The organism is Agrobacterium sp. InxBP2 (genome assembly GCF_026191755.1).
Classification (GTDB): domain Bacteria; phylum Pseudomonadota; class Alphaproteobacteria; order Rhizobiales; family Rhizobiaceae; genus Agrobacterium; species Agrobacterium pusense.
The window spans coordinates 57,672-115,342 of sequence record NZ_JAINDY010000021.1 but is presented as its reverse complement, the minus strand read 5'-3'; the positions used below and the strand labels follow the sequence as shown (position 1 = coordinate 115,342).

The window sequence follows — 57,671 nt, the reverse complement described above, 5'->3', positions numbered from 1 at the left end:
CAATGGCGTCGCGGATGACCCGGTGTTCCTGCACGGCGAGGTTCCAGGTGTGCGGACCTTCGAAATAGCTGGCGAGCTTTTCGAAGAAGGGTGACAGGCTGCGCTCGTCATAGATCAGGCCGGTGAAGCGGTTAAGCGCCGAGTTGCCGATGATGTCGGCGATGGCGGTGTGAAAGGCCCGGTCGAGATTGAGCGCCTGCGGTGAATTGTCGAGTGCGCCGGCCATGCGCTCGATGATGTCATCAAGTTTGACGATGCATTCCGGCGTGGCGAGCCGTGCGGCTTCCTCCGCGATAGCGCTTTCGATGATGCAACGCGCCTGCAGGATTTCGAAAGGCCCATGCGCATCCGGCACTGTTGGCTTTTCTTTCCCCTGTTTGCCGGTTGCGTTTACATAGACGCCCGAACCCATGCGAATATGGATATGGCCTTCCACTTCAAGAACGATAAGCGCTTCCCGCACCGTGGGGCGTGATACGCCGAAGCGTTCCGCAAGGTCGCGTTCCGCCGGCAGGCGCTGACCGTCCGTCAGTTCCCCGCTTTCGATGAGCAAGCGAATTTGTTCCGCAACCAGCCGGTAAAGGCGGCGCGGCTCAAGAGCCACAAACATGATGTCCTCCCAGCGCGAAAGTCTCCCCCAATCGCGCAAGCGGTAAGATTGTCTTACCAATTTCATTAGGGCGCATTTGGGCGACGCTGTCAATTAGACGTTAATGAAAAATATACGGAGGTCGTCAGGAGGCTCAGCGGGGCGGTATTGTCACGCTCCCCGGGGCTCCGGCTCCCGGAGGTTCTGCCATTTCCTCATTCTGGCCGCGAGCTGGCCGGGCAGCCGGATTCCTTGGGTGGAGAACGACGGCAAAGTCGCAAACTTTGCCTCTCTCAATGTTTTGGATGATGTCGGGGCGCGATGGCTTGCCAGCAGCTCGCGACATCGGCTGGCAAGCGATCGCTTCTTTCCCTTTGCGGGCAGGCTTTTCAGCCCCTGCCCATCGCCAGCTTCAGGCCGTCTTTGCCGTCGATAATTACATTCACCTCACCATAGCCGCCAATGGAAAGGTGTGGCGTTTCGATAGGATGCGAATGGGTGGCGTTGATGACCACCACTGACGCCCCCATGTTTTCCCCCGCCTGGATGCCGGCGGGAGCGTCCTCGAAGACAATGCAGTCTTGCGGTGATACGCCGAGCTTTTCGGCCGCTTTTCGATAGCCTTCAGGATCGGGTTTGCCGTTCACCACGTCTTCCGCACAGATCATGACAGGCGGCGGTGCAATGCCCGCCGCAGCGAGCCGGCGTTCAGCCAGTTCGCGTACGGCCGACGTCACGATAGCCCACTTGCCCGCCGGCAGCGACTGCAGGAAAGCGCCGGCGCCCGGTATCTGAACAATGCCATCCACATCATCCATCTCTGCACGAAGGATCATTTCGGCCTGCTCATCCACGTCGAGACCCGGAATGGCCTCCCGGCGGATAACTTCCGAGGCTCGCATGCCGTGAATGCGCTGCAGGAAGGCATTCGGCTCGATGCCATTCGCCACTGCCCACTCCCGCCATACGCGCTCGACGACGGCGATCGAATTGACGAGTGTGCCATCCATGTCGAACAGGAAGGCCGCAAACTGTTGCGAAAAAATCTGGTTTTGCGGCGGGACTCTGCTGTGCATCTCATTCTTCCGTTGAACTGTCGGCCTCGCCTGTCTCTACAGTATTGTCAGGCATAACGGAATCGTTTTTCAGCCACCAAGGGCCGATGGTCATCTCCCGCGCGTGGGGGATGTTGTCCCGGAATCGGACGCGGTCAGACTCACGCGAGTCGAGGTCGTCGGCAGGCAGGGCGGCGGTGAACAGAGCCACACCGGGAGTCAGCCTGCAGCAAGGATGCGCTGTTATCCTTTGTCTTCATATGTCAGGGAATGGCCAGATTCAAAGGGATAACAGATGTTCTAGAAGGTTCTGCATGAGAGTTTCGAACGCGGAATTTTCTTAACGATTTCCCTCTCTTGAGGGTGGTGTTAACCATTTGTTAACCATATTCGAGGTACCTAATTGTCAACGATTTGTTTACCAAGATGACCAAAGTGCTAACAGACCAGCGTTCCATCCGCATCAAAGGCCGCTCCTTCCTCGCAGTCGTCCTGTCCCCCGAAGCTCCGGTCGATCAATGGCTGGAAAGGCTCGATGATCTCGCGGCGCGTTCGGCGGGCTTCTTCCTGTCGCGGCCGGTGGTCCTCGATGTTTCGGAACTATCGCTCGACAAGGCGGGTCTGAAGGACCTGCTGGCGGCGCTCAGGGAGCGCAATGTCGGCATCATGGGCATCGAGGGCGTTCGTCCCTCGATGATCGAGCCGGGCATGCCCCCATCGCTGAAGGGCGGAAAGCCGGCTTCCGATGTCGAGGTCGAGCCGGTCGCCGTGGTTGCCGAATTGCCGGAGGAGAAGCCCCGTACATCGGGTGAAATCCGCGCCGTCGTGCAGTCGCTCGTCATCAACGAGCCCGTGCGCTCCGGCCAGTCGATCATGTTTCCCGAAGGTGACGTGACCGTCATCGGCTCGGTCGCCTCGGGGGCGGAGATCATCGCTGGCGGTTCGATCCATGTTTATGGCGCGCTGCGCGGGCGGGCCATGGCCGGTTCGCTCGGCAATGTCTCTGCGCGCATCTTCTGCCGCAAGCTGGAGGCCGAGCTTCTGGCAATCGACGGCGTCTACAAGGTGGCTGAGGACATTGACGACAAGCTGCGCGGGCAACCCGTTCAGCTCTGGCTGGAAGACGATACGATCAAGGCCGCAAAACTCGGCTGATAACAGATAAACACGCACGAACAGGAGAGAGCCATATGGGGAAGGTAGTCGTTGTAACTTCCGGCAAGGGCGGGGTCGGCAAGACCACCTCGACCGCAGCGCTTGGCGCCGCATTGGCGCAGAATAAAGAGAAGGTCGTAGTCGTCGATTTCGATGTCGGTCTGCGCAACCTCGATCTCGTCATGGGTGCTGAACGCCGCGTGGTCTACGATCTCGTCAACGTTATTCAGGGCGATGCCAAGCTGACGCAGGCGCTGATCCGCGACAAGCGCCTGGAGACGCTGTTCCTGCTGCCCGCCTCGCAGACGCGGGACAAGGACAATCTGACGCCGGAAGGTGTCGAATGGGTCATCAACGAGTTGAAGAAGCACTTCGACTGGGTGATCTGCGACAGCCCCGCCGGAATCGAACGCGGCGCGACGCTGGCCATGCGCCATGCGGATGTGGCTGTGGTCGTTACCAATCCTGAAGTCTCCTCGGTGCGCGACAGCGACCGCATCATCGGCCTGCTCGATTCAAAGACGCTGAAGGCCGAGCGCGGCGAGCGCATGGAAAAACACCTTCTCATTACCCGCTATGATTCTGCGCGTGCGGAGCGGGGTGATATGCTGAAGGTCGACGACGTTCTCGAAATCCTGTCGATCCCGTTGATTGGCATCATTCCCGAGAGTTCGGATGTGCTGCGCGCCTCCAACGTCGGTGCGCCGGTCACGCTCGCAGATGCCCGTTGCGCGCCGGCCATGGCCTATTTCGACGCTGCCCGCCGCCTTTCGGGGGAAGATATTCCGGTGGTCATTCCGGGCGAAAAGCGTGGCATCTTCTCCAAGATCTTCGCAAGGAGGGCCGCATGAGTCTCTTCAATCTTTTCCGCAAACAGAAGTCGGCACCGCTTGCGCGTGAGCGCCTGCAAGTGCTGCTCGCCCATGAGCGGGCCTCATCGGGCTCTGATCTTGTCGCCATCCTGCGGGAAGAAATTCTCGGCGTCATTGCCAAGCATGTACAGATCGACGGCGACCGTGTGCACGTGAAGATGGATCGCGACGAACATTTCTCGATTCTCGAGATCGACGTCGAAATTCCGCTCGGCGCAGATCTCCGCGCCGCGTGACATAGGCATGAAAGACGCCGCCCCAACCGGGCGGCGTTTTATTGAGCGGTCGTATCCACGGGGTTTCGAAACGCGTCAGCGAGATCGTCCGGAAGCGGGCGCTGAAGGTTCATCCCGTTCGGCGGGATCGGAGCGTTGAACCATTTCTCGTAGATTTTGTCGATTTCACCGCTCGTATAGATTTCACCCAGGGCCTCGTTGACGGCATCTCTGAAACCGGTATCGCCGTGGCGAAGCATCAGGCCGTAGGGTTGGGGTGGCGCAAGATATTCATTTGAAATTGCGTAATCCTCAGGCCTGCCTGTTTCGGCGACGAAGGATCGCAGAAGAATATCGTCCATGACGAAAGCCGAAGCACGGTTTTCCGTCACCATCTCGAAACCGCCTTCGGTGCTGTCATTTTGCAGCACGGCGATGTTCAGCCCCAGTTTGCGATTGAGCACGTTCAACTGGCTGATATTAATGGTTCCCGTCGTTACCACCACGGTACGCCCGGCAAGATCCGCGACGGTATTCAGGCCGCTCGATTTCAGCGCCACGTATCGCGTACCGGTGATGAAGTGGCTGTAGGAGAACCATACGGCCTTGCGCCGTTCTTCCGTGTTCGTGCTCGCCACACATTCCATGTCGATCGTGCCGTCATTGAGAAGCGTGATCCGATTGCTGGGCGTGCGTTTGACGAAGTCGACCTTCAGTCCCGGCAGATCCAGTTTTTCCCTGATGGAATCCACCACCTTGAGGCAAAGCTCGATGCTGTAGCCGATCGGCTCCGGGCCGGTGCCGAGATACGAAAAGGGGATATTGCGATCGGCATAACCCAGCCGGATGATACCGGTTCTAGCAATGGTCTCGAGTGTCGGCGGCTGCACTTCCTGCCCGGCCGCATAAGTGGATAAAAGGCTAAAAATTCCTAATGCAAGCCATAATGTCGATCTCTGCATCGCGCATCTCCAGCTAAAGTATCTGTCGAAACGTGTTTTCATGAAAATGGAGGCGGGGGTGCGAGCACCTTAATCCCGATATTCTTTCGGTTGTTCGTAGGCCTGTCTCAGAGCTGCTGCCATCGGCAGGTTCAGATTCATGCCGTTTGGCGGAATGGGTCTGGTGAACCATTTTTCATAGAGATCATGAATGGCGGGGCCAGTGAAAATCCGTTTCAGACTGTCGTTGACGACCGCCTTGAAGGCCGGGTCGTCGCGACGAAAGACCAGCCCATAGGGTTCGGGTGCGCTCAGCGTCTCCTCGGAAAGCGCATAAAGATCCGGATTTTCAGATGTCGCCGCCAGCGCCGCCAGCAGGATACCATCCATCACGAAAGCCGAAGCCTTGCCGGCGACGACGAGGGCGAAGGCTTCCTCATTGGTTTTCGTCGGCATGACGGAGATATTGAGGTTCTTCTCACGGTTCACGGCATTGAGCTGCTCAATATTGACGGTTCCGGAGGCGGATGTGACTGACCTGCCTGCCAGATCGGCGAGGCTTTTCAGATTATCCTGCTTGCGCGAGAGAAACTGTGTTGCCGTCATGAAATTTGGATAGGAAAAATCCACGATCCTGCGACGGTCGCTATTGTTGGTCGTGGCGGCGCATTCGATGTCGATCTGACCGCCTCGGACAAGGATGAAGCGGGTGGCGGGCGTGGCCTTGACATATTCGACGTCGAGCTTGTCGAGTTTCAGGGACTTGCGAATGTCCTCGCTGATCGTCCTGCAGAGATCGGTTGAGAAACCGGTCACCTCTCCGTTCGGCAGCTGATAGGAAAAGGGGGGTTCAGCCTCACGATAGCCGATGCGGATTTTTGCGGTCCTGGCGATCTGCTGAAGCGTGTCGCCTTCACCGGCAGCCTGCAGCGGGGTGAGGGGGGCAAAGCATGTGAGGAAAAGGCAATAGACTGCAATACGCATTTATGTCCTCTTGGCCGGCGGCCGGTTTCTCAAATCGCTTTTTGTGAAGGGCAATAGGTGTCCTGTGTCGGTCGTCCGGCATCGTGGCCCGTCTGCGCGGCTCGATCGGCGATTTCGGTTTTTCCCACTTGGACGATGACCGCACGGTTTTTTAGAACCTGCGCAAGCGGTGCAGGCTCGGCGAAATAATAGCCCTGGGCCTCGTCGCATCCGGAAAGTTTGAGCACTTCGACCTGCTCCATGTTTTCCACCCCCTCGGCGGTCACCTTCAGGCCGATCTGTTCGGCCATGTCGATGACGGTGTTGACGATAGCCGAACACATGGGATTGGTCGGAAGGCCGGAAACGAATTCGCGGTCGATCTTGATCTTGTCGAAGGCGACGTGGGTGAGCGTGCTGAGCCCCGCATAACCGGTGCCGAAATCATCAAGCGCCAGGCGGACGCCTCTTTCCTTCAGCATTTTTAGGACGCGCGTGCTGCTGTCGCGCTCAAGCATGGCCGTTTCCGTCACTTCCAGCTCAAGTCGCTCCGCCGGGAACCCGGATGCTTCAAGCGCCCGGTCCACAATGGGGACGATATCGTCATTGCAAAGCTGAACGGCGGATAGGTTGACGGCAAGTCTGATATCCTTCGGCCATGTCATTGCATCCATGCAGGCCTGCGCCAAAACCCACTCGCCCAACGGCCTGATGAAGTTGTTTTCTTCCGCAAGCGCGATGAAGCGGTCCGGAGAGATCAGGCCAAGCTTGCTGTGGCGCCAGCGGGCAAGCGCTTCATAGGCGACGATGCGGCCGCTCTGCAGATTGACTACGGGTTGGTAATGCAGCTCGAACTCATGGTTTTCGAGAGCGGATTTCATGTCTATTTCCAGCGCGTGCTTGTGCTGCGCAGCCATGTCCATGCCTGGCTCATAGAAGACGAAATAGCCGCAACCCATGGATTTCGCCCGGTAAAGGCCGAGATCGGCATGTTGCAGCAGCTGTGTGGCCGATGTGCCGTGACCGGGCGCACAGGCGATGCCGATGCTGGTATCGATGCTGATATCGCTGCCTTCGAGCGCAAAACTGCGCGACACGGCATGCACCACCCGCGCTGCCAGCATCGCCGCATCGCTCTCAAAGTCGCCGCTTGTCGACTGTATGATCGCGAATTCATCGCCGCCCAGGCGGCTCACCATGTCGTTTTCTCCGAGGACTGAGGAGATCCGCGAAGCGACAGCCACCAGCAGGGCGTCGCCGGCCGCGTGCCCGAGCGTGTCGTTAACGGCCTTGAAACGATCGAGGTCCAGCAGCATGACATTGAACAGCTGGCCGGACGCGGAGAGATGCTCAAGGCGATTTTCCAGCGTCTTCATCAGCAGCACCCGGTTTGGAAGCCCGGTCAGCGCATCGTGATGGGCCATGTGCTCCATTTGCTGCGCCATGTCGCGTATCTGCCGCAGGCGTCCACGTTCCAGGACGGCTTCGCGCAGCGTCTCGATGGCGGTTGCCATGTCGCCGATTTCATCCCGCCGGTCCTGAAAGGGGGTTGCGACATCGGTTTCCTCGCGGGCGATCCGCAGGGTCGCCTGCACCAGCGCCGGTACGGGTTTCAGGAAATGCCGCGCGATGACCGTTACCAGAACACCTGTCACGGTCAACACCACGATCAGCGCGATGAGCGAATTGTAGATCAGTTTGCGCTGCGCACCATAAAGCGCATCCGAACCACCGATGCTGACGGCGACCGCGCCGATCGGCTTTTTCGTCTCCGTACTGATGATCGGCAGCAGGCCGATATAGTGGCTGGAGTCGCCTATGGTTGCAAACCCCGTTGCGAAGCGCGCCGCCACGGCATCTCTGGCGAAGATCGGGTCGGTAGCGAGCGGTTTTTCATCATCGTCTGTGGCGTTGTCGAAGGCGGCTGCGATCTGCCTGAAACCGGAATCGTCGTCATCATAGCGGAATAGCCAGACGGCATTTTTCGTCTGGGCGCCTATGAGCGCGAGAACATCGCTTGGATTGAAGCCCGTAACGAGAATGGATTCATCGTCGCCGATAGGCTTGTCGGTCAAAATGCCGTTCACCTGGCCATCGGCATCCGCCGTGACGCTGACATAGGTGTAGATGCTTCGAAGGGTGGCGCTGGCAATCTGGGAGTTGACGCGGGCCTGATTGAGCCACTGTTCGCTGGCGGCGGCAACGAACATGTACCAGCCCACAAGCGCGCCGATGCTGTAGGCGAAGATCACCCCACCCAGGAAAATCAGGGTTATCTTGCTGGCGAGCGAGCGCCGCCGCGACGACCGGCCCTGTTCCGGCGGCGTCGTTGAGCGAAGCATATGGCCGGGCTCTACCTGTCTATCCATCCCCCGATAGGCAGTCTCTTCCATTCGCGATAGTCCCCCGCGATGTCGCGTTATGATTGTTTTATGGAATTTTTATAGGGCATGCACTTCAATGGTGTCTGCTAAATAATTCAACAAAGTTTAGATGCGATTAAGAATTAATCCGTCTTTTTACAGTCGCTGCTTATATAAGCGGTCGGTCTTTGCACTTCAGGTTGAGAAATAGACTCTGGCAGCCGAGTTCCAGTGGCGGCAACGGCCGTCCGGGAAAATCCCGCGACCGGCCTTGCCAAGCCTTGCATAAACGGCATGTTGGGCATCATACGCCGATTTTAGGGAATTTCGTCATGGCTCACAGGGGCAAGAACATCGCGCAGCTTTCCGCTCTCATCCAGGGTGGCCACCTTGATCCGCGCGCCCTGGTGGAAGAGACAGTCGATGCGATCCGTCAGGAGGCCGATCAGGCCATTTTCATAGGGCTGACGGCGGAGCGGGCCGCCGCCGAAGCGGAGGCCGCATCGACACGAATTCGCGAAGGCCGTTCCCGCGGGCTTCTCGACGGCATTCCCGTGGCCTGGAAGGATCTTTTTGATCTGGAGGGAACGGTGACCATGGCCGGATCGACCGTGCTTGCGGATGATGAGCCTGCGTCGCGGGACGCTGATGTGGTGACCGCGCTGAAACAGGCCGGCATGATCTGCATCGGCCGAACGAATATGAGCGAGTTTGCATTTTCCGGTCTTGGCATCAATCCGCATTACGGCACGCCGCGCAATCCCCTTTCCACGGATGGACACCGTCTGCCCGGCGGTTCCTCCTCCGGTGCGGGCGTGGCCGTGGCGGCCGGTCTGGTGCCGGTGGCGATCGGCACGGATACGGGCGGATCGGTCCGCATTCCCGCCGCTTTCAATGGCGTGGTAGGCTACAAGGCCAGTCGCGGCCGTTATTCGATGCGCGGCGTATATCCATTGGCGAAGAGTCTCGATTCGCTCGGGCCCCTCACCCGCACGGTTCAGGATGCGGTCTGGGTGGATGCCGCCATGCGGGGCAGGACTGCCGCCGATGTGCAGCGCGTGCCACTTTCCAGCCTCTCGCTTGTTGTGCCCGAGACCGTATTTTTCGACGGAATCGAGGACGAAGTCGCGGCCGCTTTTGAGCAGGCGGTGGACCGTCTTGTCCGCGCCGGTGCCTCGGTGCGACGACAGGCATTCCCGATTTTTTCGGAACTGTTCGAGCTTATCAAGGAAAAGGGTGCGCTGGTGACCGCGGAGGCCTTTGCCCTGCACAAAACCCGGCTGGAAGGTGCTGATGCCGCGCGCATGGACCCGCGCGTTGTCGCACGAACGAAGCTGGGGGCCAATATTTCAGTGCCGGATTACATAGCCATCATCGATGCGCGTGAACGCATGACTGCAACGTTTTCGGGAATGATCGGGAAAGGCGAACTGCTGATGTCGCCGACATTGCCGCATGTTGCGGCCAGGGTCGCGCCGCTTCTCCAAAGTGACGATGCTTTTTTCGCCATGAATGCAAAAACCCTGCGCAACACGCAGATCGGTAACTTCTTCGATCTCTGCGGTGTTTCGATCCCCTGTGGAACGGGTGACGCAGGCATGCCGGTCGGTTTGCTGCTTTCAGGCCTGGACGGTACGGATGACCATGTGCTGGGGGCGGCGATGGCGACGGAAGAAATCGTTCGGGCTTGAGGTGTTCATCTTCTCGGCTTGTCGGGAACGTGGGACCTATCCCCCGATATCCTCTGGCCTGTCCCGAGGATTTGCTGCCGATCCTCGGCGCGAGGCCGAGGATGACGTTGCGAGGGAGAGGCTGCCGATAACCTCAACGCGCCGCCCAATTGGCGCCGCGGCGAAACATGGTCTTCATCTGCGGCACGGAAAATTCCTTGGCCTGATGTCCGAGCGCCGAATAAAAAACGCGGCCCTTGCCGTATTTGCGTTTCCACACCACCGGCATCACCACGCCGTCGATCCACCAAGCGTGATCGCCGGTGAAAGTCGTTGTCGCCAGAACCTCGTTGGAGGGGTCAACATGCATGTAATATTGCTCTGACGTATAGGGAAAATCGGAAATCCCCTCCATCAGCGGATCGTCAGGGCGGGTGATGTTGACCGTGTAGTCAATGATATTTCCGGGATGGGCGACCCATTGCCCGCCGATCATGAACTGGTATTCCACGCATTCGCGAAAACTGTCGCCCGCGCCACCATGAAAGCCGGCGATGCCGACGCCGTTTTCAACAGCCGCCGTCAGGTTCTTGATTTCTTCCTTCTCGATCTTTGACATGGTGACAATAGGCACAACAAGGCTGAGATCATGCACCGACGGATCGGCGAAAGCCTCGGTGCTGTGCTCGACATAGACCTTGAAACCGTCCTCCTCCAGAATGTCCTTGACGATGGTGGCGCATTCCTGCGGCTCGTGGCCGCTCCAGCCGCCCCAGACGATGAGTGCTTCGCGCATTTATTTCCTCCTCGAGATTATTTGCCGAGCTGGCCGTCGACCAGCGATGTTTCAAGCGGAGCAGGACGTTCCGCCTTGGTGGTGATGGAAACGGTCGTGCCGCTATCTGACGCCGTCTGGAAGGCTTCCATGACTTCCAGCACGTGGAGGGCAAGATCGCCATTGGCGCGGTGCGGACGGTTCTCGCGGATGGCGTAGGCCATGTCGGCGACGCCAATCGAACGGTAATTTCCGTCTGCATAGGGCGAAGACAGGGTCTGCGGCTCGAACTGTCCGCCCTTCTTCAACAATTGCACTTCGCCGCCAAAATGGTTGGGGTCGGGGACGATCAGCGTACCTTCCGTGCCATAGAGTTCCAGCGGCACATGTTTGTGGCCGGCGACATCGAAGCTCATGCCCACCTGCACAACGGCGCCGTTCTCGAAGGCCAGCACGCCGGACACATGGGTGGCGACATGAACGGGGATCTTTTCGCCGTTCTTTGGCTCACTTGTGATGAGGCGTTCGTTGCGGGGGGCAATGGCAAAACCCGCCACCCTGGCGACCGGGCCAAACAGGTTGACGAGATCGGTAATGTAATAGGGTCCCATATCCAGCATCGGCCCGCCACCAACCTCATAATAGAAAGCTGGGTTGGGGTGCCAGCGTTCATGGCCGGGGCACATGAAGGTGGCGGTGCCGCCCACGGGCTGGCCAAGCACACCCTCGTCGATCAACCGGCGCGCTGTCTGGTGCCCGCCGCCGAGGAAGGTGTCCGGAGCCGAACCGATGCGCAGGCTCTTTGCCTTTGCCGCGTCCGCAAGGCGTTTGCCTTCGGCGAAATTGATGCCCAACGGTTTTTCCGAATAGGCGTGCTTGCCGGCGTCCAGCGCGCGCAGACCCACTTCCACATGCGCCTTGGGGATCGTCAGGTTGACGATGATCTCCACCGAGGGATCGGCGAGAAGTGCGTCGATGCTTGTCGCCTGGAGGCCGAATTCGTCGGCGCGGGCCTTTGCCGCCTGCTCGTTCATATCCGCAAGACCGCGAATGTCGAGAATGGGAAACGAAGCCATGGCCTTGAGATAGGCGCTGGAAATGTTGCCGCAGCCGATGATGCCGATGCCGACTTTGTTCATAAAATCCTCCCGTAAATCAGAAATGCCTTGGCCTGTGCTCACCCCTGCGGGTTAGAGCGCTGGCCCGGTCGTGTTCCATGGCGATTCGTAAAGTTCGTAAAGTGCAACGGCCGCGGCCCCCTGCGCCCACAATTCGTCGCTTGCAACATCGAAAACCAGTTCCGCCACACCGGCCAGAGATGGCGGCACTGCGGCATTGTAGCTGTTGCGAATGCTGGCGATGAACGGTTCGCCAAGTTCGAGGCTGGAGCCGGTAATGATGACCCGTGGTGGCGCAAACAGCGTGACGATATTGGCTAGTGTCAGGCCGAGGGCGGCACCGGCTCGCAAGGCGGCCGTAATGAGGTCGTGATCTTCGGCCGCAATCAGCGCATGAGCATGTTGCATGCCACGGCCGAGCCGGATCGCTTCGGCAAAACGCCCATCCGCCGGGCGGGAGCCCAAAATCGCGTTTTCACCGGCCTGGCTCGCCAGCCGCACCGTGCCTTCATTGGCAAGGCCGATCACGAGGTCACCCAGATTGTGGCTGAGACCGCCCGCGCCACGGAAGAGCTGGTTCTGGTGCAGCACGCCAAGGCCGAGCGTCTGTTCCAGCGAAATCAGCACCATGTCTTCGAGATCGCGCGCATGGCCGAACCAGTGATGGGCAAGCGTGATCGCGTGGGCGTCACTTTCGATAATGGTCGGCGAATTCAGCCGTGCCGTCATTTCCTCAGCGAAATTAACATTCACTTCCCGCAAAATCGGGCTGCTTCGAATCTTGCCGGTGCGATGTTCGATGACGCCGGGCAGGCCGAGGCAGACCATATCCACATCCTCAAGCGATAGACCGGCATCGACGACGCAACGTCTTACGCCGTCCTCCACGAGATCGGCGATGACGCCTATGGGCTGGCGGTCTACCCGGATCGGCAAGGCAAGCGTGGAGAGTACATTGCCGCAAAAATCGGTGACGACAAAGACCATGCGGTTTGCGGCAATCTTGGCGCCCACAACGCGGGCGGCATCCGGGTTCAGCTCCAGCATCACACGCGGCCTGCCGCGCCCACCTTCGGTGCGGATATCGCCCAGGTGCCGGGTCAGGATGAGCCCGTCATCCAAAAGTGAGGCGGTAATGGCGGAAACGGTCGTGGTGGAAAGCTGGGTGCGTTCGCTGATCTCAACGCGGGAAATGGGCCCATGTCGGCGGATGCTGTCCAGCACGCTCAGCCTGTTGATCGCGCGCATTAGTTCGGGGTCTGCGGTCTTCATGGGGTCCTGCTGCGATCAATGCCGGTTCGAGAACCGATTTACGTCGGGTTGCGGATTAAATAACGGTGTAGGGGAGGGGTGTGTCAAGCTGTTCGCGCAAAAAATCGGCATAGTGCCTTGACATTGGGCGAGGGCTAATGTGAATTAATCCGCATTGGGGAATAAATGAGGAAATCCCCGAGGGAGGATCACCATCATGACGATTTGGCACGCAGGCGCAAGCCTGAGCGGCAGGCTGACAGGCTTTGCCGCAACGACAAGCATTGCTCTCATGCTCGGCGCAGCAAGCGCCTCGGCCGCGACGGTCGTTAAATGGATGCATGTTGAGCTGGACCCGAAATCCGTGGCTGTCTGGGAAGAAATTGCCAAGGAATACGAGGCCAAGCACCCCGATGTGGATGTTCAACTGCAGTTCCTCGAAAACGAAGCCTTCAAGGCAAAATTGCCGACCTTGCTGCAATCGAACGATGTTCCGGACTTCTTCTATAGCTGGGGCGGCGGCGTTCTTGAGGAACAGTCCAAAACCGGTGCGCTGAAGGATCTGACCGAGGTTTTCGACGCCGATGGCGGCAAGCTGCGCCAGGCCTATAACGCATCCGCAATTGACGGCCTGTCTTTCGACGGCAAGGTCTGGGCCGTACCTTATCGTGTCAGCCTCGTCAGCTTCTTCTATAACAAGGAGCTTTTCGCCAAGGCCGGTGTGAAGGCCGAAGACATCAAGACCTGGGCGGACTTCAGCGCGACGGTGAAGAAGATCAAAGACGCCGGCATCGTGCCGATTGCAGGTGGCGGCGGTGAGAAATGGCCGATCCACTTCTACTGGAGCTATCTCGTGATGCGCAATGGCGGCCAGGCCGTGTTTGACGCGGCCCGCAAGGGTGAAGGCGAAGGCTTTATGGATCCGGCGATTATCAAGGCGGGTGAGCAACTGGCCGAGTTCGGCAAGCTCGAACCCTTCCAGCCGGGGTATCTTGGTGCAACCTGGCCACAGGCACTGGGCGTCTTTGGCGATGGCAAGGCCGCAATCATTCTCGGCTTTGACAATACCGAAGCGAACCAGCGCAAGAATGCCGGCGACGGCAAGGGGTTGGCCCCTGAGAATATCGGTCGCTTCGCTTTCCCAGTTGTCGAAGGCGGCGCAGGCAAAGCTACAGACACTCTGGGCGGCCTGAACGGCTGGGCGCTCACCAAGAACGCCTCCAAGGAGGCTGTCGATTTCGCCACCTTCCTGACCAGCAAGGAAAGCGAAGAGAAAATGGCGACCGCCGGTATGATCCTGCCGGTTGCCACAGGGGCTGCCGGTGCGGTGAAGAACCCGCTGCTGGCGGATTCCGCCAAGCAGCTGGCTGCTTCCACCTGGCACCAGAACTTCTTCGACCAGACGCTCGGCGCTGCCGTCGGTCGTGTCGTCAACGATATCTCGGTTGAGATCGTTTCCGGCCAGATGACTGCCGAAGAGGGTGCCCAGCAGATTCAGGACGCATTCGAACTGCGCTGATCTGGTTTCCATGGCGGCGCCGCGAATGTGCGGCGCTGCTTATCTGCCTCCATGAAAGCGGATAGAGATGACGGATATTTCCATGACTTCTGCGTCCATACCGGCGCGCGGCGCGGCAAAGGCCAGGCGCAAGCAAAGTTCGGTGGCGCATGACCGGGCATTGACCCTTCTGGTCTTCCTGCCGCCCGCACTTTTGCTCTTTACCCTGTTTGTCATCCTGCCCATGGGCGAGGCGGCGTGGTACAGCCTTTACCGCTGGAACGGCTACGGCACGCCGACCGATTTTGTCGGCCTGAAGAATTTCCAGGTGCTTTTCGGCAATGCCGCATTCTCACAGGCCCTGATCAATAACGGCCTCATCATTCTCATTTCGATCCTGATCCAGATTCCGCTGGCCATCTGGCTCGCCATGATGCTGGCGCACCGTATTCCCGGTGTCGTCGCTTTCCGGCTGGTATTCTTCCTGCCTTACGTTTTGGCTGACGTCGCGGCGGGCCTGATCTGGCGTTTCGTTTATGATGGCGATTATGGCCTGTTTGCCGCCATTTCCAATTTCTTCGGTTTCGCCAATCCCTATGTGCTGGCTGACAAGGATGTGGCGATCTATGCCGTGCTCGGCGTCATCGTCTGGAAATATTTCGGTTTCCACATGATGTTGTTCATCGCCGGCCTTCAATCCGTCGACAAGAACGTGTTGGAAGCGGCCGAAATCGACGGCGCGTCCGGATGGCAGAAATTCCGTTACGTTACGCTGCCGATGCTGGGCTCCACGGTGCGCCTTTCCGTCTTCTTCGCGGTCATCGGCTCGCTGCAGCTGTTCGACATGATCATGCCGCTGACCGGCGGTGGTCCGTCCAACTCCACGCAGACCATGGTCACCTTCCTCTACACCTACGGCGTCATGCGCATGCAGGTCGGGCTTGGCAGTGCGGTTGGCGTCGTTCTCTTCGTCATCTGCGTGACGCTCGCCTTCGGTTACAAAAGGATTTTCATGCGCCATGACTGATACATCCACTTCCGTCCGCATGCCGCTGCAAACCAAGCTTTATCTCTATATTTCATTGAGCCTGATTGCAGCCATCGTGCTCATCCCGCTTCTCACGACGGCGCTCGGTGGCTTCAAGACGCTGGGAGACCTGCGCGTTAACCCGTTCGGAATTCCGGCCGAATGGCAATGGGCCAATTACGGCGATATCCTGCTTGGCAAACGCTACTGGCTGCAGATTTTCAATTCGCTCGTCATCGCACTGCTGACGGTGTTCCTGACGCTGACAGTTTCGGCCATGGCGGCCTTCACTTTCGCGCATGTGAAGTTCTTTGGCTCGTCTTTCCTGCTCAATTATTTCTTGCTCGGGCTGATGTTCCCGGCGGCCACAGCCATTCTGCCGCTCTTCATCCGCATTCGCGATCTGGGCCTGCTCGATACCTATTGGGGCGTGGTGCTGCCGCAGGTGGCCTTTGGCCTCGGCATGAGCATTCTCCTGTTCCGCAATTACTTCCGTAATCTGCCCGACGAGCTGTTTCAGGCGGCCTTTGTGGATGGCTGCGGCTATCTGCGCTTTTTCTGGCATATTTCCGTGCCGCTTTCGCGGCCGATCGTGGCGACCGTTGGCATCGTTTCCTTTGTCGGCAGCTGGAACAGCTACATCCTGCCGCTGATCATGCTGAATTCGGAATCGAAATATCCCTGGCCGCTCGGCATCATGGTTTATCGCGGCGAATTCGGCACGGAGTGGCAGCTCGTTCTCGCCTTCATCACGCTGACGATCCTGCCGACCGTCATCGTCTTCTTCCTCGCACAGAAACACATCATCGCGGGCCTGACGGCCGGTGCCGTCAAATCGTGACGTGAAAGGAGCAAAATATGGCTTCCGTCGAACTTAGAGAGATCCGCAAGTCCTATGCCGCGCTCGATGTCATTCACGGCATATCGCTCGATATTGCTGATGGAGAATTCATCGCGCTGGTCGGCCCTTCCGGTTGCGGCAAATCCACCCTGCTGCGCATGATCGCTGGGCTGGAAGAAATCACCGATGGCGATATTCTCATCGGCGACAAGGTGGTCAACGGCATGACCCCGCGCGAGCGCAACATCGCCATGGTGTTCCAGTCCTACGCGCTTTACCCGCATATGACGGTGGCTGAAAACATGGGCTTCAATCTGAAGCTTGCCGGCCAGCCGAAAAACGTCATTGAAGAGCGTGTTGCCGAAGCTGCCCGTATGCTTGATCTCGGCAAGCTTCTGGACCGCAAGCCTTCGCAGCTTTCCGGCGGTCAGCGCCAGCGTGTCGCCATGGGTCGCGCTGTCGTTCGCAACCCCGCCGTCTTCCTGTTCGACGAGCCGCTTTCCAACCTGGATGCCAAGCTGCGCGTGCAGATGCGCAGCGAAATCAAGGCGCTGCACCAGAAGGTCGGCACGACCTCCATCTATGTGACCCATGACCAGATCGAGGCTATGACTCTGGCCGACCGGGTCGTGGTGCTCAATCACGGCCGCATCGAGCAGCAGGGCACACCGCTTGAGCTTTACAAGACGCCGGCAAATCTCTTCGTCGCCGCCTTCATCGGTTCGCCCGCGATGAACCTCATAGAAGGCGTGGTGGATGGCGAGGGTGACCAGCCCGCCGCCCGGCTGAAGGACGGAACCGCGATCCGCATTGCCGCCTCCCGCAAGGTTAAGCGCGGCCAGCCCGTGACGATCGGGCTTCGCCCCGAACATATCGGTTCCGCGATTGGGGGAGATATCTCGCTTACCGGCAGAACGGTGCTGGTGGAGCCAACCGGCGCGCAGACCCATGTGGTCTTCGAATTGGCGGGCGATCAAGTCACGGCACTGGTGGATGGTGAGCAGCCGGTGAAGGTCAACACGCCCTTTGCCGCCACCGTGCACCATGAGCGCGTGCACGTCTTCGACAGGGCGAGCGGACTGGCGCTTTAAGTGCCCAGATGTTCTTGATGAAATGCTGAAATTCTCTTGCCCCTTCGCTTTTGGGGCTTGTCTGAAAATCACGAGCGGTTAGCTTGGCGATTGGGAACAAAGCGGGGTTACCGCGTAACTGTATCGATGCAGGAGGAGATTTTTATGAGAACGATCAAGGGACCGGGTCTTTTTCTCGGTCAGTTCGCCGGTGATGCGGCCCCCTTCAACAGCTGGGACAGCATTACCAAATGGGCGGCGGAAAAGGGCTATGCTGGCGTGCAGGTGCCGACCTGGGCCGGGCAGCTGATCGATCTCAAAAAAGCGGCGGAATCGAAGGACTATTGCGACGAATTCGCCGGTGTCGCGCGCCAGAACGGTGTGGAAGTGACCGAGCTTTCCACCCACTTGCAGGGCCAGCTTGTTGCGGTTCATCCAGCCTATGACGAGGCTTTTGACGGTTTTGCCGCACCGGAAGTGCGTGGCAACCCGAAAGCGCGTCAGCAATGGGCGGTGGAGCAGGTGAAGTTTGCGCTGAAAGCCTCCAGAAATCTCGGCATCAAGGCGCATGCGACCTTTTCCGGCGCGCTCGCTTGGCCTTTCGTCTACCCGTGGCCGCAACGCCCGGCCGGTCTTGTAGAAACAGCCTTTGACGAACTTGCCAAACGCTGGACGCCGATCCTCGATTATGCCGATGAGCAGGGTGTGGATGTCTGCTATGAAATCCACCCCGGTGAAGATCTGCATGATGGCGTCACATTCGAGATGTTCCTGGAACGGGTGAAGAACCACCCCCGTGCCAACATGCTCTACGACCCCTCGCATTACGTGCTGCAATGCCTCGATTATCTCGATAATATCGATATCTACAAAGACCGCATCAAGATGTTCCATGTCAAGGACGCGGAGTTCAACCCGACCGGACGGCAGGGCGTTTACGGCGGTTATCACGGCTGGGTGGAACGGGCCGGCCGCTTCCGTTCGCTGGGCGACGGGCAGGTCGATTTCGGTGCGATTTTCTCGAAAATGGCCGCCAATGATTTCGATGGCTGGGCTGTGGTCGAGTGGGAATGTGCGTTGAAACATCCTGAAGATGGTGCCCGCGAAGGGGCTGAATTCGTCAAGGCGCATATCATCCGCGTCACGGAAAAGGCCTTTGACGATTTTGCATCTGGTGGCACCGACGATGCGGCCAACCGCCGTATGCTTGGGCTTTGAGAGCATTGCAGAGGAAACATTATGGCTATTGAAGGAAAGACAACCGACAAGGCGAACAAGCGGATTCGCCTCGGCATGGTGGGCGGTGGTTCTGGTGCCTTTATCGGTGGTGTTCACCGCATGGCGGCGCGGCTCGACAATCGTTTCGATCTCGTGGCAGGGGCGCTGTCTTCGACCCCGGAAAAATCCCTCGCCTCCGGCCGTGAACTGGGGCTCGATCCCGAGCGTTGCTACGGCTCGTTCGAGGAGATGGCCGAAAAGGAGGCGCTACGCGAGGATGGCATAGAGGCGGTGGCGATCGTCACGCCCAACCACGTGCATTATCCGGCGGCGAAGGCGTTTCTGGAGCGTGGCATCCATGTCATCTGCGACAAGCCGCTGACCTCCAATCTGGAAGACGCGAAGAAGCTGAAGGACGTCGCCGACAAGGCCGATGCGCTGTTCATCCTGACGCATAATTACACCGGCTATCCGATGGTGCGGCATGCACGGGAACTGGTGGAATCGGGCGCTCTCGGCACGATCCGTCTGGTGCAGATGGAGTATCCGCAGGACTGGCTGGCGGAACCCATCGAGCAGACGGGTGCCAAACAGGCTGTCTGGCGCACCGACCCGGCCCAATCCGGTGCGGGTGGTTCCACAGGCGATATCGGCACGCATGCCTATAATCTCGGCTGCTTCATTTCCGGTCTGGAAGTCGACGAACTGGCGGCAGATGTGCATACCTTTGTCGAAGGCCGCCGGCTGGACGACAATGCGCATGTGATGCTGCGTTTCAAGCCGAAGGGTGGCAAGCAGCCGGCAAAGGGGCTGCTCTGGTGCAGCCAGGTTGCGGTCGGCCACGAAAACGGGCTGAAAGTTCGTGTGTATGGTGACAAGGCCGGCATCGAATGGACGCAGGCCGACCCGAACTATCTCTGGTTCACGAAGCTTGGCGAGCCGAAGCAGTTGATCACCCGCGGCGGTGCCGGGGCAGGGGCTGCCGCAGCACGCGTCACCCGCATCCCTTCCGGCCACCCGGAAGGTTATCTCGAAGCCTTCGCAACGATCTATACCGAGGCGGCGCATGCCATCGAAGCCCGCCGCACCGGCTCGGTGCTCGACAAGGCCGTGATTTACCCGACCGTCGATGATGGCGTAAAGGGTGTCGCCTTTGTTACGGCCTGCATCGAGTCTGGCAAGAAGAACGGTGGCTGGGTGAAGCTCTGAGGCGAGTTGCAGCGTATTTCTTCTCCCCGCCACGGGGAGAAGAAAAAAGCTGATGTGCTAGCCCTTCATAGACTGGGGCACAAAACTCAGTGATAAGCGCTGGACGATATCGACTCCACGCGTTGCGTCACGGGGCAGCCGTCCTGGATTTTGGTCCAGGAGGAAACGTTGAGTTTCATATCGCAGCGGGCCAGATAGGACCCGCCATCGACTCTGAGGCAGGACGTCTGGCCGAGCTGAAACATGACACCGCGATTTCGGCATTTGCAATTATGGGCATCCGCCAAAGCTGGGATAAGGGCGATGGCCAAGCCAAGTATGAGCACTCCAGGACGCATGGCTGAGGCTCCAAAGGATATCTCGCCAGATTACTCCTGTCCGAGAGCATAGTCAAAACGTGCTCCTCTACGAGCACGTGCCGGAAGCTCAGTAGTCTCTGCCAATGCCCCGCTATCAGCCGATCAAAATCGCCCTGATGTCATTGACATTCGTGAGCGTTGGGCCGGTCACGACAAGATCTCCTGCCGCCCTGAAAGCCGTATAGCTGTCGTGGCTCACGAGTGACTGGCGCGGATCGACGCCGGCTGCGCGCATACGGGCAAGTGTGTCCGGCGTCACCACGGCGCCCGCGGCATCCTCCACTCCGTCTATGCCGTCGCTATCGCCGGCAATGGCCCATATGCCATCAGCACCTTTGAGCGTCAGCGCAAGGCTCAGCAGGAATTCCGTGTTGCGGCCGCCCTTGCCGGCCGGCCCCTTGCCGATCGTAACCGTGGTTTCGCCGCCGGAAAGCAAAACGGCCGGGCCTTTGAGTGGCAGGCCCTTGCGGCGGGCGGAAATCGCGATACCGGCCATGACCGCGCCGACATCCCTGGATTCACCCTCCAGCGAATCCCCGAGGATGAGCGGCGTTAAGCCAAGCTTCACCGCCTCATCCGCTGCCGCCTGCAAGGCGAGCGAGGGGGCGGCGATGAGCCGGATATCTTCCGCGATATCGCCGGCCTTCGGGGTTTCCTCGCCCTTTTCCAGCACTTTGCGCACATTTTCGGGAAGATCGAGCGCATAACGGGAAACGATTTCCCGCACGGTTTCAATATCGCTCGGATCGGCGACCGTCGGGCCCGAGGCGATTTCCGAGGGATCGTCGCCCGGCACGTCGGAGATCAGCAGGGAAACGACCCTGGCCGGTTTGGCGGCCAGCGCCAGTCGCCCGCCCTTGATGCGGGAGAGGTGCTTGCGCACGGCGTTCATTTCGGAAATCGTGGCGCCGCTGGCAAGCAAAGCGCGGTTGACCGCCATCTTGTCCGCAAGCGTCATTCCCTCGGCGGGTGAGACCATCAGCGCCGAACCACCGCCGGAAATCAGCGCGATGACCATGTCGTCTGCAGTCAACCCTTCAACGGCGGCGAGAATGCGTTTTGCGGCTTCGGCGCTCCTGTCGTCCGGCACCGGATGCGAGGCTTCGATGATTTCAATGCGCCCGGTCGGGACGGCATGGCCGTAACGCGTCACCACCACGCCGGAAAGATCGACATTTGGCCATGCCGCTTCAAGCGCTGCGGCCATTGCGGCGGAAGCCTTGCCTGCGCCAACCACCACACACCGCCCTCTAGGCGGGGAGGGCAGGTGTTGTTGCAACACTTTAGAGGGATCGGCGCTGGCGACTGCGGTCATGAAGATGCGGTTGAGAGCGTCTCTTGCGGACGTATCGTTCCATGCGGTCATTTGTTCATACTCCGATCCAGAGGAAGCCGAGCGCAAACAATGCCGGCAATGCCTGAATGAACAGGATTTTGATATTGGCTGTCACGGCGCCAAAAATACCGGCCACCAGCACACAGCTCAGGAAGAAGACTTTGAAGTTCAGCCCGTCGTCACCCTGCGTGAGCCCATAGGTCAGCCCCGCTGCGAGAAAGCCATTATAAAGACCCTGATTGGCGGCCAGCACTTTCGTCTGCCGGGCAAAATCCGCGGAAAGACCGAAGGCCTTGCGACCGGCAGGCTTCTCCCAAAGCAGCATTTCCAGGATGACGATGTAAATATGAATTGCCGCGATCACGGCGATCAGAAAGCTGGCGATCATCATCGGTTCCTCCAAACCCTGATGCCCGTCGCCCGGTCTGTCAGGGTAACAGGTGGCAAACGGATCATTCCGTTTTAACGGTGCAACAGATAGCCGCAAGGCCAGAATCCTCTCTTCCCGTACGAACTGGTGAAGAGCGCCAACTGCTGTTTGACTCTTTGCGGCCAATAGGAACAAATCAAGAAAAAAAGATGAGTAACCGGATCACCGCACAATCGAGGAAAGACCGCCGCCGGCCGCCGATGAGGAAGATGCGGTGGAGCGGATAAAGATCCTTTCCCATAATTTCCGCCAAGTCTGTGATATCCGCCGAGAGGGCGCGTCTTAAGCCGCATCCTCCAGCCCTGCCGCATCTTTCCTGCGGAACTGGCTGGGTGGTGCGCCGATTACCCGTTTGAAGGCGCGGCTGAAAGAGGCCTCGGAATCGTAACCGAGCTTTTCGGCTGCCTGCGTCACCCGCATTCCCTCTCGCAGCCACAGCCGCGCCTGATGCATGCGGACCCGAACCACATAACGCGCGGGGCTTTCTCCTACCACGCGGGTGAAACGTTCCGCGAAACTTGAGCGGGATGCGCCCATCAGGGAGGCGAGTTCTTCCACGCTCCAGTCCTTTTCGGGGTTGAGGTGAATGGCGGCGAGCACGCGGCCGAGTTCGGGATTGCGCACGGCGGCAAGCCAGCCGCTGGAATCGCCGCAGCCATATTCCACCCAAGTACGGATCAGCGTTGCAGTCAGCACATCGGCCAGCCGCGCCAGAATGCCACCCGCGCCGACGCGGTTCAGCTCGACCTCCCGCGTCATGGCTTCCAGAAGATGGGGTATGGCCGGATCGCTTTTGGCCAGATCGCTGGTCAGCATCACGTCAGGCATCAGCTGCAGCAGCGGATGCAGGTTATCCATGTTGAAACGCATCGAAGCGGTGAAAGCCACGGTATCGCCACCCGCACTTGCGCACTCCATGTCGAAAATGCCCTGACACACTTCCTTCTTGCCGAACCGGTCGAAGGGGGAAGGGGCCACCTTTTCACCGCTCGCCAGCACATGTGCATGCCCGCGCGGCAGAAGCACGGCGTCGCCACATGTCAGGGTCAGCCATTCACCCGAGGGTTTTTGCAATTTCGCCTGCCCCACGCCGATGAAATGAAACCGCGCCGCCTCCTGTTCGGGAAAAGCCGTCGCCCAGGGGGTGGCCATGCGGCAGCGGCCATATTCCACACCGTCAAGCCTAAGGCCACGCAACATTTCCGTCAGGGCATCGTTCATGGTATCTCGCATATTCGGACGATTGGTTAAGGAATACGGATTTTCTAGCATGGAAACGCCGGGCTGTCACGCATAGCCTGCTTGCATCGATTTGCAGTCGTCGAAGCGGGGCTCCCAACCGGCTTCCTCGCCTTGCCCTTTCCGTTTCACGACGCGTTCCGGGAATGCGCATCAGGAGATTTTCATGAATAGCCGGACCATAAACGAACTGGAATATACGCCGCGCAGACACGAGCCGGATGCGAAATGGGCCGCTGTGGTTTCACTTTCGCTCGGCGTTTTCGGATTGGTAACGGCGGAATTCCGGCCCGTCAGCCTCCTGACGCCGTTATCGGCCGATCTCTCCATTAGCTCCGGCATTGCCGGACAATCCATAACCGTCACGGCGCTGGTCGCTGCGGTTGCGGGCCCGGGTGTCGTCATCGGCACACGCGGCATTGACCGGCGCTGGACCCTGCTGGGGCTGACCACGCTGCTGATAATCTCCAGCACACTGGCCGCCTTTGCCAATGGGCTTTTCATGCTCTTTGCCTCGCGCGTCCTGCTGGGCATCGGTCTTGGCGGCTTCTGGGCCATGTCGGCGGCGCTGGCGTTGCGGCTCGTGCCGATTGAAAAAATGCCACGCGCCATGGCCATCATCCTTACCGGGGTCTCCGTCGCAACCGTGTGTGCGGCACCGGTGGGCGCGTGGATTGGCGCGACGCTCGGCTGGCGATCGGCCTTCGTCGTTGCCGGCGTGCTCGGCGTCATTGCGCTCGCCGTGCAATTGCTCACCGTGCCTTCGCTGCCGCCGGCCGGTGCCCCCGGCCTTTCCACCATGTTCCGGCTGCTTCAGCGAACGCAGGTCCGGATCGGTCTTTTGACGACGCTATTTATCGTTGCGGGCCACTTTGCCGGCTTCACCTATGTCCGACCGTTCCTGGAAGACGTGCCGCAGCTTGGCGTGGAGGCGATTTCGCTTGTTCTGCTGATTTACGGTATCGGCGGTTTCTTCGGCAATCTTTTCGGTGGTTTCCTTGCAGAAAAGAACACGGCCTGGGCGGTGACCTTCGCCGCAACGCTGATCGCCGCATCGGCTTCCATCCTGGTGATTGCCGGCGCATCTCCCGTTGTTGCGGGCCTTGCCATCGCCTCCTGGGGTTTTGCCTTCGGCGCATTGCCCGTCAGCGTGCAGAGTTTCATCACGCGTGTTGCCTCGGATGAGGCCGAGAGCGCGGGTGCGCTGCTGCTTACGACATTCCAGATCGCTATTTCCAGCGGTGCGGTTCTTGGCGGCCTGCTGATCGATCTCCAGGGCGCAACCATGGTGTTCGTCTTCGTGGCCATCGCAGCTCTTCTCGGCGCCTCGCTGATGGCGTCGCGGCGCGGCGTGGTGCCGCAGGTAGAGGCATCGCAGGGCTGAGGACCTGGCGAGAGGAATGGGCCTGCATTCTTGTGGGCCCGCCTTCGCTACGACTGGTTTCGGGTTTAAACCGTCTTGATCGCCTTCTGCGTCCGGTCCTTGCCCACTTCGATCACATGCCGCATGGCCTTCACCGCCGCATCCGCGTCCCGCGCCGCGATGGCGTGGACAATGCGCAGGTGGTTGGATGCGATCTCCGCGATGGTGCCGGGCGAGGCGGCCGGTGACGAAAGCTGGAATGAGATGGCAAGCGCCGCCTCGATCAGCCCGCTTGCCGAACGCATGAAGGGATTGCCGGACATATGCGCGACGGCAAGATGGAACTCGAGATCCACCTTGGCGATGCTCTCCGGCGTATGCTGCGGATTGTCGAATTTTGCGGCGATGACGTAAAGCGAGACAATGTCTTCATTGGAGGCCTGGAGAGCTGCTGCCGCCGCCGCCGCCGGCTCCAGCGCCAGCCGAATTTCGGCCAGGTGCTTCACAAATTCCTGGTCGATGCCGGCTTCGCAGCGCCAGCCCAGCACATCCGGATCAAAGAAATTCCAGCTCGAACGGTCGAGCACCCGGGTACCCACCTTCGCCTTGGGTTCCACCAGCCGCTTGGCCGCCAGCGTCTTCATGGTTTCGCGCAGCACCGTGCGCGAGACGCCGAAACGCATGGAGAGCTCCGCATCGTTGGGCAGCAGAGAGCCTTCGGCGATCCTGCCCGAGACGATGGCGCTGCCGAGTTCGGAAACCACATGCGCGTGGCTGTTCCGGCGTTTTCGCCCGCTAATCGTCGTTTCGAGCAGCCCCAAGCAAGCCTCCGTTTGCGTTATGCCGGATGCGGTCCGGCCAGTCTCCTGTTTGAATACCAGATGATTGCGCGCTGCAACACGATGAACACGAAAAGCAGCACGCCGATGACGATTTTCGTCCACCAGGAGGACAGGGTTCCATCAAAAACGATGTAGGTCTGGATCAGGCCCTGGATCAAAAGCCCCACAAAGGTTCCCGCGACCAATCCCGTGCCGCCGGTCAGAAGTGTACCGCCGATGACGACGGCAGCGATCGCGTCCAGCTCCACGCCCACCGTCGCCAGCGAGTAACCTGACGAGGTGTAAAGCGTATAAACGATACCAGCGAGGCCGGAGAGAAAGCCGGAAAGTGCATAGATGCCAATGGTGGTGGTCCCGATCGGCACGCCCATCAGCTCGGCAGATTGCGGATTGCCGCCCAGCGCATAGACATTGGCGCCGAAGCGCGTGCGGCTTGCGATCAGCATGCCGGCGGCGAAGACGAGAAGCATGAGCATGGCGAGCGCCGTCAGCCTGCCGCCGCCTGGAAAGCGGAAATAAAAGCCCTGTATCGCATCGATGAAAGGATGTGAGATCGGCACCGACTGGGTGGAGATCAGATAGGCAGCCCCGCGCGCCAGGAACATGCCCGCGAGTGTCACCACAAAAGGCGGGATGGAGAGAAAGCGGATCATCGCGCCCATGAGGCAGCCAAACAGCGTGGAAATCAAAAGCACGATGGCGAAGGCAAGCAGCGGATGGATGTTATAGGTGCCGACCAGGACGGCCACAAAGACGCTGGTGAAGGCAATGACCGAACCAATCGAGAGATCGATGCCGCCTGACAGGATGACGAAAGTCATGCCGACGGCGGCTATGCCGAGAAAGGCGTTGTCGGTAAGAAGATTTCCGATCACCCGCGTCGAAAAGATCGCCGGATATTGCATCACGCAAAGAAGATAGGCGACGACGAAAATCGTCAGCGTGGTGAGGAAGGGCAGGTTGCGGCTGTGGATCATCGCGCGGTTCCTTCCTTGGTCATACCGTTGGTGGCGGTTTTGGCGTGCTGCTTTGGCGCTTTCACGAAACCGAGGACGGCCATGATCGCCGGAGATTGCAGCGTCAGCACCACCATGATGATGCCGGCCTTTATGATGAGGTTGAATTCCGGCGGAAAGCCCGAGACGAGGATGCCGGTATTGATGGTCTGGATGATGAGCGCGCCGATCAGCGATGCGGTGATGGAGAAGCGGCCGCCATTTAGTGAAGTGCCCCCGATGACCACCGCCAATATGGCGTCCAATTCCAGCCAGAGGCCGGCATTGTTGGCATCCGCACCACGAATATCCGCCGTCACGATCATGCCGGCGATCGCCGCGCAAAGACCGGAAACGGCATAGACGAAGAACAGCAGAAAGCGCGCCCTTACACCGGCAAGAGCCGCTGCGCGGCGATTGATGCCGGTCGCTTCGATCAGGAAACCGAGTGCGCTCTTGCGAACGAGAAAGCCTATCAGGAGCGCGGCCGTTATCCAGATGATGACGGGCAGGGGCACACCGGCAAATGCGCCGGAGCCGATCGCGGAAAAGCTGTCATTGTTGAACGTGAGGATGACGCCCTCGGTGATGAGCTGCGCGATGCCGCGCCCTGCCACCATGAGGATCAGCGTGGCGATGATAGGCTGTATGTCGAGAAGGGCAACCAGCACGCCGTTCCAGAGGCCACAGACAATTCCCACGCCAAGCGAAATGGCGATGACGGCGGGAATGGAATGTCCATTGCTGATGAGCGTGGCGGCGACGGCGCCGCAGATGGCGATGACAGCACCAATGGAAAGATCGATGCCCTTGGTCGCGATGACCAGCGTCATGCCGATGGTGAGCAGCGCCACGGGGGCGGCGCGCACAAGAATGTCCACCAGACTGCCATAGAGCCTGCCATTTTGAAACGACATATTGAGGAAGCCGGGCGAAATGATTGTAATCGCTGCGAGAATGATAAAAAGCGCAGCAAGCTGCGGTGCGAGTCTTCTAAGACGCCGATTGACTGCCGTCATCATGCCGCCTCCGTTCTGGCCGCATCTGCGATCGCACGCATGATATTGTCGGCCGTCACTTCGCCGCCTTTCAGCTCGCTGACATGCCGGCGGTCGGAAAGCACGACGACACGATGCGCCACGGCGGTGAGTTCTTCCAGTTCGGAGGATATGACGACAAGCGACATGCCCTCGCTGCAGAGTTTTTCGATCATTTTGAGAATTTCCGCGTGGGCGCCGATATCGATGCCGCGTGTCGGCTCGTCGAGGATCAGAAGCCGGGGATGGGTGGCCAGCCAGCGGGCCAGGATGGCCTTCTGCTGGTTGCCGCCGGACAGGAACTTGATCGGCCGGTCGGGGTCGGCCGGGCGGATATCAAGGGATTTGATGAAACCTTCCGCCAGCTCTGCCTTTTGCCGGCGCGACAGCGGCCGCGCCCATCCCTGCCGGGCCTGAAGGGCCAGCGCGATGTTGTCGGTCACGGAGAAATCACCAATGATGCCGTCCGTCTTGCGTTCTTCGGGACAGAAACCGAAACCGGCCGCAATCGCCGCCTCGGGAGAAGAGATCGTCACCGCCTGCCCGTCGATCGTTGCTTTGCCCGTGTCGGGGCGGTCTATGCCGAAGAGCAGGAATGCCGTTTCGGTCCGGCCGGAGCCGAGAAGCCCTGCCACGCCGACGATTTCCCCGGGGCGTATCCCGAGATCGAAGGGAGAGACGCTGCCGCGTTTGCCATAACCTTCGAAGCGAATGCTTGGCTCGCCTTCGGCGATTGTTTCTTCGGTCGCCTGATGGTCATGGGTGATCTGTTGAAGTTCCCGGCCGAGCATCATCGATATCAACTCGGAACGCGGCAGGCTGCCGATTTCGCGTGTGCCGACAAGCCGGCCGTTGCGCAGCACCGTCACCCGGTCGGCGATATCGTAGACCTGATTGAGGAAATGAGTGATGATTACGATACCGATACCGCGCGCCCGCAGCTTTTTCAGTACGCCGAACAGCATTTCAACCTCATGAGCGTCGAGGCTGGCGGTCGGCTCGTCCAGCACCAGCACCTTGCCGGAAAGATCGACGGCGCGGGCGATGGCGATGATCTGACGGATGGCGACGGAATAGCTGGAGAGAAGGGCGTTGACGTCAATGGAAAGGCCGTACTGGGCAAGCAGCGCCTGCGAATTCTTTTGCATCGTGCTGCGGTCGATCAGCCCGAAGCGCCGCGGCTGGCGGCCAAGGTAGAGGTTCTCCGCAACGGTGAGGTTTTCGAGAAGGTTGACCTCCTGGTAGACGGTGCCGATGCCAAGGGCCTGCGCCTCACCCACATTGGCGGGCGAGATTTCGCTGCCTTCCAGAAAGACTGATCCGCTGCCGCGGCTGTAGACGCCCGTCAGGATTTTGATCAGCGTCGATTTTCCGGCGCCGTTTTCGCCGAGCAGCGCATGGATTTCGCCGTGCCCAAGCGCAAAGTCGACGCCATCCAGCGCCGTGATCCCTAGAAAGGATTTGCCGATGGCGCGTGCTGCCAGAAGTGGGGCCGTTTCGGACATGAGCAGTTTCCGTATTCCAATGGGTTTTGGTAGAGCAATCGGCAGGGAGCGGCGTATTTCTTCTCCCCGCCGGGGAAAAGGTGGGCCGAAGCGTCGGATGAGGGGCAAGCTCTCCTGATATCTCTAGGCTTGCCCCCTCATCCCGCTGCCGCGGACTTCTCCCCGGACGGGGAGAAGAAACAAGTGGCATGCGCCCGCTCCATACGAGATCATTCTGCAGACTGGATCGGAGAGGTTTCGCTCTCCTCAACAGAAAGAGACGGCGCAATCCACGCGCCGTTTCTGCAAGGAATGGCTTAGTAGCCCAGGCCCTTCTTCGCCTCGTAGACCTTCATCGGGTCGTCAGACGCCGTGTAGAGCTTGGATTCGGTCTGAATCCACTTCGCCGGAGCCTTTTTGTCTTTCAGATACGCTTCGAGCGCGTCGAAGGCCGGGCCGGCCATGTCGGGCGTCAGTTCCACGGTGGCGTTGGCTTCACCGGCTGCCATGGCCTTGAAGATGTCAGGCACGGCGTCGATTGACACGACCTTGATGTCGGTTCCGGGCTTGAGACCGGCTTCCTTGATCGCCTGGATCGCGCCAACGGCCATATCGTCATTGTGGGCATAGACCGCACAGATGTCCTTGCCGCCGCCTTCCGCCTTGATGAAGCTTTCCATCACTTCCTTACCCTTGGTGCGGGTAAAGTCACCCGTCTGCGAGCGGACGATCTTGATATTGGCGTGCGAAGCGATGGCTTGCTCGAAGCCCTTCTTGCGGTTGATGGCGGGCGAGGAGCCGGTCGTGCCCTGCAATTCCACCACCTTGCAATCCTTGGAACCAACGTCCTTCACCAGCCAGTCACCGGCAACCTTGCCTTCGTGGACCTGGTCCGAGGTAACTGCGGTCAGGTAAAGATCATCGGGAGCCTCGATCTGGCGATCGAGCAGGATGACAGGGATTTTCTCTTCCTTGGCTTCCTTCAGGACAGCATCCCAGCCCGTTGCGACGACCGGTGCAATCAGGATTGCGTCGACGCCCTGCGCGATGAAGCCGCGAACGGCCTTGATCTGGTTTTCCTGCTTCTGTTGCGCGTCGGCGAACTTAAGCGTGACGCCGCGCTTCTCGGCCTGCTGTTTGGTAACGGTGGTTTCAGCCGCGCGCCAGCCGGATTCCGAACCGATCTGCGAGAAGCCGACGGTGAGCGATTTGGCGGAAACACTTGATGCAAGGCACAGCGAAACGGCGACAGTAACTGTCGCGAGAGCTTTTCTCATCTTAATCCTCCCAGAGATGATGTCAGCGTGACATGATCACTATGAGCATATAGTAATACTCTTGAAAAGCGATTTTTTAGCCTTTCCGCAATTTGGTTTCGGTGAACTGCGGTGAATATTCGCCATAAAATACGATGAATCAATGGGTTGAACGAAAGAAAGCCTCATTCTTCCGCTTGCGGAACTGGCTTGACGTGGCCTCAGAGGCGACTTGACAGAAGGTGATTGTCTCTAATAGTAATACAAATAAAGAGACTTTATAAAAGGCGGAGCGGGGAGCCGAAGAGCTAGCCGCATTCCCGCAAGGCATGGGAGGGAGAGGCCGTTGCGCGACACCGGTATCACCATAAATACCGAAAAATATTCGGCTAAATCCGAAGAACGGCTTCAGGTCACTCGTCTGGCGCTGCTCTGTCGGTTATGCGTGTTCTCCGAAAGCTGATTCCATTTTCCTTGCGCACAACATAAGCTTGTCGCATTTCGTAATATTTTACCGTTGGCCACTTCCGGCTGGAGACCTGCATCATGACTACATCCGACAAACTGCCTGCAACACAAGGCAAGCTTCGCTCGCGCGCCTGGTTCGACAACCCCGCAAATGCGGATATGACCGCGCTTTATCTCGAGCGTTACATGAACTTTGGTCTGAGCCAGGCCGAGCTTCAGTCCGACCGCCCGATCATCGGCATCGCGCAGACGGGTTCGGACCTTTCTCCTTGCAACCGTCACCATCTGGAACTGGCAAACCGCCTGCGCGAAGGTATCCGTGAAGCTGGCGGCATCGCCATCGAATTTCCGGTTCACCCGATCCAGGAAACCGGCAAGCGGCCGACCGCAGGTCTCGACCGTAACCTCGCCTATCTCGGCCTCGTGGAAGTGCTTTATGGCTATCCGCTCGACGGCGTCGTTCTGACCATCGGCTGCGACAAGACCACGCCTGCCTGTCTCATGGCGGCGGCCACCGTCAACATTCCGGCCATCGCCCTTTCCGTCGGCCCGATGCTGAACGGCTGGTTCCGCGGTGAGCGCACCGGCTCCGGCACCATCGTCTGGAAGGCGCGCGAACTGCTGGCGAAGGGTGAGATCGATTATCAGGGCTTCGTCAAGCTTGTCGCTTCCTCGGCTCCGTCGACCGGCTATTGCAACACCATGGGCACGGCGACGACCATGAATTCGCTTGCCGAAGCGCTGGGCATGCAGCTTCCCGGCTCCGCCGCCATCCCGGCGCCTTACCGTGATCGTCAGGAAGTCTCCTACCTCACCGGCTTGCGTATCGTCGAAATGGTCAAGGAAGACCTGAAGCCATCGGACATCATGACAAAGGATGCGTTCATCAACGCCATCCGCGTCAACTCGGCGATTGGCGGCTCCACCAACGCACCGATCCACCTGAACGGTCTTGCACGTCACGTCGGCGTCGAGCTGACAGTGGATGACTGGCAGACCTATGGTGAAGACGTACCGCTGCTCGTTAACCTGCAGCCGGCCGGTGAGTATCTCGGCGAGGATTATTACCATGCCGGCGGCGTTCCTGCTGTCGTCAACCAGCTGATGACCCAGGGGCTGATCATGGAAGATGCCATGACGGTCAACGGCAAGACCATCGGCGAAAACTGCCGTGGCGCGATCATCGAGGACGAAAAGGTCATTCGCCCCTATGAACAGCCGCTCAAGGAGCGCGCCGGCTTCCGCGTTCTGCGCGGTAACCTGTTCTCCTCCGCCATCATGAAGACGAGTGTGATTTCGGAAGAGTTCCGCAACCGTTACCTTTCCAACCCGAACGATCCCGAAGCTTTTGAAGGACGTGCCGTGGTGTTCGACGGTCCGGAAGACTATCATCACCGCATCGATGATCCGTCGCTGAAGATCGACGCCAACACCATCCTGTTCATGCGCGGTGCCGGCCCGATCGGTTATCCCGGCGCGGCAGAAGTCGTGAACATGCGCGCTCCGGATTATCTGCTGAAGGAAGGTGTCAACTCGCTGCCCTGCATCGGCGATGGCCGTCAGTCAGGCACTTCGGGCAGCCCGTCCATCCTCAATGCTTCCCCTGAAGCAGCAGCAGGTGGCGGCCTTGCCGTTCTGCAGACAGGCGACCGCGTCCGCATCGATGTGGGCCGCGGCAAGGCGGATATCCTGATTTCAGGAGAAGAGCTTGCCAAGCGTTATGAAGCGCTGACGGCTCAGGGCGGTTACAAGTTCCCTGACCACCAGACGCCATGGCAGGAAATCCAGCGCGGCATCGTCAGCCAGATGGAAACCGGCGCGGTCCTGGAACCTGCCGTGAAGTATCAGCGCATCGCCCAGACCAAGGGCCTGCCGCGCGACAACCACTAACAGCCATCACAAGACTATGCGGCCCCGAGGACAACCTGGGGGCCGCTTTCGTTTCTTTTAACGGTAAACTAGAAATATTGAGGTCTATGGACCGACCAACGCTATCATGCGCCCCGCGCCCCCCATCATGAGGCCACGGAGGGTCAATGTGTCGATGGCTTGGAGCGTGCGGCAGACGCTCAGATCACCGGGTAAAGCGACCAGAAAAACAGTTCATATTCCTGATCGCGATCGTCATCATGCGATTCGTCGTCGGGTCTGCGCGGTGTTTTGTCCTGAAACTCGGTCTCCACCCGCTCATTGACGACGGGCATCCTTCGGCCGATGCCAAAGAGGTCAAAGGAGAGCATGTTGAACCCTGCTACCATGGCCGTTTCCCTTCTTCACGCGAGTTAACGTAGCGTTAAGTTTCGCGCGTTGCCATGATTTCGTCAAGATTGGCGGAGGAATTTGTCTACCATTTTTAACAACAATGTCGTGAGCGGCGTTCCATCGCGAGCGGATTTTGCGCAATGAATGTTCTTCGACACCGTTAAACGCCATCCGCAGGTGCGTCTAAATAGGTTTTTTCTGCGGCTTCCAGCGCGAAATCGGTATTTGCAGCGTGGCCGAGGCTTTTCAGGGCGCCGGAGAAGGCCAGGATATTGGCTTTCACGGCATCCCGATGCGCTCTCCGACCGGTGTGATTAAGCCTGATCAACCGTTCCGCGCCGGGGCCGACGCCACCGGAAATGTCCGCGCCTTGCTTCTGGGACACAGCCGCGAGGAATGCCCTGGCTTCGAGGGTATCAGGCAGGATCGCCGTGGAGACGAGGGCGGAAGCGTGCGCCTCTTCCACCCAGGTTGGAATGCCAAGCGCCCTGAGGCCGTTTCGGGTGGCCGTCGCTGCCGTTTTGTGGCGTCGATTGGCGGATGCCAGCCCTTCTGACTCGATCCTGTCGAGGGCGGCCTCCAGCGCGTAAAACTCCAGCGGGGCGGGCGTTCCGGGCAGTGCGCCGCGACCGGCATCGAGCCAGAGTTTTTTCTGGTCCATAAGCGAGAGCATGGAGTTGTCAGGAGCGCCGTCATGCGAAAGAAGCGCCCAGGCCCTTTCGCTGACGGAAATGGCGGAAATGCCGGCCGGGCCGGCCAGCGCCTTTTGCGGGCCGATGACGGCGATATCGATACCTAAACGGTCGACGTCGAAAGCATGTCCGCCAATGGACGCGACGGCATCCACAAGGGTCACGATGCTCCGTTCCCGGGCGAGCGCGGCGATGGCGGGCAGGGGGTTGAGGATGCCGCTTGCCGATTCCGCGTGGACGATGGCGAGAAGGTCGAAATCCGGCCCTTCGTCCAGCGCCCGTTCCACTTCCTCCAGGGTGACCGGCCTTGCCGGGCTGGCGGTCAGATTGCGCACGGTCGCGCCGCCCTTTTCCAGCCAGCCGCCAAACCACGTACCATAAGGGCTGGTGACAATGTTGAGCGCTTTCAGGCCCGGTCGCGCAAGGCTGGTGGCTGCGGCTTCGAGCGCCAGCACGGCTTCCGCCTGTATCAGCAGCACGTCGTTGCTTGTGCTCATCAGCGCGGCCAGCCGGTCGGCAAGGGCAGCATAACGCTCGGCAGGAAAAGCGGGTGGGTCGAGCAGCAATGCATAATCCGGAGCGGGCATGTCTTTTCCTTACGTGGTGATGGTCAGGCGCGGTGCGGCGTCGATCAGGGTTCTGGCGGTCGAGGATTGCGGCGCCGAGACGATATTTCCTGTCGGGCCGATTTCAACGATCCTTCCTGCTTCCATGATAGCGACGCGGTGGCAGACGGCGCGAATGACCGCGAGATCATGGGAGACGAAAATACAGGAAACAGCCGTCTCGCGCTGTATTTCCACCAGCAGTTTAAGGATTTGCCGGCGAACCGAAACATCGAGCGCGGAGACGGCTTCGTCCAGGATGAGAAGTGACGGCTTGAGCGCAATCGCCCGTGCGATCGCGACGCGCTGCCTTTGGCCGCCGGAAAGCTCGAAGACCGAGCGGCCGGAATAGCTGGCGGGCAGGCCAACGCGGTCGAGAAGGCGGCGGACTTCCGCCGCACGCTCGCGTCTTGCGACTGTGCGATGAATGCGCAACGGTTCGCCGATGGCATCTTCGACGCTGGCGCGTGGATTGAAAGCGCCATGCGTATCTTGAAACACCATCTGCATGTGCTGGCGGGCGGCGCGAAGCTTGCCGCCGTCCAGTGTCAGCCAATTGTGGCCTCTGAAAAGGATCGTGCCTTCGTCGGCCGGGATCAATCGCATGAGAATGCGCGCAAGCGTGGATTTTCCGCAGCCGGAGGGACCGGCAAGTCCCAGCGTCTCACCGGGCCGAAGCGAAAAAGAGATGTCGGAGAGCGCCGCCACCCTTCTTGCGCCGGTGCGGTAGGTCTTGGACAAGCCGTCGACGGTGAGCAGGGCATCGTTCATGACGCGGCCTCGCTGACCAGCGGCGGCGTGGACAGATCGAGGTAATCGGCAAGCAGCGCACGCGTATAGTCATGGACGGGTGCGGACAGCACCCGCCTCGTCGGGCCATGTTCCACCAGCAATCCCGCGCGCAGAACGGCAATCTCGTCGGCAAGGCTGGATGCAAGGCCGATATCATGGGTGATGAAGACCAGCGTCTTGTTTTCCTGCCGCACCAGATCGTCGAGCAGCGTGGCGATGGCGGCCTGGCTAACCGTATCGAGCGCGCTCGTGGCTTCATCGGCAATCAGGATTGAAGGACTGGCTGCAATGGCGGCGGCAATCGTCACGCGTTGCCTCTGGCCGCCGGAGAGCTGGTGCGGATAGGCCCGGACGAGGTGGGAAGGGTGCGGCAGCCGAACCCGCTCCAGAAGATCGCGGGCAAGATCGCGCGCTTGCCGCCATGAGAGGCCTAGATGCCGGACAGCCCCTTCCGCCACCTGTTCGCCGATGGCGAGAACCGGATTCAGCGTTGCGCCGGTGTCCTGAAAGATCGTGCCGATATCCCGCCCTGGCAGCGGCCTGCCGTGGAACAGGCTGTCGCGACTCCACGAAATATCACCGGAAACCTTCGCATGTCCGGGAAGAAGCCCCGCAATCGCCTTGCCGAGCGTCGATTTCCCCGAGCCGCTTTCGCCGATGATCGCCAGCCTCTGGCCTTGCCGGATCGTCAGCGAGACATTCTGCAACGCCGGCGCATCTCTTGCCGCATACCAAACGCTGAGGTCGTCGATCCGGCACAGTGCATTTCCGCTCATGGCGCTCGCCTCCCTGTCGCCATCGCCTTGTTGATGCCTTCACCAAGAAGATAAACGCCGAGAACCGTAACCAGAAGGCCGATGCCGGGAATGACCGACAGAAACGCGGCCGAGCGAAGGACATTGCGTCCTTCTGCGATCATCGAACCCCAGGTAACGATATTGGGATCGCCGAGCCCTAGGAAGGATAGGGCGGCTTCGGTCAAAATGGCCGCGGCGACGATGATGGCGGCAAGCGCCATGACCGGCGGCAGGGCATTTGGCAGGATCTGCCTGAATGCGATCTCAAGCGGGTGCATGCCGATGGCGCGGGCGGACTGAACATAATCGCGCTCGCGGATGCTCAAGACCTGCGCCCGCATCAACCGCGCCGGATCCGCCCATGCGCCAAGCGCAATGGCGAGTATGACAATCGGCATGGAGGGCCCGATTGTACTGACGAAGGCGAGCGCTAGCAGGAAGTTCGGGACGATCTGGAAGGCGTCGGTGACGCGCATCAATGCTTCGTCCACAACGCCGCCGGCAAATCCGGCAATGGTGCCGATGACGGTGCCGATAATCAGCGCGGCCGTGGCGGCGCCTATGCCGACGAGCAGGGAGGCCTGCGCACCATGGGCGAGCTCGGCCAGCACGTTGCGGCCCAGCCGATCGGTGCCGAGCGGTAGGGCCGCATCCGTAAAAGGTGTAATCAGCGGTTCGCCAACGATAGCCAGCGGGTCACCTGGAAAGACGGCGGGTGCGGCAAGCGCCGTCAGGGAAAGCAGCACCAGTATGACGGTTCCCGTCATGCCTTCGAAACTGCGCAGGAGCCGGAAAGCGAAACTCATGCGCCTTGTTCCCCGCTGCCAATGCGCGGATCGAGCACGGAATGGACAATGTCGACGGAGAGGTTGACCAGGATGACAAAAACCGCGCTCGTCAGGATGATGCCCATCAACAACGGGGCGTCTCGGCCAGTGACGGCCTCCTGCGCCAGCCGACCAAAACCGGGAATGGCAAAAACGCTTTCGATGACCACGCTGCCGCCCAGCATGGTGGCCGCCTGCAGGCCAAGCACGGTGACAAGCGGCAGGGCGGCGTTGCGGGCGACGTGGCGCAGCACGATCCGTCGTTTTGAAAGCCCCTTGGACTGGGCAAAGAGCACGAAATCCAGCGGCCAGATCGCCGCCATGGCGGTGCGCATCACGCGCAGGAAAAGCGCCAGATAGATCAGCCCGAGACTGGCGACCGGCAGTACGAGATGGCGGCCGATATCCATCGCCCTCGCCATGCCGTGCTTGCCCGAAGCGATGGTTTCGATGCCGGAGGTAGGCAGCCATCTGAATTTCACCGCGAAGACGATGGCGAGCACGAGCCCAAGCCAGAAGCCGGGCGTGGCGTAAAGCGCGAGTGAGAGTGTGGAAAGCGCGCGGTCTGTCGCCCCGTCCGGACGCGCGCCCGCCACGATGCCGAGTGCTGTGCCGAGGATGAAGGCAAGCGTTGTCGCACTGCCCATCAGAAGAAGCGTGTTCGGCAGCCTTTCCAGGATCAGCCCCAGCACAGGCCGGTCGAAGGCAAGCGACCAGCCGAGATCAAGCCGCAGCACCGAACTCGCATAGAGCCAGAAACGGGCCAGCACGGAGCCGTTCAGACCATATTGTTCACGCAGCGCATCGCGCAGCCCGGCATCGCCGCCGCCGATGGAAACGAGATAGGCGTCGACCGCGTCACCCGATGCGTTTTCAAGCAGCAGGAAGGTGAAGACGAGCACGATCAGCAGCACCGGAATGGCGGTGAATGCCCTTCGCCGCAGCAATTTCGCCGCACGTCTCACGGTGTTGCCTCAGGTATCCACCGCCGTATCCGCCCAGTTGGACACCGCCCACCGAGGATTACTGGCGACATGTTTGACCGTATCGCGCGCCACAGTGATGAAACCCCACTCGGCGACGTTGATCAGCGGCAGATCGGCCGTGACCTGCTTCTGGAAGTCCTTGTAAAGCGCCGTGCGCGCGGCGGCATCCACTGTTATCGCCGCCTTGTCGATCAATTCGTCCAGCGTCTTGTTCTCGTAGCCGCCCTGATTGGAGAAGCCGACGCCGGCCGGAATGCCGGAACGGACCAGAATCGTGGTCGATATTGCGGGATCACCGCGGAACACCGGCGGGGCGATGGCGAGATCGAAGGCGTGGTCGGTGTAAACGGCCTTCTGGTGCGCCGCGGCGTCATTGTTCACCAGTTCTGCATCAATCCCGATTTCCTGAAGCGCCTGCCGCAGATAAGAACCGAACTGGCGGGTCTCATTGAAGTAGGGCGCGGGCAGAAGCTTCAGCGAAAGACGTGTTCCATTCGCACCACGCGGATAACCCGCCTCATCCAGAAGAGCGTTGGCCTTGGCGACGTCGAAATCATAGGTCTCAACGTCATTCGTGTAAAATTCCGGCGCATTCTTCGGTACGGGGCCGGTCGATGCAGTGGCGTAACCGAGAAAGACCTTGTCGATGACGAATTTCCTGTCGATGGCGTGCGCGATCGCCTTTCTGACCTTGAGATCCGCCAGTTCCTTGCGGCGATGGTTGATTTCCACCACCAGCTGATAGGTCAGTGCCTCATAGCCATCCGCAATAACCTTTATGCCGGGCTCCTTGGCGATGCGGGCGAGATCGGCTAGCGGCACGGCTGAAAACGCGGCAAGCTGGATTTCTTCGGCCTCCAGCGCAGAGGCCGCGCCGGCCCGATCGGGAAGGACGCGATAGATGATTTCCTCGAGCTGCGGCTGACCTTTGCCCCAATAGTTCGGGTTCCGCGTCAGGCGGTAATATTCGCCAGGTTTATATTCGGAAAAGACAAAAGGCCCAGTGCCCACCGGTTTGGTATTGGCCGGATTTGTGGCGATGTCGGTACCTTCATAGAGGTGTTTCGGCACGACGCTGGTAACCACCGGCAGCGCATTGCGGATGAGCTGGAACGGCGTGGGTTTGGAAAAGCGGAAAATCGCCGTGTGGTCATCAGGCGTTTCCACCGTCTGGAGATTGGCAAAGACCAGCCGCCCGAGATTTTGCAGCGGTTTCCAGACGGAAAGCGCCGAAAACGCAACGTCCGCCGAGGTGAATGGCTTGCCGTCATGCCATGTCACACCCTCGCGCAGCTTGAAGGTGGCGCTGAGCCCGTCATCGGCTCCCTGCCATTCCGTCGCAAGTCGTGGCTCCAGCCCATCGGTGCCGTTGAAGGAGGCCTCGGCCAGGGGCTCGACGATCTTGCTGGCGATGTAAAACACGCCGTTGGAGGCAACGATGGCCGGATTGAGGTTTTTCGGTTCCGAATCGGCGGCGACGATCAGTCGCCCGCCGGATTTCTCCTGTGCGACGGTAATTCCCGCCAATCCCGTGGTTGCGGCCAGCGCGAGCGAGGTCTTGAGAAGCGAGCGGCGGGAAAGCTGGACAGGCGACATGAATTTCACTCCGGAATGAGGGCGAGGCGGGCTTTTCCGCTTGGCCCGCGGCGCGCCGATCTTAAGGCTGCAACCTCGGCAGTGTCCACGTTAATTCGCGCCCTTTACAGCAATGATTTTACGTTGCGGAGAGCTTTGCGGAAACAATATGCCCCGTCTCGGAAAATTCGGTTCTCCAGTCCGCCATCAGCGGCGAATTCGCGGCGGAAAACTCGACATAACCGAATGAAACCAAGCGTTTGATATGTGTTTTGCGAGGCAGCGGATGGCGCTGCGAACCTGTGGAGCGTTTGAAAATCCGTCGGTACGACCCCGTTTGGAAAGGGGTAATTAACCTTTATTTTTTATTTCAAGGAGACCGAAATATGTACGTTTATGATGAGTGTGCACGCTGCCATGAGCTTCTCCCGATCCAGATTTCAGAATTCGTCCAATAGCGTAGGGGAGGGGAGCGAAAACGCCCGTCATGCCGGTGTCCAGACGCCTGCGGGGCAGCGGACGATCGTGACAGCTGCAGGTGCAGCGCCGCGGCAGAACGCTGACGTGATCGCAGCCGATGCCATCGAAGGCCGTGCCGAGATGCCCGGCTGGCAGAATGCCTTCGTGCTTGGCCCGAATGTCCGCTTTACCCGCACGCCGGAGAGCGTCTTTAACCGGCGTATGCCGGTGGAGACGCCGAATATCCCGGACGAGGAGGCGCCCGCTGCCTCCGTACCGGCTGCCGCAGAGCCCGAGACGGCGGTTCGCCAGGATGCGCCGGCACCCCAGCCCGCCGCGAAGCCGGCCGAGCAACGCATGGCGCCGCCGCGCATGCCGTTTCTGCCGCAGCCGCCCGACGCCCGCGGTGCTCGCGCCTTGACTTACAAATTGCGGCTGGAGCTTGCCCGTAAACAGGCGGAAGAGGCTGCCGCAGCCGTGCGGGATCCATCTTCATCGACGTCTGCCGCGCCCGATGCGGAACCCGCAGCGCCGCAGACGATTGAGCCGCAACCTGCCGCGCAGCCGGAAGCTGAGACGCAGACTTCCATTCCCGCCTTTGCCGCCCATCTGCCGGATGAGCTGTTCTGGGAAGTGATGACGCTTGATCTGCCCGGCGATGCGGCTGAAGCTCTTACCGCCGAGGTGCGGAGCGCATTTTCCGTTTCCGCGCCCGCAGCTCCGGCGCCTGTAAACACCGTTCTGACAGCGCCTTCATCCGCAGTGGCTGTCGCTCCCGTCTCGCCCGCAGCCGCCCCGGTTGTCCTTTCGACCGAGCCACCTGTCGTCACCGTACCCGGTGGCTCCGCCATCCGGCTCTATCGGGAAATTGGCGTACGGCAGGCATTCATTCCAGCCGCCGGCGTGGCTGCCGAACAGGAGTTCGCGTCGCAGCCGATAGCGGAAGCTGCCATGGCTGTCGCGCCGCAGCAGCTTGCAGAGCAGATTCAGCCGGTCGAAAGGATCGTTGCCGAGCCGCGTTTTACGCCGCGAGCGCCTATCCCGTCTTCTCAGCCCATGTTCCGTGAAGCACCTGTCTTCGCCGATGGGGAATATGAGTATCCTTCGATTGACCTCCTGCAGGAAGCCCGCGTCCAGCAGACCACGACCATGACACCGGAAGCCCTGGAACAGAGCGCCGGTCTACTCGAAAGCGTGCTGGAGGATTTCGGCATCAAGGGTGAGATCATCGATGTCCGTCCTGGTCCTGTCGTCACGCTCTATGAATTCGAGCCCGCCCCTGGCGTCAAGTCCTCGCGTGTCATCGGTCTCTCTGACGATATCGCGCGCTCCATGTCGGCGCTCTCGGCTCGCGTTGCCGTCGTGCCCGGCCGCAATGTCATCGGCATCGAGCTGCCGAACCCGGTGCGCGAGACGGTTTACCTGCGCGAACTGATCGAGGCGCAGGATTACGCCGAGACACGCCAGAAGCTTGCCCTTTGCCTCGGCAAGACCATCGGCGGCGAACCGGTTATCGCCGAACTTGCGAAGATGCCGCACCTTCTGGTCGCTGGCACGACCGGTTCGGGCAAGTCCGTCGCCATCAACACCATGATCCTGTCGCTGCTCTACCGCCTGAAGCCGGAAGAATGCCGCCTGATCATGGTCGACCCGAAGATGCTCGAGCTCTCGGTCTATGACGGTATTCCGCATCTCCTGACGCCTGTCGTCACCGATCCGAAAAAGGCGGTGATGGCGTTAAAGTGGGCGGTGCGCGAAATGGAAGACCGCTACCGCAAGATGTCGCGTCTCGGCGTGCGCAATATTGATGGTTACAATGCCAGGGCCGCTGCTGCCCGTGCCAAGGGCGAGACGGTGTTCTGCAATGTGCAGACAGGCTTCGATCGCGCCACTGGCGAAGCGGTCTATGAACAGGAGGAAATGGACCTGACGGCGATGCCTTATATCGTTGTCATCGTCGATGAAATGGCCGACCTGATGATGGTCGCCGGCAAGGAGATCGAAGGTGCGATCCAGCGTCTGGCGCAGATGGCGCGCGCCGCCGGCATCCATCTCATCATGGCAACCCAGCGTCCCTCGGTCGATGTCATCACGGGCACTATCAAGGCCAATTTCCCGACCCGCATCTCCTTCCAGGTCACCTCGAAGATCGACAGCCGCACCATTCTTGGTGAGCAGGGGGCGGAGCATCTGCTCGGCCAGGGCGACATGCTGCACATGATGGGCGGTGGCCGCATCGCCCGTGTTCACGGCCCCTTCGTGTCCGACGAGGAAGTTGAAAAGGTCGTGGCGCATCTGAAGACGCAGGGTCGTCCGGAATATCTGGGCACGGTCACGGAAGATGCCGAGGAAGCGGAAGAAGAGGCGGAAGAGGATACGGCTGTCTTCGACAAGACCTCGATGGGCGACGACGACAGCGATGACCTCTATGAAAAGGCCGTCAAAATCGTGATGCGCGACAAGAAGTGCTCGACCTCCTATATCCAGCGCCGCCTTTCGGTGGGCTATAACCGCGCCGCCTCGCTGGTGGAGCGAATGGAGCAGGAAGGCATTGTCGGACCTGCCAACCATGTCGGCAAGCGCGCCATCATCGCCGGCGAGCGCGACTCTTACGATACGATAGGCTCCGACGACTGATCATCGCGTCACCAAATGAACGAAGGGAGATGTTGCAACAACATCTCCCTTTTTCTTTGTGTGGCGTTCGTTGCGAATGTCTGCGAAGCCGCTATTTCATTCCCGTTCCGGCGATGCCTGTCGTGATGTAGCGCTGCAGGAACAGGAACACGACCGTGACGGGTGCCAGGCTGAGGAAGGTCATGGCGAGGATATAGTGCCATTGCACCGAGAACTCGCCCTGAAAGGCGTTCAACCCCACCTGCAGCGTGAAATTCTCACGGCTGCTGAGAACGATTAGCGGCCAGAGGAAGTCGTTCCAGCGCCACAAAACCGAGAATATGGCGAGAACCGCGAGCGCCGGGGCCGTCAGCGGCAGGATGATGCGCCAGAAGATGCGGAATTCGCTGGCGGCATCCACACGCGCCGCCTCGATCAGCTCATCGGGAATGGTCAGCATATATTGTCGGAGCAGAAAGACGCCTGTCGGCGTTGCGACGGTGGGAATGATGACGCCCCAGAGATTATCGACGAGACCGACACCGACGATGACGAGATAGGCCGGCACCATCACGACGGTGAGCGGGATCATCAGGGTGGAGATGATCAGCACGAAGATCGCCTTTTCGCCGCGGAAACGGTATTTGGAGAGCGCAAAGGCTGCCATGGCGTTGACGATCAGCGTCAGGACCGTTGCGACGACGGTGACGAAGACCGAGTTCTTGAGGAAGGTCAGGAAGCTGAACTGTGTCAGCGGATCGGTGAAGTTCTCCGTCGCGATGGTCAGCTTCTGAACCGGCGTTATTTCCCGTGTATCGACGCTTGTTGGCGGGCCCGGATTGGCAGGGTCCACCATCTGGGCTTTGAGGCCGATGCGGCGGACCATGGCCATCTCACGCTCTGCGCCATCGACGGTGGCCTTCCACAGGCTGAGCGGCCTGTCGTAGCCCTGAACCTCCACTTGCACGGCAGCGCGCGGCAGGAGGCTTGGCGGAAACCTCGTGATCTCGGCTTCCGGTTTCAGCGATGACATTGCGGCCCAGACAACCGGGATGAGGACAGCGAGTGTGCCGCCGATGAGCCAGACCCAGGAGAGGATATCGGTGAGGCCGATCCGGCCGGGACGGCGGGTGCGCGTGAGGAAAGAGACGGCATTGGACATGGTCAGGACTCCATCTTTTTGCCAAGGCGCAGCTGCACGAGCGTCAGTGCGAGAAGCACAAGGCCCATCAAAACCGACGCGGCGGAGGCAAGGCCAAACAGCCTGAGATCGCTGCCGAAGGCCATCTGGTAGATATATTGCACCACAAACGTATTGGCCGTGCCTGGCCCGCCGCCATTCGTCAGAACCCAGGCTTCATCAAATATCTGCACCGAGCGGATCATCAACAGGATGAGCACGACGAGCAGGTTGGGGCCGAGAAGCGGCAGGGTGATGCGCAAAAGCGTGCGCCGGGGCGAGGCGGCATCGATGGCGGCGGCTTCGTAGAGATCCTTCGGGATGGCCTGAAGGCCGGCGAGCAGGATCAGCGTATAAAAGCCCATGTGGAACCAGACCGAAACGACCACCACGAAAAAGCGCGACCAGCCGACATCCAGCAGGAAGATTTCCGGCGGCACGCCCAGCATCTGGAAGAAGGCGTTGAGCAGGCCGTTGCGGTCCAGAAACCATTTCCAGATGAGGCCGATGACGACGGGCGACAGCAGGACGGGATAAAAGAACATGGCGCGGAAGAAACCGCGCGCGGCTATCGCCCTGTTGAGGATGAGGGCGGTTATGAGCGCGACCAGCAACGTGGCGATGACATTGAAACCGACAAACCAAAGCGTGTTCCAGATTGCCGTCCAGAACAGCGATTCCCGGCAGCTTCCCGGGTCCATATAGCTCTGGCAATCCAGCAGCTTGCCGAAATTCTCCAAACCGACAAAGGGGCGGTCGGTGATCAAAAGTTCGGTGCCGCCGGTGAAGGCATAACCGACCGCAATCGCAATCGGCAGGAAGGTGAAGATGCCAAAAAGAACGAGGTTCGGCATCAGGAAGATATAGGGCATGCGCCTTTTGCCGATCAGCCGCTCGATGAAGTTGAGCGGCACTTCGGCAATCGCCATCACGGCGTCGAGCGCACGGTCGGACAGTCTCGCAAGCGTCGGATTGGCCATGCTACCCCCTCCCTTCGCCCGCAAGGCGCGGCAGCGCCAGTTCGGTGGCGGGATCGAAGACATGGACCTTCTCACGTGCCGGCATGATTTTGAGCACCGCGCCGGAGGCGGGCGCGAAATGGCCGGGCTGATGCACGATGATCTGGTCCTTCTCACCCTTGATATTGCCGTAGAGATAGGTCTCGGTGCCGAGGCTTTCGTGGTATTGCACCTCGAAGGGCAGGCCGGCATCCGCGATGGTGAAATGCGAGGGTCGGATGCCCGCCAGAACCGCCTGTCCGGGGCTGACGGTTGCCGGATCGACGAGGCAGGGGAGCGACACGCCATAGCCGGCATCGATGGAAATGGTGCCGTCGTCGCGCTTGATGATGGTGCCTTTCAGCATGTTCATGCGCGGCGAACCGAGGAAACCGGCAACGAAGAGGTTGCGCGGATTGTCGAAAAGCTCGAGCGGGCTGCCCACCTGTTCGATGCGCCCGGCGCGCAGCACCACGATCTTGTCGGCCATGGTCATGGCTTCCACCTGATCGTGGGTGACATAGATCATCGTCGTCTTGATATCGCGATGCAGCCGGGTGATTTCGGCGCGTGTCTGCACGCGCAGTGCGGCATCGAGGTTCGATAGCGGCTCGTCGAAGAGGAAGATGTCAGGCTCGCGCACGATGGCACGGCCGATGGCGACGCGCTGGCGCTGGCCGCCGGAAAGCTGTTTCGGCTTGCGGTCGAGATAGGGTTCGATGGCGAGCATACGCGCCGCCTCGTTGATGCGGTTTTCGATTTCCGACCGCTTGAAGCGCAGGTTTTCCAGGCCGAAGGCGAGGTTCTTGCGCACGCTCATATGCGGATAAAGCGCGTAGGACTGGAAGACCATGGCGATCTTGCGTTCTGCCGGCGACAGTGCGCTGACATCGCGATTTCCGATGGCGATGCTGCCTGATGTGACGTCCTCAAGACCGGCGATGATGCGCAGCAGCGTCGATTTTCCGCAGCCCGACGGGCCGACGAAAACGACGAATTCGCCGTTTTCGATCTGGAGATCGATATCATGCAGCACATGTACGGCGCCGAACGCCTTGTTGAGGTTTTCGAGTTTCAGACTTCCCATCACCTGCTCCCTTCAACCGAGCTCGCCGTCGCGACGATCTCGTGGTCGTTCCAACCCTCGGGCAAGGGCATTGCTCTTTTGATGGCGACATCGTCAGCCGAAAAACCGTGAACGCCCTTAAGGTAGATCGCGGGCATGCCGCCCGGATAATCCTCCATACCGACGATCCGGCCATGTGCGTCCTGGGTCCAGGCATTGGCGCGGCCGGCCGCATCGGCGCTTGGCGCTATATCGGCATTGGTGGGACGCAGGTCATATTGCAGGCCGGTGCCGAGCTTGCCGGGCTCCTGCGCCAGCGTGATGCGCGCAAGCCTGACATTGTGAATGCCGGCTGCCGAGGTGGAGACGAGGTTGATCGCTCCCTCCATCGAACCGCTCAAATCTTCGATAACAAGATTGTCCACCCTGCCTGCCTGCCGTTCGGGGCGGCGGTCAACGACAGTGACTGTCACTGCTTCGCCAGAACCCCAGAAACCACCCGGCGTCTCATGGCACTCGGCCTCGATGCGTGAAAAGCGGATGTTGCGCATGGCGCCGCCATCACGGGAGAAAAGACCCATGCCGCGATTTGACTGCACCACCTTGCAATCTTCGAACACCACATTAGTGAAATCGCCGAAGGATTCGGTGCCGAGCTTCAGCGCGCAGCTCATGCTGGAAACGGTGCAGCGGCGAACCGCAATATTGGCGCACACGCCCACTGCCTTGCCATCCGGCCCGGCACTGGTCTTGAGGCAGATGCCGTCATCCGCAGTCGAGATGAAGCAATCCTCGATCAGCGCGCGGCGGCAGGCATCCAGCACGATGCCATCCGTATTGGGCAGGCGGCGGTCGTTTTCGATGCGCAAATTGCGGAAATGAAGGTCCTCGCAATTGACCATATGCAGCGTCCACATGGGGGAGCCACTGACGTGCAGGTTTTCGAGGCGCACATTACGGCAGGCTTCCAGCACCATCACGCGCGGGCGTTTTTTTGCCGGGATATAGGTTCCCATGGCCGTGTCATCGCCAATGATGAAGTTTTCACCGCCGGCCTCGATACGGCCCGGACCCGTGACGGCGATGTTGCTTGCGCCTCTTGCAATGATCATGCCGCGATCAGAGTCTTCGGCAATCACAGAAACGCGGGTGAGGGCGTAAGCCTCGTAATCGGAAACGGGGGCGAGTACCGCGTCTTGTGCAAGGTGCAGTTCCACGCCGCTTTTGAGCTGGAGACCGGCGCTGACATGTCGTCCGGCCGAGAGAGAAACGCGGCCGCCGCCTGCTGATGACGCGGCATCGATAGCCTGCTGGATGGTCGCCGTGGCATCGAGGCCACTGGCCGCAACTGTGATGTCCTGATTGATGTTCATGATGCTCACGATGCCTTTGGCCTTTTCAGAAAAACGTCGATCAGAAGCAGCATCGTCAGTGCCTGCCCGTAGGGCGTGGGCAGGTTGGGGATGCGGCGGTAGAAATCGAGATCGTGGCCCATTGGCGTGCCGTCAGAGACGCCGTGAACGACGCCTTCCTCATCGATATTGCCGAGCACCGCTTTCAGCGCACGTTCCGCATGCGGACGGTTCTCGTCGCCGAGAATGCCGGCCTCGATGCCGCGCAGAATGCCATAGGCGATGCCAGCCGTTGCCGATGTCTCGACCGGCGAGGTCGGGTCATCCAGCAGCGTATGGAACATGCCGTCTTCACGTTGATATGTTCTCAGCGACCGCACCTGGCTCGAAAGCACATTGGCGAGGAAGCGTTTGTCCTTTCCAGAGAGTGTCGGTACTAGTTCGAAAAGCTCGGGAATGGCGACGGTGATCCATGAATTGCCGCGCGCCCAGAAAGCGTCCGCGAAATTGTGGCGACCGTTGAAGGTCCAGCCGTGATACCAGAGCCCTGTGACGGGGTCGGAGAGATAGCGCGCATGGATCATGAACTGGTAGACGGCCTCGTCGATCCAGTCCTGCCGTTTGCAGACAACGCCGGCGCGGGCGAGGAACAGACAGGCCATGAACAGCGTGTCGTCCCAGAGCTCCCCCTCATTCAGCCGTTCCTTCACGACATGCTGAAAACCGCCATCTTCGGTTTTTGGCAATTCATGCACCAGCCAGTCGGCCCAGTCCTCAACTAGCGCGCGGAAATCCGGCCGGTCGACATGTTCTGTCAGGATGACGAGTGGCAGCATCGGCGCGGAACTGTTGATCTGGCGCGGCGGCAGGCCACGGTCGATCTGCCACCCGTACCATGTCACGAGGTCATGCAATGCCTTCTGGTCATTGGCGGCGAGCGCCCGGCGTAGGAAACCATAGAGGCCAACACCCACCTCCCAATCCCATTCATCGAACTGGATCTTGCCATCGGAACTGCCGCTGACCAGACCTTCCTGAATGCCTTTGAGGCGGCTGAAGGCGGCGGCGACATTGTCGATGGTCGTCCTGAGAGTGTCTTTTTCCATGCTTGGCTGGTTCATCTGTCAATTCCGCTTAGGAGTAGAAGGGTTTTGCAGCGCTGCCCGAAGCTGGGTCGGCGCTGTCGAAGGTAATATTTGGTTGCGGCTGGTCATGGTCGAAGGCCATGGCCTGTCCGCCGATGGTGAAGGCGCCGTCCCAGTTGAGCGTAAGTTCTGGCCCGCCGGGTGGCGTCACTGCGAGCAGCCGGCTTTCGGCATCGAAGGTGACCCGTGTGGCGAGAATTTTCTCACGGAATCCGGCGAAGGCTTGCGCGTCGCCGCAGCCAATAACGCCGATCCAGCCGGCAAGGCGACCGGGTGATCTGATTTCACGGTTGGTGGTGGCGCCTGCGGTGATGAGTTCAAGTCCGTTCGTCGCGTAAAGGGCGGCAAAGCCTCGGCCGGAACGGGTGATGAGCCAGTTGCCTTCAATCAGCACTTCATCCAGTCCGTCTCGGCCGAGATAGGCGTGGGTCCAGTTATTGCGGTGATCTTCGGTATCGAAGATCAGCATCGCCAGATCGCGGTGGTGTGCTACGCGCGGCAGGATGCCGCTTCCCGCCCAATAGGACGGGCGCTGGCTGCCCCACGGATCGTCTTCACCAGGGTGATTGACCCAGAGCCGCGCCATCGGGTGGCCAGCAAGCTTGATATCAGTGACGTGCTGCTGGTGGCCCTTGCGGCCGGTCTTGTGATCGACAACGGCGGACAGCTGGGCGGCCTCGTTCTTGAACAGTACGAGCTTGCCGGGCTCCAGCCCCTGCGCATAACGCGCTTCGACCACACGGCCGCTTTCCAGCTGGGAGAAGGCAGCAAGATGCGCCGGCGGCAGGTAGTTTCCGCAGCAGAACATCGGCAGCGAGGCGACGCCGTTGTTGAGCCAGCCCTTGCCGAACGCAACCTGCGCAAAAGGCGCCAGTTCTGTCAGCGGCCCGGCGCGCAGCTCCTTGTCATAAGCCCGCCCCTGCGAACCGGAGGGAACGCCGCCCAGTGTGTGCAACGCGATCATTTCGAAAATGAGATCGAGCTGGTGGCGGGCGCGGGCGGCAAGTTCCGGCCCCGCCCAATGTTCGATGGCAAGAAGGCCGATAAAGTCCACCGGGTAGTAGGCTGCCGAATTCCACTCGGCCAACCCATGCGCCTCGACGCTGTCGAACCAGCGCGCCAGCCGCTCAGCTGCCAGCGCGGCCTGCTGGCGCCCGCTACGGCCGGACGCGGTGAAGGTGGCGTCCGGCAGATAGTCGCCGGCCAGCAACTGGCTGGTGTGGAAGCAAAGGACGTGGTTTTCACTCCAGAACCACATGACGTCATTGCCCGGCTCGTCCACCCAGTAACGATAACCAAGGATCGAAGCATCGATTTGTGCCCGCATATCTGCAGGCAACCGGTCCCCATGAGCACGCACCAGCCACAGCAGCGGGATCATGATGAAATCCGAGCAGTCTTCGCGCCTGTCTATGGAGTGCAGCGTTGCATCGATGATGCCGCCGATCGTCTCGATGTCATCGCTGCCGGTGGCGACCATGGCAAGCGCGCGGCCGATGCGCCAGGCGCCGAAACGGGCGCTGAAGGAAAGCGCCGCCTTCTTCCGTTCATTGATGTCGTTAGAGGATGCTTCCGGCGCGATATCACGCATGAAGGCGGCGTCGATGACGCGGGTGACAGTGCCGGAACCCGATCCGAGGGTGATCCTGACGCCGTGATACCCGTCGGCAATGCCTATTGTTTCGGGGATCGTCAGTGAGGATTGCCCGGCTTTCAGCACCGTATCCACTTCCGCAAGCGCGGCGCGCTCATGGCCATGGCTTTTGACGGCGATGTGCACCGGCAGATCGCTTGCCGGCGCTGCGCCAAAGACGAGTTCGAGGGCGCTGCCAGAAAACACGTCGCGGGCAGGGTGCACGTCACGTACCAGCGCGGCCAGGCGCTTCGTCTCTTCCCGGTCGAGCGGCACCGGCAACACGACGGTGAGCGGCGCGGGATCAATAACCTCAAGTTCGAAGAACCAGATGATGTCTCGCTCCGCCAGATCCTCGCAGAGTAGCAGGACCTCGTTGTCACCGGCCGCCAGATCGAGCGCGATGTCACGGCTGCTTTCGACATTGCGGATAAAGGGTTCGAAACGGACCTGCTCGATGCCGCCTACCCAGATGCGAACGCCGCCACAGGTTCGCAGCCGGAAATGCGCTTTCCGTGCAGTCTCGCTGCGAAATGTGCCCTTCAGCCAGCGCTGCACATGGGTCGGAACATGCCAGAAGCCGGTGAATTCGACGCGGCGATTGGAACCGGGCAGGTTGAGGTGGGAGACTGGCCAGCCGGTATCGGGGGCTATGCTGCGGCCGATCATGGTCTGCTGGAAGGCCTTGCGGCAGGGAAGGTCGCCGACATCGACAAAACCGTTGATGAAGCGGTAGTTGACCCGATCTTCCGCCGGTGCCGGCGTGCCCGGAAACGATGTTTCGACAAGATCCGACACCATCCAGGCGGTCACCGTTTCGCCGTCCGTGACGGTGTATGTGGGCTGCGACGCGTTTGCCGCAAATGGTCCATCCGTCATAATGGATCGCCTCCCGTCGATCGATAATGAAATTATTTTCACAAACCTGTATTCGCTTTTCCGCTTCGATTTGTGCGATTTCGCCAAGAAAAACAGCTTGACGTTTATTCTGTCAAGCCGCAAAACATCATAAATCGAACCAAGCAGAGGAGCTTTCGTTCGATTTATGAAAATCTTTTCATTGGGAGGATGAGCATGATGAAATTGTTTTCGGGTATCAGCGCCCTGGTATTTGCCTCCGTTGCCGGTCTTTCTGCCGCGCAGGCCGAGACCCGCACGATCACGTTTCTTTTTACCGATGACGATCAGGGTTATGTGCAGCGCATGGCAGCGCTCAGCAAGGAGTTCGAGACGGCCAATCCCGGCGTGAAGATCAATTTCGTATCGTCGGGTTATGATGCCGTTTCCAAGCAGCTGCCGGTGCAGCTGGCGGTGGGCGAGGGTCCCGATATTGCCAAGATCACCGACTGGCAGCTCGCGCCCTATTATCTCGACATGCGGCCCTACATGAAGGATGCGGACGCCTTCGCGAAACTGCATGGTGTAAGCCTCGACCAGCTTCGCCTGCCCAATGTCAACGATCCGAAGTCGATCAATGGCTACATGGCGTCGCAGACGCTAAACCTGCCCTTCGTCAACAAGACGCTGTTCGAGCAGGCCGGCGAACCCTTGCCCGGCCCGACCGCCAAATTCAGCGAGATCGTCGAGGCATCCGCCCGTGTTGCCAAGGCGACGGGCGTGCAAATCCCCTTCACCATGGACCGGTCCGGCCACCGTTTCTCTGGCGGCGCCTTCTCTTACGGCTCCACCTATGTAAAGGACGGCAAGTTCAGTTTCCCCGACGATGCGGCGAAAAAATACATCGCCGATCTCTTCTCATGGACGCAAAACGGCAGCTTCCCCAAGGAAATGTGGGGTGCGGCGGGCGGTTCGCAGTACAAGAACATGGGTGATGAGTTCGTCAACGGCAATGTCGTGACGTATCTCGCCGGCAATTGGATGGTCAATCCGTTCCAGAACAAGATCGGCGACACCTTCGAATGGACCGCGATCAATGCTCCCTGCGGTGATGCGGGATGCTACGCGATGCCTGGTGGCACCGCGATCGTTGGCTTTAAACGCACCAAATACCCTGAAGATGTGGCGCATTTCATCGAATTCCTGGGCTCGGAGAAGGTGCAGCGGGAAATTGCTGAAAACTACGTCATTCTGACGGGTGCGGAGATCGCCAATCCGCAATACAAGCTGAAGAGCGAAAACGCCAAGGCGGCGATGCAGGTCTTCCTCGATAACAAAAAGAACGTGCCGCAGGCCGCGCGTGATTTCGAACGCGCCAAGGGTGGCAGCGCCATGTATCAACAGATCGTGCAGCGCATGAGCCAGCTTATCGTCGGTGAGTTGACGCTCGATCAGACCTACAAGGTTCTGGAAGATGACATCGCCAAGATCAACGAGGCTGTCGCGGTCAAGAAATAAGAGCGCCGCTTCGAGATAAAAAGTCGATCTGCCCGGGGCGACGCGTCGGGCAAATCGCGCCTTCATCTGCCGGCCGCTCTTTCACATGCGATCTATCTTAATCAGCATGCCGAAAAAAAACTGCCATATGCCCGGCTTAAAGCTGACGGCGCGCCGAGGCTTTGCGCGCTCCCCTTTCGTCACGCGTCAAATCACAGGATTCATCATGCCCAAATTGAAGATGTCGTCCATTCCCTCCGCACGCTCGGCACTGCTTGCCTCCGTTGCATTGCTGGTGCTCGTTTCGAGCGCCGAAGCATTCGATAGCAAGGCACCGGCTGGTCAGGGCTATGCCATCGCCGTGACGGAGCCGACTGCGGCCTACCCGCTGCCGCTTGCCGATAATTATCGCAACCAGACGGGCAAGAATGAGAAGGGCGAGGATGTCCGTGCCTATGACGACCATGACAATCCCGTCATCAAAATCCTCTCAGGCTTCAACCGGATCTGGACGCTTGGCGATGAGAAATGGGCCGCTGGTGGCGCCAACGGCGATGGTCCGACGGATTTTAGCCGTGCGAAGGCCGTTAATCCCGCGATCTGGCAGGAAAACATGCGCTATGTGCTGTCTGTGACCGGGGAAAACCGCACGACCGCCGCCGCTTTCAATGCCTACATGAATGATCGGCGCTCGCAGAGCTACAGCGTGATCAACGGCATGGGACCGCTTGCCGATTGGTATCGTGAGGGGTCGGGTGCGACCACCACGATCAACCATACACTTGCAGACTTCGATCCGAACGAGGTGATTACCCGCAAGGAGGAGGACAAGGGTACGGAAGCCGGAACGGCCGAATCCGAGTTAAAGAGCGTCGTGGCCTTGATGAAGGCGATCCGCGGACCGGAAGCCACGACATCGCCCGCGAAATACTTTTATTCCTCGCCGCGCCCGTGGCGGATGAACGATAAGGGTGAGGTTGTCGACAAGGGGACCGAGACCATCGGCGATCGTACCTTCGAAGGCTACGAATCCAGTGCCGGCATTGTTGTCCCGGCGCTGAAATATGCGCGCGAAAATCGCGGCCGTGGCAAGGATGGCGGTTTTCCAAGCGGCCACACCAATGCCGCCTATCTTGCCGCGATTGCCTATGCTTATGCCGTGCCGGAGCGTTTTTCCGAGTTGCTGACGGCGGCTTCGCAACTGGGCGAAAGCCGTATCGTTGCCGGCATGCATTCCCCCGTCGATGTGATCGGTGGCCGCATAACGGCAACTGCGATCGCCGCTGCCGTCTTGCAGGATCCAAAGAACGCAGAGGTCAAAAAGGCGGCGCATTACGACCTGCAGGCCTATTTCGTAAAACGCCTGCCGCAGGGCCAGTCTCTGATCCAGTTCGCCCATAGCGAGGGTCTGGAAAGCGACCCCTATGCCGATGCGGCGAAAAACCAGGCCGATTATCGCCGGCGCATGACCTACTCCTTCAGTCGCAACACGGCTTGGGGCCATGCACCCATGGTGGTGCCGAAGGGCGCCGAGGTTCTGCTCGAAACACGCCTGCCTTATCTTAATGCCGCACAACGTCGCGCCGTGCTGTTTTCCACCGGCATCGAGGCGGGTTATCCGCTGCTCGATGACAGCAACGGCTGGGGCCGCATCAATCTGGTGGCCGCTGCCGGTGGTTATGGTGCCTTTGACGGCGATGTCGAAGTGACGATGGACGCTGCGGCCGGTGGCTTCAATGCGCAAGACCGCTGGACGAATGATATTGCCGGGGCAGGGCGTCTCGTCAAATCCGGCAGTGGGGCGCTCACGCTCAGTGGCAACAATAGCTATGGCGGCGGCACGATTGTCAGGGACGGAACATTGGTTGCGTCTTCCGCCGATGCGCTTGGAACCGGTAATGTGCTGGTCGCGGGCGGCACGCTCTCGCTTGCGGCGGGCAGGGATGTCGTGATCGGCGGTGATTATACGCAGTCGGGCGGCACGCTGGCGGTCGACCCGCAGAAGACTGCGCTTCGGATCAAGGGCAATGCGATGCTAGATGGCGCGACGCTGAAGCTCGCTTTCGATGGCGGCGCGCCAGCCGCCGGCACGCGGCTCGACGTGATCTCTGCCAACGGCCTGACCGGGACATTCGCCACGATAGATGCGGGCAATGTGAGGGTGCGGCCGGTCTATACCGGTTCGGCACTGTCGGTGGTGGTGGAATAGGCCGATGCAAGGGGCCTGCCGGGCGCGGTTTAAGCCGCCGCGCCCAGAGGTTGGTTCAAGAATCCTGCCGCCGCATCAGCAGGAAGATGACCGGTGCGGCGAGCACCGAAACGATGGCGGCAATGATGAAGGAGGCTTGATAGCCGAATTTCTCGGCAATCGCGCCTGCGCCCAGCCCGCCAATCATGCCGACAACGCCATCCATGCACTGGAACAGGGTGAAATCGACCCCGGCCTGCCGGGGGTCGGACCAGCCCATGAAACAGGCGTAAAGCGCGACGAAGCCGATGGACATGATGCCCGACGAGCTAGCCACCGCAACCGCCATGACGACCCATTGCGAAATATCGCGATGAACGCTGAAATAGGCGAAAAGGCACAACAGCGCAGTCTGCACGAAGATGGCGATGAGCAGGATTCGTGACGCCCCGTAGAGGCGTACCAGCGTTCCGCCGAGCAGCGCGCCGGCGAAACCGACGATCATGCTGCCCACGCCATTCAGTGCGCCGATGGTGGCGAGATCGAAACCGTAATCGACCAGGAACGGGCCGAGCATTGCCAGACCCCATTTCTGCGCCGCGACATAAACGGCCGCTACGAGAAGGCCGGTGCGGACTTCCCGTCGCTTGAGCGCGTTTTTGATCGATGGCAGGTGGTCCCGTGTTTGCGGGACCGTTCTTGCCGCCGGGCCGAGCAGGAAGGGGAGCGCGAGCAGGATGACCAGCCCGGCCATGACCAGCGTGGCGCTCGTCCAGCCGGCGCGGTCCACCAGCACCAGAAACAGGCCGGCGCCGATAGCGGAGCCGAGATAGGAGCCGCCTACCTGTGCGGCGTTGCCCCATCCATGATGCTCTTCCGCCAGCGTTTCGACCGCATAGCCGTCGCAGGCGATGTCGACTGTCGCCGTCACCAGCGCGATTACCGACAGGATGGCGATTGCGACGGAAACCGGCGACGGGCCGGTGAAAGCAAGAACAGCGAGGCCGCAGGCGCAGGCGGCGATGCCCGTGCCGATGATCACCCGCGACCGGTTCCTGCCAACGGGCGGCAGCCGGTAACGCTCCACATGCGGCGACCAGAGGAATTTCAGCGCCCAGGGCAGAACGACGAGATAAAGAAGGCCGATCTGGTCCAGCGGCAGTCCGGCGGTTCTGAGCACCGCCGGCAGGCCGAGAAAGGTCAGCCCGCCAATCACGCTCTGGCCGACATAAAGCCCGCCGACCGCCACGAAGACGGCGGCCGGCGACGGCTTGGTTGTGGCAGGGTTCTGCTGCAGCATCAGAAGCGATACCGGATGCTGCCGACGACCTTGCGGCCTTCGTCATAATAGCAGAAGCCTGTGGTGCAGACCTGTTTCACCTCGTCGAGAAGGTTGGTGGCGTTGATCTGCAATTTCACGCCTTCCAGCGAGGGCAGGGCCTTGCCGAGATCGTAGCGCAGCGAGGCGTCGACGAAGGTGCGGGCCTCATTGTCAAGAATGGGGGTGTGCTGGTTGTCGCCGAAGCTCGATCCGACGTAACGAACGCCCGCGCCGATGCCGAGGCCTTCGAGCGCACCGCTCTGGAACTCGTAATCGGCCCACAGCGAGAAGGTGTGATAGGGCGAGGAATTGAGCTGCTTGCCCACCGTTTCCGACGTCAGTTTGGTAATTTCAACGTCGTTATAGGAATAGGAGCCGATGAGGCTCCAGCCATTGTCGAGCGAGGCCGTGGCTTCGAGTTCCACGCCGCGCGAGCGCAGGTCGAGCTGGCGCAGCAGGTTGATGCCGGACGAGGTCTCATAGACCGTCGCATTGTCCTGATCGAGATTGAAGAAGGCGGCGCTCAGCAGGGCGTTATATTGCGGCAGGGCATATTTCACGCCGAGCTCATATTGCTTGCCGAGCGTCGGCTGCGCCTGTCCCGTTACCGTTCCCGTGGTGATGATGACGCCCGGATTGGCGACGAAGGAGGTGCCGTAGCTGATATAGGGCATCACGCCGCTGTCAAAGACATAACCGAGGCTGGCGCGGCCGGTCGTCTTGGTTTCATCGCCATCATAGATGGGAGCCGCTGCGTCTCCGACGGTCTGGGTCTGATATTCGGTGTCCAGCCAGTCGTGACGAATGCCGGTCGTCAGGCGCCAGCGGTCGATTTCGACCTGATCCTGCGCATAGATGCCGAGCGTGTTCATCCTCTGCTTCAGTATCAGCGACACATCAGGCACATAGGTGAAGGTGTCGGTGAAGGGGCTGGCGCCGCTGCCCTGTTTTGAGGTGTAGGACATGTGGCTGAAGTCGATACCGGTCAGCAGCGTATGTTTCGCCTGGCCTGTGTCGAATTCTGTCTTCAAGTAATTGTCGGCGGAGACGCCTTCATTGTCCTCGATGGTGATGCCGGGATAGTTGGCGAAGACCCATTGCTGGTCGGCCGAAAGGGCCGAATAACGCGCCTTGCTGTAGAAGGTGACGTTGTCGTTGATTTCATGCTCGAACTCATAGCCGATACGCCATTGTTTCTGCTCGAAATCATTAAAACGGGAATCGCCGCCATAAACCCGCGTCGCGCCGATCGACTTGCCGTCGCTGCCGTAATTGTTGATGTATCCCCAGGTGCCGCCGGTGGTGCTGTCCATATATTCGCCGAGCAACGTCAGCTTGGTGCCGGCATCCGGCTGGAAGGTGAAGGCCGGCGCGATGAACAGCCGGTCGTCCTTGATGGCGCTGATCTCGTTGCGGCCGTCGCGGGCCACCCCGGTCAGGCGGTAAAGCATGGTCTTGTCGTCATCGACGGCGCCGGAAAGATCGAAAGCGCCCTGCACGCGGCCGAAGGAGCCATATTGCAGCTCCACCTCGCGCAGCGTCTCTTCGGTCGGGCGTTTCGAGATGATATCGACAATGCCGCCGGAGCTGCTTGCACCATAGATGGAGGCGGCGGGACCGCGCAGGATGGAAACAGCTTCCACGCCATAGGGCTCGAGCCGGGCACTGCCGTTCTGGCTGCTGACCTGCCGCAGGCCGTCGCGGAAGATGCCGGTGGTGCTGAGATCGGTGCCGCGCACCTTGAAGGCGTCGAAACGCGGCTCCGCGCCATATTGGCCGATGCGCGCGCCGGGCGTGTAGTTCAGCGCTTCCGAGAGGTTCTGCGGCTTCAGGTCGTCAAGCTGCTTGCGGCTGACGGTGGTGATCGACTGGGCGGTTTCGGCAACCGGCGTATCGGTCTTGGTGGCGGTGCGGCCGGATTTGCCGACATAGCCATCGCTCTCGATGATGCCCCTGGCGCCTTCAAGGCCGGTGCCCTGCACGGTGATCGGCGCAAGCAGGGTGCTGCCGGCGGCAGCCGAACCGCCGCTTTCGGCGGTCTGGCTGGCGGGATCGAAAATGCGGACGGTATTGCCGCCGGCCAATGCATAGTTCAGTCCCGATCCGGCCAGAAGCCCGCTGACTGCCGCCGATACGCTGAGCGTGCCCTTGACGCCGACCGTGCTGCGACCCCTGGTGATCGCGGAGGGGTAGACCATGCGCTG

The 57,671-nt window shown here is 60.1% G+C and carries 47 protein-coding genes (2 of these 47 cut by a window edge); 15 read left to right on the top strand and 32 right to left on the bottom strand.

Annotated elements, in window-relative coordinates:
* Together K7A42_RS04475 and K7A42_RS04470 are read right to left on the bottom strand one after the other, a co-directional pair.
* Positions 1-610 carry the 5' portion of a FadR/GntR family transcriptional regulator gene (locus K7A42_RS04475; protein WP_004438798.1) on the bottom strand. It extends 107 nt beyond the left edge of the window, so 610 of the gene's 717 nt are visible here — the first part of the coding sequence; it begins with the start codon at positions 608-610; its stop codon lies beyond the left edge, outside the window.
* A 368-nt stretch (positions 611-978) separates the two neighbouring features.
* Complete coding sequence (locus K7A42_RS04470) at positions 979-1,665, bottom strand: HAD family hydrolase (protein ID WP_269842795.1); 687 nt, start codon at positions 1,663-1,665, stop codon at positions 979-981.
* A 405-nt stretch (positions 1,666-2,070) separates the two neighbouring features.
* Here K7A42_RS04470 and minC point away from each other — a divergent pair, with 405 nt between their 5' ends.
* The 3 genes from minC to minE are packed head-to-tail and all read left to right on the top strand — an operon-like array spanning position 2,071 to position 3,907.
* Entirely contained in the window at positions 2,071-2,799 is a 729-nt protein-coding gene (gene minC, locus K7A42_RS04465) for a septum site-determining protein MinC (protein ID WP_004438803.1), read from the top strand.
* A 35-nt stretch (positions 2,800-2,834) separates the two neighbouring features.
* Positions 2,835-3,650, top strand: coding sequence for a septum site-determining protein MinD (gene minD / locus K7A42_RS04460; protein WP_004438810.1), 816 nt, complete (start codon positions 2,835-2,837; stop codon positions 3,648-3,650).
* Positions 3,647-3,907 carry a cell division topological specificity factor MinE gene (gene minE, locus K7A42_RS04455; protein WP_004438814.1) on the top strand — a complete coding sequence of 87 codons (261 nt, stop codon included), beginning with the start codon at positions 3,647-3,649 and terminating at the stop codon, positions 3,905-3,907. The genes minD and minE overlap by 4 nt, the downstream gene beginning before the upstream one ends.
* 38 nt (positions 3,908-3,945) lie before the next feature.
* Here minE and K7A42_RS04450 read toward each other — a convergent pair whose 3' ends face one another.
* From K7A42_RS04450 to K7A42_RS04440, 3 genes are all read right to left on the bottom strand, one after another.
* The gene (locus K7A42_RS04450) at positions 3,946-4,848 is read right to left on the bottom strand and encodes an amino acid ABC transporter substrate-binding protein (protein ID WP_282454902.1); all 903 of its coding nucleotides are present in this window, start codon (positions 4,846-4,848) and stop codon (positions 3,946-3,948) included.
* A 69-nt stretch (positions 4,849-4,917) separates the two neighbouring features.
* Entirely contained in the window at positions 4,918-5,811 is an 894-nt protein-coding gene (locus K7A42_RS04445; protein ID WP_282454901.1) for an amino acid ABC transporter substrate-binding protein, read from the bottom strand.
* Positions 5,812-5,840: 29 nt separating this feature from the next.
* Positions 5,841-8,183 (bottom strand): EAL domain-containing protein, encoded by a 2,343-nt coding sequence (locus K7A42_RS04440; RefSeq protein WP_282454900.1) that lies wholly within the window; start codon positions 8,181-8,183, stop codon positions 5,841-5,843.
* Positions 8,184-8,485: 302 nt separating this feature from the next.
* On the opposite strand from K7A42_RS04440, the gene K7A42_RS04435 reads away from it, so the two are divergent.
* Entirely contained in the window at positions 8,486-9,844 is a 1,359-nt protein-coding gene (locus K7A42_RS04435; RefSeq protein WP_282454899.1) for an amidase, read from the top strand.
* A gap of 133 nt (positions 9,845-9,977) precedes the next feature.
* On the opposite strand, the gene K7A42_RS04430 is transcribed toward K7A42_RS04435, so the two are convergent.
* The 3 genes from K7A42_RS04430 to K7A42_RS04420 are packed head-to-tail and all read right to left on the bottom strand — an operon-like array spanning position 9,978 to position 12,988.
* Complete coding sequence (locus K7A42_RS04430) at positions 9,978-10,619, bottom strand: ThuA domain-containing protein (RefSeq protein ID WP_004438834.1); 642 nt, start codon at positions 10,617-10,619, stop codon at positions 9,978-9,980.
* Positions 10,620-10,636: 17 nt separating this feature from the next.
* Positions 10,637-11,737 carry a Gfo/Idh/MocA family protein gene (locus tag K7A42_RS04425; RefSeq protein ID WP_064263014.1) on the bottom strand — a complete coding sequence of 367 codons (1,101 nt, stop codon included), beginning with the start codon at positions 11,735-11,737 and terminating at the stop codon, positions 10,637-10,639.
* Between the two features lie 51 nt (positions 11,738-11,788).
* On the bottom strand, positions 11,789-12,988 hold the full coding sequence (locus tag K7A42_RS04420) for an ROK family transcriptional regulator (protein WP_004438840.1): 1,200 nt from the start codon (positions 12,986-12,988) through the stop codon (positions 11,789-11,791).
* Positions 12,989-13,184: 196 nt separating this feature from the next.
* On the opposite strand from K7A42_RS04420, the gene K7A42_RS04415 reads away from it, so the two are divergent.
* The 6 genes from K7A42_RS04415 to K7A42_RS04390 all read left to right on the top strand — a co-directional run bounded on the left by K7A42_RS04415 (position 13,185) and on the right by K7A42_RS04390 (position 19,830).
* On the top strand, positions 13,185-14,486 hold the full coding sequence (locus tag K7A42_RS04415) for an extracellular solute-binding protein (protein WP_034498157.1): 1,302 nt from the start codon (positions 13,185-13,187) through the stop codon (positions 14,484-14,486).
* A gap of 67 nt (positions 14,487-14,553) precedes the next feature.
* A complete protein-coding gene (locus K7A42_RS04410) occupies positions 14,554-15,492 on the top strand; it encodes a carbohydrate ABC transporter permease (protein WP_004438845.1) in 939 nt (312 codons plus the stop codon).
* Positions 15,485-16,333, top strand: a complete 849-nt coding sequence (locus K7A42_RS04405; protein WP_022563716.1) for a carbohydrate ABC transporter permease — start codon at positions 15,485-15,487, stop codon at positions 16,331-16,333. The genes K7A42_RS04410 and K7A42_RS04405 overlap by 8 nt, the downstream gene beginning before the upstream one ends.
* A gap of 17 nt (positions 16,334-16,350) precedes the next feature.
* Positions 16,351-17,424, top strand: a complete 1,074-nt coding sequence (locus K7A42_RS04400; protein ID WP_037093274.1) for an ABC transporter ATP-binding protein — start codon at positions 16,351-16,353, stop codon at positions 17,422-17,424.
* Between the two features lie 144 nt (positions 17,425-17,568).
* Positions 17,569-18,621: a sugar phosphate isomerase/epimerase family protein gene (locus tag K7A42_RS04395; protein WP_282454898.1), complete on the top strand. Its 1,053-nt coding sequence runs from the start codon at positions 17,569-17,571 to the stop codon at positions 18,619-18,621.
* Between the two features lie 21 nt (positions 18,622-18,642).
* Entirely contained in the window at positions 18,643-19,830 is a 1,188-nt protein-coding gene (locus K7A42_RS04390) for a Gfo/Idh/MocA family protein (RefSeq protein ID WP_035208184.1), read from the top strand.
* Positions 19,831-19,916: 86 nt separating this feature from the next.
* Here K7A42_RS04390 and K7A42_RS04385 read toward each other — a convergent pair whose 3' ends face one another.
* From K7A42_RS04385 to K7A42_RS04370, 4 genes are all read right to left on the bottom strand, one after another.
* Positions 19,917-20,168 (bottom strand): hypothetical protein, encoded by a 252-nt coding sequence (locus tag K7A42_RS04385; protein ID WP_282454897.1) that lies wholly within the window; start codon positions 20,166-20,168, stop codon positions 19,917-19,919.
* 115 nt (positions 20,169-20,283) lie between these two features.
* A complete protein-coding gene (locus K7A42_RS04380) occupies positions 20,284-21,555 on the bottom strand; it encodes a glycerate kinase type-2 family protein (RefSeq protein WP_022563718.1) in 1,272 nt (423 codons plus the stop codon).
* A gap of 4 nt (positions 21,556-21,559) precedes the next feature.
* Entirely contained in the window at positions 21,560-21,913 is a 354-nt protein-coding gene (locus K7A42_RS04375; RefSeq protein WP_035208332.1) for a DUF1304 domain-containing protein, read from the bottom strand.
* 324 nt (positions 21,914-22,237) lie between these two features.
* Positions 22,238-23,176 (bottom strand): AraC family transcriptional regulator, encoded by a 939-nt coding sequence (locus K7A42_RS04370; protein WP_006697249.1) that lies wholly within the window; start codon positions 23,174-23,176, stop codon positions 22,238-22,240.
* Between the two features lie 184 nt (positions 23,177-23,360).
* On the opposite strand from K7A42_RS04370, the gene K7A42_RS04365 reads away from it, so the two are divergent.
* The gene (locus K7A42_RS04365) at positions 23,361-24,578 is read left to right on the top strand and encodes an MFS transporter (protein WP_282454896.1); all 1,218 of its coding nucleotides are present in this window, start codon (positions 23,361-23,363) and stop codon (positions 24,576-24,578) included.
* A gap of 65 nt (positions 24,579-24,643) precedes the next feature.
* On the opposite strand, the gene K7A42_RS04360 is transcribed toward K7A42_RS04365, so the two are convergent.
* The 5 genes from K7A42_RS04360 to ytfQ form a co-directional block, all read right to left on the bottom strand.
* Entirely contained in the window at positions 24,644-25,378 is a 735-nt protein-coding gene (locus tag K7A42_RS04360) for a FadR/GntR family transcriptional regulator (protein WP_006697251.1), read from the bottom strand.
* A gap of 17 nt (positions 25,379-25,395) precedes the next feature.
* Positions 25,396-26,376 (bottom strand): galactofuranose ABC transporter, permease protein YjfF, encoded by a 981-nt coding sequence (yjfF, locus tag K7A42_RS04355; RefSeq protein ID WP_006697252.1) that lies wholly within the window; start codon positions 26,374-26,376, stop codon positions 25,396-25,398.
* On the bottom strand, positions 26,373-27,413 hold the full coding sequence (locus K7A42_RS04350; RefSeq protein ID WP_282454895.1) for an ABC transporter permease: 1,041 nt from the start codon (positions 27,411-27,413) through the stop codon (positions 26,373-26,375). Before K7A42_RS04350 ends, yjfF begins: the two co-directional genes overlap by 4 nt.
* Positions 27,413-28,936, bottom strand: a complete 1,524-nt coding sequence (locus K7A42_RS04345; RefSeq protein WP_282454894.1) for a sugar ABC transporter ATP-binding protein — start codon at positions 28,934-28,936, stop codon at positions 27,413-27,415. Before K7A42_RS04345 ends, K7A42_RS04350 begins: the two co-directional genes overlap by 1 nt.
* Positions 28,937-29,232: 296 nt before the next feature.
* Positions 29,233-30,192 carry a galactofuranose ABC transporter, galactofuranose-binding protein YtfQ gene (gene ytfQ, locus K7A42_RS04340; protein ID WP_004438884.1) on the bottom strand — a complete coding sequence of 320 codons (960 nt, stop codon included), beginning with the start codon at positions 30,190-30,192 and terminating at the stop codon, positions 29,233-29,235.
* 525 nt (positions 30,193-30,717) lie between these two features.
* On the opposite strand from ytfQ, the gene K7A42_RS04335 reads away from it, so the two are divergent.
* Positions 30,718-32,529 carry an IlvD/Edd family dehydratase gene (locus K7A42_RS04335; protein ID WP_004438887.1) on the top strand — a complete coding sequence of 604 codons (1,812 nt, stop codon included), beginning with the start codon at positions 30,718-30,720 and terminating at the stop codon, positions 32,527-32,529.
* A gap of 179 nt (positions 32,530-32,708) precedes the next feature.
* Here K7A42_RS04335 and K7A42_RS04330 read toward each other — a convergent pair whose 3' ends face one another.
* From K7A42_RS04330 to K7A42_RS04300, 7 genes are all read right to left on the bottom strand, one after another.
* Positions 32,709-32,897, bottom strand: a complete 189-nt coding sequence (locus tag K7A42_RS04330; RefSeq protein ID WP_003506556.1) for a hypothetical protein — start codon at positions 32,895-32,897, stop codon at positions 32,709-32,711.
* A gap of 164 nt (positions 32,898-33,061) precedes the next feature.
* Positions 33,062-34,180, bottom strand: a complete 1,119-nt coding sequence (locus K7A42_RS04325) for a pyridoxal-phosphate-dependent aminotransferase family protein (protein WP_282454893.1) — start codon at positions 34,178-34,180, stop codon at positions 33,062-33,064.
* A 9-nt stretch (positions 34,181-34,189) separates the two neighbouring features.
* On the bottom strand, positions 34,190-34,969 hold the full coding sequence (locus tag K7A42_RS04320) for an ABC transporter ATP-binding protein (protein WP_006697255.1): 780 nt from the start codon (positions 34,967-34,969) through the stop codon (positions 34,190-34,192).
* Positions 34,966-35,766: an ABC transporter ATP-binding protein gene (locus K7A42_RS04315; RefSeq protein ID WP_282454892.1), complete on the bottom strand. Its 801-nt coding sequence runs from the start codon at positions 35,764-35,766 to the stop codon at positions 34,966-34,968. Before K7A42_RS04315 ends, K7A42_RS04320 begins: the two co-directional genes overlap by 4 nt.
* Complete coding sequence (locus K7A42_RS04310) at positions 35,763-36,593, bottom strand: ABC transporter permease (RefSeq protein WP_006697257.1); 831 nt, start codon at positions 36,591-36,593, stop codon at positions 35,763-35,765. Before K7A42_RS04310 ends, K7A42_RS04315 begins: the two co-directional genes overlap by 4 nt.
* The gene (locus tag K7A42_RS04305) at positions 36,590-37,579 is read right to left on the bottom strand and encodes an ABC transporter permease (RefSeq protein WP_077986375.1); all 990 of its coding nucleotides are present in this window, start codon (positions 37,577-37,579) and stop codon (positions 36,590-36,592) included. Before K7A42_RS04305 ends, K7A42_RS04310 begins: the two co-directional genes overlap by 4 nt.
* 9 nt (positions 37,580-37,588) lie before the next feature.
* Positions 37,589-39,196 carry an ABC transporter substrate-binding protein gene (locus K7A42_RS04300; protein WP_174151555.1) on the bottom strand — a complete coding sequence of 536 codons (1,608 nt, stop codon included), beginning with the start codon at positions 39,194-39,196 and terminating at the stop codon, positions 37,589-37,591.
* A gap of 375 nt (positions 39,197-39,571) precedes the next feature.
* Here K7A42_RS04300 and K7A42_RS04295 point away from each other — a divergent pair, with 375 nt between their 5' ends.
* Positions 39,572-42,271, top strand: coding sequence for a DNA translocase FtsK (locus tag K7A42_RS04295; RefSeq protein WP_174151554.1), 2,700 nt, complete (start codon positions 39,572-39,574; stop codon positions 42,269-42,271).
* 91 nt (positions 42,272-42,362) lie between these two features.
* Here the strand turns inward: K7A42_RS04295 and K7A42_RS04290 are convergent, their stop codons facing one another.
* Genes K7A42_RS04290 through K7A42_RS04265 form a run of 6 tightly spaced genes read right to left on the bottom strand, consistent with a single transcriptional unit; the run spans position 42,363 to position 50,503 of the window.
* Entirely contained in the window at positions 42,363-43,412 is a 1,050-nt protein-coding gene (locus tag K7A42_RS04290) for a carbohydrate ABC transporter permease (protein WP_006697261.1), read from the bottom strand.
* Positions 43,413-43,414: 2 nt separating this feature from the next.
* A complete protein-coding gene (locus K7A42_RS04285) occupies positions 43,415-44,410 on the bottom strand; it encodes a carbohydrate ABC transporter permease (RefSeq protein ID WP_034498130.1) in 996 nt (331 codons plus the stop codon).
* 1 nt (position 44,411) lies between these two features.
* A complete protein-coding gene (locus K7A42_RS04280) occupies positions 44,412-45,515 on the bottom strand; it encodes an ABC transporter ATP-binding protein (RefSeq protein WP_282454891.1) in 1,104 nt (367 codons plus the stop codon).
* Entirely contained in the window at positions 45,515-46,867 is a 1,353-nt protein-coding gene (locus tag K7A42_RS04275) for a glycoside hydrolase family 28 protein (RefSeq protein ID WP_282454890.1), read from the bottom strand. The genes K7A42_RS04280 and K7A42_RS04275 overlap by 1 nt, the downstream gene beginning before the upstream one ends.
* Before the next feature lie 5 nt (positions 46,868-46,872).
* Complete coding sequence (locus tag K7A42_RS04270; protein ID WP_174151551.1) at positions 46,873-47,967, bottom strand: glycoside hydrolase family 88 protein; 1,095 nt, start codon at positions 47,965-47,967, stop codon at positions 46,873-46,875.
* Between the two features lie 13 nt (positions 47,968-47,980).
* Positions 47,981-50,503, bottom strand: coding sequence for a hypothetical protein (locus K7A42_RS04265; protein WP_174151550.1), 2,523 nt, complete (start codon positions 50,501-50,503; stop codon positions 47,981-47,983).
* 195 nt (positions 50,504-50,698) lie between these two features.
* Here K7A42_RS04265 and K7A42_RS04260 point away from each other — a divergent pair, with 195 nt between their 5' ends.
* Complete coding sequence (locus K7A42_RS04260) at positions 50,699-51,979, top strand: ABC transporter substrate-binding protein (protein WP_174151549.1); 1,281 nt, start codon at positions 50,699-50,701, stop codon at positions 51,977-51,979.
* Positions 51,980-52,184: 205 nt separating this feature from the next.
* The gene (locus K7A42_RS04255) at positions 52,185-54,167 is read left to right on the top strand and encodes a phosphatase PAP2 family protein (RefSeq protein ID WP_174151548.1); all 1,983 of its coding nucleotides are present in this window, start codon (positions 52,185-52,187) and stop codon (positions 54,165-54,167) included.
* A 55-nt stretch (positions 54,168-54,222) separates the two neighbouring features.
* Here K7A42_RS04255 and K7A42_RS04250 read toward each other — a convergent pair whose 3' ends face one another.
* On the bottom strand, positions 54,223-55,446 hold the full coding sequence (locus K7A42_RS04250; RefSeq protein ID WP_174151547.1) for an MFS transporter: 1,224 nt from the start codon (positions 55,444-55,446) through the stop codon (positions 54,223-54,225).
* Positions 55,446-57,671, bottom strand: the 3' portion of a protein-coding gene (locus K7A42_RS04245) for a TonB-dependent siderophore receptor (RefSeq protein WP_174151546.1). 204 nt of this gene lie beyond the right edge of the window; only the last 2,226 of its 2,430 coding nucleotides appear in the window; its start codon lies beyond the right edge, outside the window; it ends in the stop codon at positions 55,446-55,448. The genes K7A42_RS04250 and K7A42_RS04245 overlap by 1 nt, the downstream gene beginning before the upstream one ends.

Excerpts from the sequence above, each read along its gene's own strand:
- K7A42_RS04345 (WP_282454894.1), bottom strand. The coding sequence starts at position 28,936 with ATGTCCGAAACGGCCCCACTTCTGGCAGCACGCGCCATCGGCAAATCC.
- K7A42_RS04260 (WP_174151549.1), top strand. The coding sequence starts at position 50,699 with ATGATGAAATTGTTTTCGGGTATCAGCGCCCTGGTATTTGCCTCCGTT.
- K7A42_RS04420 (WP_004438840.1), bottom strand. The coding sequence starts at position 12,988 with ATGAAGACCGCAGACCCCGAACTAATGCGCGCGATCAACAGGCTGAGC.
- K7A42_RS04390 (WP_035208184.1), top strand. The coding sequence starts at position 18,643 with ATGGCTATTGAAGGAAAGACAACCGACAAGGCGAACAAGCGGATTCGC.
- K7A42_RS04275 (WP_282454890.1), bottom strand. The coding sequence starts at position 46,867 with ATGAACATCAATCAGGACATCACAGTTGCGGCCAGTGGCCTCGATGCC.
- K7A42_RS04400 (WP_037093274.1), top strand. The coding sequence starts at position 16,351 with ATGGCTTCCGTCGAACTTAGAGAGATCCGCAAGTCCTATGCCGCGCTC.
- K7A42_RS04315 (WP_282454892.1), bottom strand. The coding sequence starts at position 35,766 with ATGAGCGGAAATGCACTGTGCCGGATCGACGACCTCAGCGTTTGGTAT.
- K7A42_RS04435 (WP_282454899.1), top strand. The coding sequence starts at position 8,486 with ATGGCTCACAGGGGCAAGAACATCGCGCAGCTTTCCGCTCTCATCCAG.
- K7A42_RS04265 (WP_174151550.1), bottom strand. The coding sequence starts at position 50,503 with ATGACGGATGGACCATTTGCGGCAAACGCGTCGCAGCCCACATACACC.
- K7A42_RS04370 (WP_006697249.1), bottom strand. The coding sequence starts at position 23,176 with ATGAACGATGCCCTGACGGAAATGTTGCGTGGCCTTAGGCTTGACGGT.
- K7A42_RS04375 (WP_035208332.1), bottom strand. The coding sequence starts at position 21,913 with ATGATCGCCAGCTTTCTGATCGCCGTGATCGCGGCAATTCATATTTAC.
- K7A42_RS04430 (WP_004438834.1), bottom strand. The coding sequence starts at position 10,619 with ATGCGCGAAGCACTCATCGTCTGGGGCGGCTGGAGCGGCCACGAGCCG.
- K7A42_RS04450 (WP_282454902.1), bottom strand. The coding sequence starts at position 4,848 with ATGCAGAGATCGACATTATGGCTTGCATTAGGAATTTTTAGCCTTTTA.
- K7A42_RS04320 (WP_006697255.1), bottom strand. The coding sequence starts at position 34,969 with ATGAACGATGCCCTGCTCACCGTCGACGGCTTGTCCAAGACCTACCGC.
- K7A42_RS04300 (WP_174151555.1), bottom strand. The coding sequence starts at position 39,196 with ATGTCGCCTGTCCAGCTTTCCCGCCGCTCGCTTCTCAAGACCTCGCTC.
- K7A42_RS04325 (WP_282454893.1), bottom strand. The coding sequence starts at position 34,180 with ATGCCCGCTCCGGATTATGCATTGCTGCTCGACCCACCCGCTTTTCCT.
- K7A42_RS04395 (WP_282454898.1), top strand. The coding sequence starts at position 17,569 with ATGAGAACGATCAAGGGACCGGGTCTTTTTCTCGGTCAGTTCGCCGGT.
- K7A42_RS04445 (WP_282454901.1), bottom strand. The coding sequence starts at position 5,811 with ATGCGTATTGCAGTCTATTGCCTTTTCCTCACATGCTTTGCCCCCCTC.
- K7A42_RS04350 (WP_282454895.1), bottom strand. The coding sequence starts at position 27,413 with ATGACGGCAGTCAATCGGCGTCTTAGAAGACTCGCACCGCAGCTTGCT.
- K7A42_RS04295 (WP_174151554.1), top strand. The coding sequence starts at position 39,572 with ATGATGAGTGTGCACGCTGCCATGAGCTTCTCCCGATCCAGATTTCAG.
- K7A42_RS04425 (WP_064263014.1), bottom strand. The coding sequence starts at position 11,737 with ATGAACAAAGTCGGCATCGGCATCATCGGCTGCGGCAACATTTCCAGC.
- K7A42_RS04270 (WP_174151551.1), bottom strand. The coding sequence starts at position 47,967 with ATGAACCAGCCAAGCATGGAAAAAGACACTCTCAGGACGACCATCGAC.
- yjfF (WP_006697252.1), bottom strand. The coding sequence starts at position 26,376 with ATGATCCACAGCCGCAACCTGCCCTTCCTCACCACGCTGACGATTTTC.
- minC (WP_004438803.1), top strand. The coding sequence starts at position 2,071 with ATGACCAAAGTGCTAACAGACCAGCGTTCCATCCGCATCAAAGGCCGC.
- K7A42_RS04335 (WP_004438887.1), top strand. The coding sequence starts at position 30,718 with ATGACTACATCCGACAAACTGCCTGCAACACAAGGCAAGCTTCGCTCG.
- K7A42_RS04440 (WP_282454900.1), bottom strand. The coding sequence starts at position 8,183 with ATGGAAGAGACTGCCTATCGGGGGATGGATAGACAGGTAGAGCCCGGC.
- K7A42_RS04385 (WP_282454897.1), bottom strand. The coding sequence starts at position 20,168 with ATGCGTCCTGGAGTGCTCATACTTGGCTTGGCCATCGCCCTTATCCCA.
- minD (WP_004438810.1), top strand. The coding sequence starts at position 2,835 with ATGGGGAAGGTAGTCGTTGTAACTTCCGGCAAGGGCGGGGTCGGCAAG.
- K7A42_RS04380 (WP_022563718.1), bottom strand. The coding sequence starts at position 21,555 with ATGACCGCATGGAACGATACGTCCGCAAGAGACGCTCTCAACCGCATC.
- K7A42_RS04310 (WP_006697257.1), bottom strand. The coding sequence starts at position 36,593 with ATGAGTTTCGCTTTCCGGCTCCTGCGCAGTTTCGAAGGCATGACGGGA.
- K7A42_RS04365 (WP_282454896.1), top strand. The coding sequence starts at position 23,361 with ATGAATAGCCGGACCATAAACGAACTGGAATATACGCCGCGCAGACAC.
- K7A42_RS04290 (WP_006697261.1), bottom strand. The coding sequence starts at position 43,412 with ATGTCCAATGCCGTCTCTTTCCTCACGCGCACCCGCCGTCCCGGCCGG.
- K7A42_RS04410 (WP_004438845.1), top strand. The coding sequence starts at position 14,554 with ATGACGGATATTTCCATGACTTCTGCGTCCATACCGGCGCGCGGCGCG.
- K7A42_RS04330 (WP_003506556.1), bottom strand. The coding sequence starts at position 32,897 with ATGGTAGCAGGGTTCAACATGCTCTCCTTTGACCTCTTTGGCATCGGC.
- K7A42_RS04285 (WP_034498130.1), bottom strand. The coding sequence starts at position 44,410 with ATGGCCAATCCGACGCTTGCGAGACTGTCCGACCGTGCGCTCGACGCC.
- K7A42_RS04255 (WP_174151548.1), top strand. The coding sequence starts at position 52,185 with ATGCCCAAATTGAAGATGTCGTCCATTCCCTCCGCACGCTCGGCACTG.
- K7A42_RS04415 (WP_034498157.1), top strand. The coding sequence starts at position 13,185 with ATGACGATTTGGCACGCAGGCGCAAGCCTGAGCGGCAGGCTGACAGGC.
- K7A42_RS04280 (WP_282454891.1), bottom strand. The coding sequence starts at position 45,515 with ATGGGAAGTCTGAAACTCGAAAACCTCAACAAGGCGTTCGGCGCCGTA.
- K7A42_RS04470 (WP_269842795.1), bottom strand. The coding sequence starts at position 1,665 with ATGCACAGCAGAGTCCCGCCGCAAAACCAGATTTTTTCGCAACAGTTT.
- K7A42_RS04250 (WP_174151547.1), bottom strand. The coding sequence starts at position 55,446 with ATGCTGCAGCAGAACCCTGCCACAACCAAGCCGTCGCCGGCCGCCGTC.
- K7A42_RS04405 (WP_022563716.1), top strand. The coding sequence starts at position 15,485 with ATGACTGATACATCCACTTCCGTCCGCATGCCGCTGCAAACCAAGCTT.
- minE (WP_004438814.1), top strand. The coding sequence starts at position 3,647 with ATGAGTCTCTTCAATCTTTTCCGCAAACAGAAGTCGGCACCGCTTGCG.
- ytfQ (WP_004438884.1), bottom strand. The coding sequence starts at position 30,192 with ATGAGAAAAGCTCTCGCGACAGTTACTGTCGCCGTTTCGCTGTGCCTT.